50 protein-coding genes (1 of these 50 running past the window's edge) are annotated in these 57,671 nt (G+C 59.9%); 20 read left to right on the top strand and 30 right to left on the bottom strand.

Annotated elements, in window-relative coordinates; translation table 11 throughout:
• A protein-coding gene (locus ACQ4OB_RS25120; protein WP_102616660.1) for a CvfB family protein crosses the window boundary here: on the top strand, window positions 1-6 show its end. It extends 831 nt beyond the left edge of the window; the window shows 6 of its 837 coding nt (coding positions 832-837); its start codon lies beyond the left edge, outside the window; it ends in the stop codon at window positions 4-6.
• A gap of 136 nt (window positions 7-142) precedes the next feature.
• Window positions 143-1,075, top strand: coding sequence for a DMT family transporter (locus ACQ4OB_RS25115; RefSeq protein WP_102616661.1), 933 nt, complete (start codon window positions 143-145; stop codon window positions 1,073-1,075).
• On the opposite strand, the gene ACQ4OB_RS25110 is transcribed toward ACQ4OB_RS25115, so the two are convergent.
• Window positions 1,020-2,201: an MFS transporter gene (locus tag ACQ4OB_RS25110; protein WP_102616662.1), complete on the bottom strand. Its 1,182-nt coding sequence runs from the start codon at window positions 2,199-2,201 to the stop codon at window positions 1,020-1,022. The two genes, ACQ4OB_RS25115 and ACQ4OB_RS25110, sit on opposite strands and share 56 nt — an antisense overlap.
• 103 nt (window positions 2,202-2,304) lie before the next feature.
• On the opposite strand from ACQ4OB_RS25110, the gene ptrR reads away from it, so the two are divergent.
• Both ptrR and ACQ4OB_RS25100 read left to right on the top strand, forming a co-directional pair.
• Window positions 2,305-3,198, top strand: a complete 894-nt coding sequence (ptrR, locus tag ACQ4OB_RS25105) for a putrescine utilization regulator PtrR (RefSeq protein ID WP_074874400.1) — start codon at window positions 2,305-2,307, stop codon at window positions 3,196-3,198.
• A gap of 140 nt (window positions 3,199-3,338) precedes the next feature.
• The gene (locus ACQ4OB_RS25100; RefSeq protein WP_007914492.1) at window positions 3,339-3,467 is read left to right on the top strand and encodes a PA1414 family protein; all 129 of its coding nucleotides are present in this window, start codon (window positions 3,339-3,341) and stop codon (window positions 3,465-3,467) included.
• A gap of 205 nt (window positions 3,468-3,672) precedes the next feature.
• On the opposite strand, the gene ACQ4OB_RS25095 is transcribed toward ACQ4OB_RS25100, so the two are convergent.
• The 6 genes from ACQ4OB_RS25095 to ACQ4OB_RS25070 form a co-directional block, all read right to left on the bottom strand.
• Window positions 3,673-4,398, bottom strand: a complete 726-nt coding sequence (locus ACQ4OB_RS25095; protein WP_430956667.1) for an MBL fold metallo-hydrolase — start codon at window positions 4,396-4,398, stop codon at window positions 3,673-3,675.
• Window positions 4,399-4,482: 84 nt separating this feature from the next.
• The gene (locus ACQ4OB_RS25090) at window positions 4,483-5,862 is read right to left on the bottom strand and encodes a sodium:solute symporter (protein ID WP_430956666.1); all 1,380 of its coding nucleotides are present in this window, start codon (window positions 5,860-5,862) and stop codon (window positions 4,483-4,485) included.
• Window positions 5,863-6,030: 168 nt separating this feature from the next.
• Window positions 6,031-7,542 carry a purine-cytosine permease family protein gene (locus ACQ4OB_RS25085; RefSeq protein WP_074874406.1) on the bottom strand — a complete coding sequence of 504 codons (1,512 nt, stop codon included), beginning with the start codon at window positions 7,540-7,542 and terminating at the stop codon, window positions 6,031-6,033.
• A 54-nt stretch (window positions 7,543-7,596) separates the two neighbouring features.
• On the bottom strand, window positions 7,597-8,019 hold the full coding sequence (locus ACQ4OB_RS25080) for a YybH family protein (protein ID WP_007905130.1): 423 nt from the start codon (window positions 8,017-8,019) through the stop codon (window positions 7,597-7,599).
• Window positions 8,020-8,028: 9 nt separating this feature from the next.
• Window positions 8,029-8,979 (bottom strand): agmatinase, encoded by a 951-nt coding sequence (gene speB / locus ACQ4OB_RS25075; RefSeq protein ID WP_430956665.1) that lies wholly within the window; start codon window positions 8,977-8,979, stop codon window positions 8,029-8,031.
• Window positions 8,980-9,116: 137 nt separating this feature from the next.
• Window positions 9,117-9,347, bottom strand: coding sequence for a hypothetical protein (locus ACQ4OB_RS25070; RefSeq protein WP_430956664.1), 231 nt, complete (start codon window positions 9,345-9,347; stop codon window positions 9,117-9,119).
• Between ACQ4OB_RS25070 and ACQ4OB_RS25065 the strand changes: the two genes are divergently transcribed.
• Together ACQ4OB_RS25065 and ACQ4OB_RS25060 are read left to right on the top strand one after the other, a co-directional pair.
• Window positions 9,346-10,239 carry a LysR family transcriptional regulator gene (locus ACQ4OB_RS25065; RefSeq protein WP_007945995.1) on the top strand — a complete coding sequence of 298 codons (894 nt, stop codon included), beginning with the start codon at window positions 9,346-9,348 and terminating at the stop codon, window positions 10,237-10,239. The genes ACQ4OB_RS25070 and ACQ4OB_RS25065 overlap by 2 nt on opposite strands.
• Window positions 10,240-10,244: 5 nt before the next feature.
• The gene (locus ACQ4OB_RS25060; protein WP_430956663.1) at window positions 10,245-10,850 is read left to right on the top strand and encodes a tRNA-uridine aminocarboxypropyltransferase; all 606 of its coding nucleotides are present in this window, start codon (window positions 10,245-10,247) and stop codon (window positions 10,848-10,850) included.
• Between the two features lie 130 nt (window positions 10,851-10,980).
• On the opposite strand, the gene ACQ4OB_RS25055 is transcribed toward ACQ4OB_RS25060, so the two are convergent.
• Genes ACQ4OB_RS25055 through ACQ4OB_RS25045 form a run of 3 tightly spaced genes read right to left on the bottom strand, consistent with a single transcriptional unit; the run spans window position 10,981 to window position 15,903 of the window.
• On the bottom strand, window positions 10,981-12,357 hold the full coding sequence (locus ACQ4OB_RS25055; protein ID WP_074874415.1) for an HlyD family type I secretion periplasmic adaptor subunit: 1,377 nt from the start codon (window positions 12,355-12,357) through the stop codon (window positions 10,981-10,983).
• Window positions 12,358-12,366: 9 nt separating this feature from the next.
• The gene (locus tag ACQ4OB_RS25050; RefSeq protein WP_074874417.1) at window positions 12,367-14,526 is read right to left on the bottom strand and encodes a type I secretion system permease/ATPase; all 2,160 of its coding nucleotides are present in this window, start codon (window positions 14,524-14,526) and stop codon (window positions 12,367-12,369) included.
• A gap of 18 nt (window positions 14,527-14,544) precedes the next feature.
• Window positions 14,545-15,903, bottom strand: a complete 1,359-nt coding sequence (locus tag ACQ4OB_RS25045) for a TolC family outer membrane protein (protein ID WP_074874419.1) — start codon at window positions 15,901-15,903, stop codon at window positions 14,545-14,547.
• 591 nt (window positions 15,904-16,494) lie between these two features.
• Between ACQ4OB_RS25045 and ACQ4OB_RS25040 the strand changes: the two genes are divergently transcribed.
• Window positions 16,495-22,350, top strand: a complete 5,856-nt coding sequence (locus ACQ4OB_RS25040) for a retention module-containing protein (protein WP_430956662.1) — start codon at window positions 16,495-16,497, stop codon at window positions 22,348-22,350.
• A 264-nt stretch (window positions 22,351-22,614) separates the two neighbouring features.
• Here the strand turns inward: ACQ4OB_RS25040 and ACQ4OB_RS25035 are convergent, their stop codons facing one another.
• The 7 genes from ACQ4OB_RS25035 to ACQ4OB_RS25005 all read right to left on the bottom strand — a co-directional run bounded on the left by ACQ4OB_RS25035 (window position 22,615) and on the right by ACQ4OB_RS25005 (window position 32,101).
• Window positions 22,615-24,930 (bottom strand): Ig-like domain-containing protein, encoded by a 2,316-nt coding sequence (locus ACQ4OB_RS25035; protein ID WP_430956661.1) that lies wholly within the window; start codon window positions 24,928-24,930, stop codon window positions 22,615-22,617.
• A gap of 164 nt (window positions 24,931-25,094) precedes the next feature.
• Entirely contained in the window at window positions 25,095-25,223 is a 129-nt protein-coding gene (locus tag ACQ4OB_RS25030; protein ID WP_256581226.1) for a hypothetical protein, read from the bottom strand.
• Between the two features lie 210 nt (window positions 25,224-25,433).
• Window positions 25,434-28,100 (bottom strand): YncE family protein, encoded by a 2,667-nt coding sequence (locus ACQ4OB_RS25025; protein WP_430956660.1) that lies wholly within the window; start codon window positions 28,098-28,100, stop codon window positions 25,434-25,436.
• Window positions 28,101-28,236: 136 nt separating this feature from the next.
• Window positions 28,237-30,177, bottom strand: a complete 1,941-nt coding sequence (lapD, locus tag ACQ4OB_RS25020; protein ID WP_430956659.1) for a cyclic di-GMP receptor LapD — start codon at window positions 30,175-30,177, stop codon at window positions 28,237-28,239.
• 22 nt (window positions 30,178-30,199) lie between these two features.
• Window positions 30,200-30,907, bottom strand: coding sequence for a cysteine protease LapG (gene lapG / locus ACQ4OB_RS25015; RefSeq protein WP_430956658.1), 708 nt, complete (start codon window positions 30,905-30,907; stop codon window positions 30,200-30,202).
• Between the two features lie 200 nt (window positions 30,908-31,107).
• Window positions 31,108-31,503, bottom strand: coding sequence for a YbaN family protein (locus ACQ4OB_RS25010; protein WP_076030128.1), 396 nt, complete (start codon window positions 31,501-31,503; stop codon window positions 31,108-31,110).
• 10 nt (window positions 31,504-31,513) lie between these two features.
• Window positions 31,514-32,101: a YecA family protein gene (locus ACQ4OB_RS25005; RefSeq protein WP_074874434.1), complete on the bottom strand. Its 588-nt coding sequence runs from the start codon at window positions 32,099-32,101 to the stop codon at window positions 31,514-31,516.
• 417 nt (window positions 32,102-32,518) lie between these two features.
• Here ACQ4OB_RS25005 and recQ point away from each other — a divergent pair, with 417 nt between their 5' ends.
• From recQ to ACQ4OB_RS24985, 4 genes are all read left to right on the top strand, one after another.
• Complete coding sequence (gene recQ / locus ACQ4OB_RS25000) at window positions 32,519-34,645, top strand: DNA helicase RecQ (protein WP_102616515.1); 2,127 nt, start codon at window positions 32,519-32,521, stop codon at window positions 34,643-34,645.
• A 119-nt stretch (window positions 34,646-34,764) separates the two neighbouring features.
• Entirely contained in the window at window positions 34,765-35,199 is a 435-nt protein-coding gene (locus tag ACQ4OB_RS24995; protein WP_074874439.1) for a MarR family transcriptional regulator, read from the top strand.
• A 128-nt stretch (window positions 35,200-35,327) separates the two neighbouring features.
• A complete protein-coding gene (locus ACQ4OB_RS24990; protein ID WP_430956657.1) occupies window positions 35,328-37,106 on the top strand; it encodes a type IV pilus assembly protein FimV in 1,779 nt (592 codons plus the stop codon).
• A 32-nt stretch (window positions 37,107-37,138) separates the two neighbouring features.
• Window positions 37,139-37,426 carry a SelT/SelW/SelH family protein gene (locus tag ACQ4OB_RS24985; RefSeq protein ID WP_430956656.1) on the top strand — a complete coding sequence of 96 codons (288 nt, stop codon included), beginning with the start codon at window positions 37,139-37,141 and terminating at the stop codon, window positions 37,424-37,426.
• Here the strand turns inward: ACQ4OB_RS24985 and ACQ4OB_RS24980 are convergent.
• Window positions 37,420-38,313, bottom strand: a complete 894-nt coding sequence (locus ACQ4OB_RS24980; protein ID WP_430956655.1) for a DMT family transporter — start codon at window positions 38,311-38,313, stop codon at window positions 37,420-37,422. The two genes, ACQ4OB_RS24985 and ACQ4OB_RS24980, sit on opposite strands and share 7 nt — an antisense overlap.
• Before the next feature lie 32 nt (window positions 38,314-38,345).
• The gene (locus tag ACQ4OB_RS24975; RefSeq protein WP_430956654.1) at window positions 38,346-39,152 is read right to left on the bottom strand and encodes an AraC family transcriptional regulator; all 807 of its coding nucleotides are present in this window, start codon (window positions 39,150-39,152) and stop codon (window positions 38,346-38,348) included.
• A 128-nt stretch (window positions 39,153-39,280) separates the two neighbouring features.
• Between ACQ4OB_RS24975 and ACQ4OB_RS24970 the strand changes: the two genes are divergently transcribed.
• Complete coding sequence (locus ACQ4OB_RS24970) at window positions 39,281-40,096, top strand: UDP-2,3-diacylglucosamine diphosphatase (protein ID WP_430956653.1); 816 nt, start codon at window positions 39,281-39,283, stop codon at window positions 40,094-40,096.
• 167 nt (window positions 40,097-40,263) lie between these two features.
• Here ACQ4OB_RS24970 and ACQ4OB_RS24965 read toward each other — a convergent pair whose 3' ends face one another.
• Window positions 40,264-40,854, bottom strand: coding sequence for an HD domain-containing protein (locus tag ACQ4OB_RS24965; RefSeq protein WP_074874445.1), 591 nt, complete (start codon window positions 40,852-40,854; stop codon window positions 40,264-40,266).
• Window positions 40,855-40,881: 27 nt separating this feature from the next.
• A complete protein-coding gene (locus tag ACQ4OB_RS24960; protein WP_074874447.1) occupies window positions 40,882-41,193 on the bottom strand; it encodes a DUF962 domain-containing protein in 312 nt (103 codons plus the stop codon).
• A 161-nt stretch (window positions 41,194-41,354) separates the two neighbouring features.
• Between ACQ4OB_RS24960 and ACQ4OB_RS24955 the strand changes: the two genes are divergently transcribed.
• Window positions 41,355-42,416 carry an AraC family transcriptional regulator gene (locus tag ACQ4OB_RS24955; protein WP_207250574.1) on the top strand — a complete coding sequence of 354 codons (1,062 nt, stop codon included), beginning with the start codon at window positions 41,355-41,357 and terminating at the stop codon, window positions 42,414-42,416.
• Here the strand turns inward: ACQ4OB_RS24955 and ACQ4OB_RS24950 are convergent.
• Window positions 42,373-43,827: a TrkH family potassium uptake protein gene (locus ACQ4OB_RS24950; RefSeq protein WP_430956652.1), complete on the bottom strand. Its 1,455-nt coding sequence runs from the start codon at window positions 43,825-43,827 to the stop codon at window positions 42,373-42,375. The two genes, ACQ4OB_RS24955 and ACQ4OB_RS24950, sit on opposite strands and share 44 nt — an antisense overlap.
• A gap of 122 nt (window positions 43,828-43,949) precedes the next feature.
• Here ACQ4OB_RS24950 and ACQ4OB_RS24945 point away from each other — a divergent pair, with 122 nt between their 5' ends.
• Window positions 43,950-44,513, top strand: a complete 564-nt coding sequence (locus tag ACQ4OB_RS24945) for an NAD(P)H nitroreductase (RefSeq protein ID WP_430956651.1) — start codon at window positions 43,950-43,952, stop codon at window positions 44,511-44,513.
• 108 nt (window positions 44,514-44,621) lie between these two features.
• Here the strand turns inward: ACQ4OB_RS24945 and ACQ4OB_RS24940 are convergent, their stop codons facing one another.
• From ACQ4OB_RS24940 to ACQ4OB_RS24915, 6 genes are all read right to left on the bottom strand, one after another.
• Window positions 44,622-45,956, bottom strand: coding sequence for a sensor histidine kinase (locus ACQ4OB_RS24940; RefSeq protein ID WP_074874456.1), 1,335 nt, complete (start codon window positions 45,954-45,956; stop codon window positions 44,622-44,624).
• 66 nt (window positions 45,957-46,022) lie between these two features.
• Window positions 46,023-46,460 carry a Spy/CpxP family protein refolding chaperone gene (locus ACQ4OB_RS24935; protein WP_074874459.1) on the bottom strand — a complete coding sequence of 146 codons (438 nt, stop codon included), beginning with the start codon at window positions 46,458-46,460 and terminating at the stop codon, window positions 46,023-46,025.
• Window positions 46,461-46,791: 331 nt separating this feature from the next.
• Window positions 46,792-47,469 (bottom strand): response regulator transcription factor, encoded by a 678-nt coding sequence (locus ACQ4OB_RS24930; RefSeq protein WP_027922300.1) that lies wholly within the window; start codon window positions 47,467-47,469, stop codon window positions 46,792-46,794.
• A 7-nt stretch (window positions 47,470-47,476) separates the two neighbouring features.
• The gene (locus ACQ4OB_RS24925; protein WP_074874461.1) at window positions 47,477-47,890 is read right to left on the bottom strand and encodes a translation initiation factor 2; all 414 of its coding nucleotides are present in this window, start codon (window positions 47,888-47,890) and stop codon (window positions 47,477-47,479) included.
• A 109-nt stretch (window positions 47,891-47,999) separates the two neighbouring features.
• Window positions 48,000-48,299, bottom strand: a complete 300-nt coding sequence (locus tag ACQ4OB_RS24920; protein ID WP_047532085.1) for a YciI family protein — start codon at window positions 48,297-48,299, stop codon at window positions 48,000-48,002.
• Between the two features lies 1 nt (window position 48,300).
• The gene (locus ACQ4OB_RS24915; protein ID WP_074874463.1) at window positions 48,301-48,897 is read right to left on the bottom strand and encodes a septation protein A; all 597 of its coding nucleotides are present in this window, start codon (window positions 48,895-48,897) and stop codon (window positions 48,301-48,303) included.
• 87 nt (window positions 48,898-48,984) lie between these two features.
• On the opposite strand from ACQ4OB_RS24915, the gene ACQ4OB_RS24910 reads away from it, so the two are divergent.
• The 5 genes from ACQ4OB_RS24910 to rluB all read left to right on the top strand — a co-directional run bounded on the left by ACQ4OB_RS24910 (window position 48,985) and on the right by rluB (window position 53,893).
• On the top strand, window positions 48,985-49,848 hold the full coding sequence (locus ACQ4OB_RS24910) for a PHP domain-containing protein (protein WP_033053481.1): 864 nt from the start codon (window positions 48,985-48,987) through the stop codon (window positions 49,846-49,848).
• 13 nt (window positions 49,849-49,861) lie between these two features.
• Entirely contained in the window at window positions 49,862-50,491 is a 630-nt protein-coding gene (locus tag ACQ4OB_RS24905) for an L-threonylcarbamoyladenylate synthase (protein WP_102616520.1), read from the top strand.
• Entirely contained in the window at window positions 50,492-51,313 is an 822-nt protein-coding gene (locus ACQ4OB_RS24900; protein ID WP_008156118.1) for a segregation and condensation protein A, read from the top strand.
• 11 nt (window positions 51,314-51,324) lie between these two features.
• The gene (gene scpB, locus ACQ4OB_RS24895) at window positions 51,325-52,314 is read left to right on the top strand and encodes an SMC-Scp complex subunit ScpB (RefSeq protein ID WP_430956650.1); all 990 of its coding nucleotides are present in this window, start codon (window positions 51,325-51,327) and stop codon (window positions 52,312-52,314) included.
• Between the two features lie 280 nt (window positions 52,315-52,594).
• Window positions 52,595-53,893, top strand: coding sequence for a 23S rRNA pseudouridine(2605) synthase RluB (gene rluB, locus ACQ4OB_RS24890; protein ID WP_074874473.1), 1,299 nt, complete (start codon window positions 52,595-52,597; stop codon window positions 53,891-53,893).
• 184 nt (window positions 53,894-54,077) lie between these two features.
• Here the strand turns inward: rluB and ACQ4OB_RS24885 are convergent, their stop codons facing one another.
• Window positions 54,078-55,043, bottom strand: a complete 966-nt coding sequence (locus ACQ4OB_RS24885; protein ID WP_430956649.1) for a leucyl aminopeptidase — start codon at window positions 55,041-55,043, stop codon at window positions 54,078-54,080.
• A gap of 69 nt (window positions 55,044-55,112) precedes the next feature.
• On the bottom strand, window positions 55,113-55,250 hold the full coding sequence (locus ACQ4OB_RS24880; protein WP_008156111.1) for a hypothetical protein: 138 nt from the start codon (window positions 55,248-55,250) through the stop codon (window positions 55,113-55,115).
• A gap of 929 nt (window positions 55,251-56,179) precedes the next feature.
• Here ACQ4OB_RS24880 and ACQ4OB_RS24875 point away from each other — a divergent pair.
• Window positions 56,180-57,601 carry an amino acid permease gene (locus ACQ4OB_RS24875; protein WP_076030148.1) on the top strand — a complete coding sequence of 474 codons (1,422 nt, stop codon included), beginning with the start codon at window positions 56,180-56,182 and terminating at the stop codon, window positions 57,599-57,601.
• The last annotated feature ends 70 nt before the right edge of the window (window positions 57,602-57,671 follow it).

Below are 57,671 nucleotides of genomic sequence, written 5' to 3'. Positions count from 1 at the left end.
AGCTGACCGTAATACCGGTCAAGCTCTTGTAGCAGCTGTCGAGCCCCGGCGAGGCTGCGTTCGGGGGGGCCGATAGCCCTATGCCGGGCTTTGTTTTTTCCTGCCGAGTTTCTGCCATGGATTGTGTTGCCGAGGTATCACTGTGAGCACCACCCGGCGCAGCGCCGATGGGTTCGCCCTGCAAGTGATGATTGGGTTGTGCCTGATCTGGGGTGTTCAGCAGGTGATGATCAAGTGGGCGGCGCCAGACATCGCGCCGGTCATGCAGGCCGCCGGGCGCTCGGGTATTTCCGCGTTGCTCGTAGGATTGTTGATCTGCTGGAAGGGCGGTTGGGATCAAGTGGGCAACACCTGGCGCGGTGGACTACTGGCTGGCGCGCTTTTTGGCCTGGAGTTCTTCTTCATTTCCGAAGGCCTGCAACTGACCACGGCCGCGCACATGTCGGTGTTCCTTTACACCGCGCCGATCTTCACCGCATTGGGCGTTCATTGGCTGTTACCGAGTGAGCGTCTGAGGCCGGTCCAGTGGCTGGGGATTTTTCTCGCCTTCGTCGGGATCGCCATCGCCTTTGCCGGTGGGGTCTCGTGGGACAACCTCGATCACCGTATGTTGATGGGCGACGCGCTGGGCGTGCTGGCCGGCGCGTCATGGGGGGCAACCACGGTGGTGGTTCGCGCTTCGCGTCTGTCGGAAGCGCCGGTGACCTTGACACTGTTCTATCAATTGATTGTCGGTTTCGTTGGCCTGTTGCTGATTGCGATCCTCAGCGGACAGGTCACTCACGTCAGCCTGACCACCGTGGCGGTGGCCAGTGTGTTGTTCCAGGGATTGGTGGTGTCGTTCTTCAGTTACCTGACCTGGTTCTGGTTGTTGCGCCGTTATCTGGCGGCGAATCTGGCGGTGTTTTCGTTCATGACGCCGCTGTTCGGCGTCACGTTCGGTGTGGTGTTGCTGGGCGAAGAGCTGAGCGTCAACTTTGTTGTCGGCGCGGTGCTGGTGTTATTAGGCATCACTTTTGTCAGTGCTGAGCAGTGGGTGCGCCGTCGCTTGCGCAAAGCCCTTGGGCAGAGCTGACCGGGCGCAGTAACAGACCGCCAGCGACAATCAATCCGCTACCGGCGAACACCAGCGCGGGCTGCAGTCCACCGCTGAAGTGGCTGCTCAATGCGGCCAGCAACGGCCCGGCGAGCTGGCCCACGGCAAAGCATGCCGTCAGCAGCCCGGCGTTGCGCTGGGTGGCGTGGGGCGCCAGTTCCCGTGAACGTTGCATCACCAGCTGCATGCAGGCCAGGAACGGCGTGCCGCAAAGGATCACGCCCAACGCCAGGCCTGGGCCGCTGCCCAACAAACAGGCGAAGACCCCGGCGGCTTGCAGCCACAATGTCGCCATCAGCCAATAACGAGTGCCATGTGGGCGTTGTCGACGCAGACTTACCAGCACCACCCCGATGGCCGAAGCAAGACCAAAGCAAGGCCAGAACAAATCGGCCAGCCATTGGCCATGGAACTGCGCGTTGGCCATTTGCGAGAGGAAAGTGGCCGGAATGATGTAGCCCAAACCGTACAGCCCATAGACGACACCTAAACGGCCGATGCCATGATTGCCCGAGCCGGCGACGCTGGGGGCGGTGACCACTGTCGTGGCCGGTTGCGGCAGGAATGGCAGAATCCCCAGCAGCATTGCCAGCCCGACGCCGGCATATACCAGCCACAAGGCTGCAGACGTCTGCCCCAGAAGGTTCGATCCCAAGGCCAACAAACCCGTCAGAAAAATCCCCAGACCCGGTCCGGCAAATACCAGGGCGCCAAGCCGTGGGCGACCGGCCGCCGCGGCCAGTGGCTGGCTCAACGCAGTGATCATCACCAGCACCCAGGCACTGGCCACACCGGTACCAAACCGCAGCGCCAGATGGGACCAAAAGCCGTTGGCCCAGAACGAAGCCAACGTCAGCAATACACAGAGCCATAAACCGCCCAGCAACCGTCGACGTACTTGCTCGGGACGGCGAGAGATCATCGCATCTACTGCACCGACGAAATAGCCGAGGTAGTTGGCCGCAGCAATCAGACCGGCGGCGGTCAGGTCGATCTGACCTTCGCTGAGCAGGTGCGGCAGCTGCGGCGTGAGGGCGAAACGCCCGATGCCCATGGCCATCATCAGGGCGATGAAACTGGCGAGTAAGCGAATCAGAGGAGGCATGGTCTGAATTCCAGCTGAGGATTAATGACCGTCAGGCTAGGACTGATTGACTTTCTTTTAAAATGAATAATAGTGAGTAACTTGTTCTGATTTGGAGAAAGGTTTGGAATTCAGCCAATTGCGGATTTTCCAGGCAGTAGCGGAGGAAGGTTCCATCACCCGCGCTGCCGAACGCCTGCACCGGGTGCCATCAAATCTGTCGACCCGGCTTAAACAGCTCGAAGAACAACTCGGCGTAGAACTGTTCGTGCGTGAACGTCAGCGTTTGCAGTTGTCTCCTGCGGGAAAAGTCCTGTTGGACTACACCGCCAAGCTGTTCAATCTGCGCGACGAAGCTCAGGCGGCGGTGCAGGGCGGGCAACCGGCCGGAGACTTCGTGCTCGGCACCATGTACAGCACCGCGGCGATTCATCTGCCGGGGTTGTTGGCGCGCTATCACCGCACTTACCCGGCGGTGAACCTGCAAGTGCAGTCCGGGCCAAGCGGTGAATTGCTTGAAGGTTTGCTCACCGGGCGTCTCGATGCGGCGCTGGTGGACGGTCCGCTGGAACTGGCCGGGCTCGACGGCGTCCCGTTGTGCGACGAACGGCTGGTGCTGATCAGCGAGGCCGATCACCCACCGATCCTCAGCGCGCTGGATGTGGAAGGGCGGTCAGTGTTCACTTTTCGGCAGGGATGTTCCTACCGCATGCGCCTGGAAGCCTGGTTCTCCCATTACCACGCGGCCATGGGCCGGGCGATGGAAATCGAGTCCTATCCGGGGATGCTTGCCTGCGTGATCGCAGGCTCAGGCGTGGCGCTGATGTCGGAGTCGATGCTCGCCAGCCTGCCGGGCCGCGAAAGCGTGGCGGTGCATCCGTTGGTCGAGCCATTTGCCAGTGCCACCACGTGGCTGATGTGGCGCAAAGGCATGGTGGGGGCGAACTTGAATGCCTGGCTTGAACAGCAACAATTGGTCTATCCGTCTGCGCCGAGTCAGGCTCGGGAGATGGCTTGAACTATCGGTCAGGTATTTTGATCAATTCAGTAACAGATCATTGCGACTTTGGGCGAGCATTGCGTAGGACTTCGGACTATTATCAGTGCGAAGTGGCTACAGAATTTTTGGCTACTCGGCACTACCCTGAAGGGGGCACCATGAAAGAGAAAATCCAAAACTGGCTGCACGACCTGGGTGTTGCACTCGGTTTGATCGAACCACCTCTGCAACCTGTGCCTATTCGCACCGACGACGAACAACGCCGACGCCAGCAGCGCCGCCGGTAACTGTCGGCCTGGTTGTGGCGAGGGGATTTATCCCCGTCGGGCTGCGAAGCAGCCCCCAGACCATTCAACCGGGTTGAGTCTGGTTTCCCGCGTCAGTCGATTTGCGACTGCTTCTCAGCCGGACGGGGATAAATCCCCTCGCCACAGGACGGCGTGTCCACTGGTTAATACTGATTAGCAACTGGCGACTATTAGACACCCCGCATCAGGCGTGCAAGCGCTGCCATTCGTCAATCATCGTGCGCAAATGCTCCCCGGAAAAGCTTCCGAAGTGCCCGCCATGCACCGTGCGGATCGGCAACTCGCGCAAACGCCGCAGGCTGCGGGCGTAGTCGTCGAGGTTGGAATGGTAGGCGTCTTCGATCAGCGGCCCGTCGTAGATGATGTCGCCGCTGAACAGGGTCTCGGTCGCCGCTTCGTACAGGCTGATCCCACCCGGTGAATGCCCTGGTGTGTGCAGCACTTGCAACACGCGGTTGCCCAGGTCCAGCACGTCACCTTCTTCGATCAAACCTGTGGCCGGTGCAGCTTTGACCCGGTACTCGGCGTAGCACAAGGGGCAATCCGGGTGCGCCTCGAACATTTCGTCGCCGACAAACGCCGTGCTCAAGGTGTTCTCACCGTCCGGTGACGCGAGGATCTGCGCTTCAGCCGGATGCACCAGCCGTTCGGGGAATTCGTGATGCCCGGCGATGTGGTCGAAATGGCAATGACTGGCCACGGCGACCAGCGGCCGTTCGGTGATCCATGGCAGTTGCTCGCGCAGGCTGACCAGCCCGGAGCCGCTGTCGAGCAGCAGGTCCTTGTCGCGGCCCTGAATGTGCCAGAGGTTGCAGCGATAGAAGGGGCGGATGTAAGGCTCGTGAATCAATCGAATGTCGTCACTGAGCTGTTTCACCTCAAACCACTGATCGCGAGAAACAATCTTCATCAAAGGTTTTCTCCAGACGAAAAAAACGGGTGTGGCAACCGACGCCACACCCGTCGAAGAAAGCATCAAGTCGTTATGGAAAGCTTAGGCGGCGCTGGCCACCCCTGCCGGACGACGGGACAGCAAGCTGACCACCACGAAACTCACCAGGCCTACGCCGAGGCTGTAGTAGATCGGGGTATTGGCGTCCATACCGTCCTTGATCATGAACACCAGCGCGGTGGCGAAGCCCAGCGCCATGCTGGTGATCGCACCGGCCGTCGTGGCGCGTTTCCAGTAAATGGCACCCATCAACGGGATCAGCATGCCGCCCACCAACAGGTTGTAGGCCAGGGTCAGCGCGCTGATCACATCATTGACCACCAGAGCGATACCCAATACGGCGATGCCGGTCAGCAGGGTAAACAGGCGATTGACGCTTACGTTCGATTGTTTGCCGCCGCGCAGTTTCGGCAGCAGATCTTCGGTCAGGGTCGTGGATGCGGCGAGCAGGCCGGCGCTGGCGGTGGACATCATGGCCGCCAGTGCCGCAGCGATGACCAGCCCCCGGATGCCATCCGGCAAGGACACTTTGACGATGGCGGCAAAGGCATTGTTGACGTTGTCCAGATCCGGAATGAGCACATGAGCAGCCATGCCGATCAGCGCACACACCAGGCCATAGACAATGCAGTAAATACCGGCCGATGTACCGGCGTACCTGGCGACTTTTTCGCTTCGTGCGGTGAACACCCGTTGCCAGATGTCTTGACCGATCAGGATGCCGAAGAAGTAGATCAGGAAGTACGTAATGATGGTGTCCCAGCCGATGCTGGTGAAGTTGAAGCTGGCGGCCGGCAATTGGGCAACCAGTTGATCCCAGCCACCGACACGGTACAGGCAGATCGGCAGCAACAGGAACATCAGACCCACGGTCTGGATCCCGAACTGGACGATGTCGGTCAGGGTCAGGGACCACATGCCACCGATGGTCGAGTAAATCACCACCACACCGCCGCCGAGCAGCACCGAGAGCCAGAATGGCAGACCGAAAAGCACTTGCAGCACGGTGCCGATCGCCAGGATCGAGGTCACACCGATCATCAGCGCATAGGCCAGCATGATGGTTGCGCTCGCGGTACGAGCCATCGGGTTGTAACGCTTTTCCAGCACCTGGGTGACGGTGAAAACCTTCAGTTTCAGCAGCGGTTTGGCGAGGAACAGGTTCAGCGCGACGATCCCGCAACCCAGTGCGGCGCACAGCCAGAAACCGGAGATGCCATGAACGTAGCCCAGACGCACGGTGCCGACGGTGGATGCACCGCCCAGAACGGTCGCGGCCATGGTGCCCATGTAGAGACCAGGGCCGAGGTTGCGACCGGCGACCAAATAGTCTTCGTGGGTCTTGGCCTTGCGCATGCCGTAGTAGCCGAGTATCAGCATCGCGGCGGCGTAGATGAGTACGACGAATAAATCCAAAGCCATGATGGCGTGTCTCCGATTGTCTTTTTTATGGTGAAACAAAGATGGTTCTGTGGACCGGCCCCTGTGGGAGCGAGCCTGCTCGCGATAGCGATTTATCAGTCACATCAATGTCGGATGTGCCGCAGTCATCGCCGGCAAGCCGGTCTCGCTCCCACAGGGGGGTCGGTGTCAGGCGGGCTGACGTAGTTCAGGTTTTGCCATGGTGCTTGCACCCTTGCTGCGTGGATCGTTTGGGCCAAACACCGCGGCCGATTCCGGGAACAGGCTCAGCAGCGTCAGGTACACCAGCGATGCCAGGCCAAGGGTGACCGGCAGGCTGATGTCGATGCCGCCGGCCAGTTCACCGAGCGGACCCACGAACTGCCCAGGCAAGTTGACAAAGCACAAGCCCACCGCAGCACTCGGGATCCAGGCACCCAGCCCACGCCAGTTCCAGCCGTGCGTGAACCAGTAGCGACCACCTTTCTCGCCGCGGGTGAACACTTGCAGGTCATCCGGGCAGTAGAAGCCGCGACGCACCAGCAGACCGATGATCATGATCACCATCCACGGGGTGGTGCAGGTGATGATCAGCACGGCGAAGGTCGACACGCTCTGCACCAGGTTCGCCGCAAAGCGTCCGATGAAGATGAAGGCAATCGACATCACACCGATCAGCAGCGTGGCCTTGACTCGTGACAGCACACGAGGGAAGACGCTGGACATGTCTAGCCCGGTGCCATAGAGCGAGGTGGTGCCGGTGGACATGCCGCCGATCACCGCGATCAGGCACACCGGCAGGAAGAACCAGCTCGGTGAAACCGCCAGCAGGCCGCCGACGTAGTTGTTGGCGGCGATGTAGTCCGGCGCCTTGATCGCTACGATGGTGGCGGTGGCTAGGCCGAACAGGAACGGGATGAAGGTGGCGATCTGCGAGATCACCACGGCAGCCATGATCCGGCGCTTGGAGGTGTCACGCGGGATGTAGCGCGACCAGTCACCGAGGAACGCACCGAAGGAAATCGGGTTGCTCATCGCCACCAGCGCCGCGCCGATGAAGGCGGCCCAGAAACCCGGTTGGCCCATGCTGACGGAGCCGGCGTAATTCACATCGAACGGCCCGGCGAAGGCGAAGATGCCCAGCAGAAACAACAGGCTGGCGCTCCACACGGCGATCTTGTTGACCCACAGCAGGAAGCGGAAACCGTAGATGCACACCGTCAGCACCAGGATTGCGAACAGACCGTAGGCCAGGCCCAGGGTCAGGTCGGTTTCCGGCAGGCCGATCAAGCGTTTGGCGCCACCGATCAACGCGTCGCCCGAACTCCACACCGAGAGCGAGAAGAAGGCGATGGCGGTCAACAACGACAGAAACGAACCGATGATCCGCCCGTGCACGCCGAAGTGTGCACCGGAAGACACGGCATTGTTGGTGCCATTGATCGGGCCGAACAGGCCCATTGGCGCGAGGATCAGCGAACCCAGCAACACGCCCAGCACAATCGCCCAGACGCCCGCCTGGAAAGACAGGCCGAACAGGACCGGGAAACTGCCGAGCACGGCGGTGGCAAAGGTGTTGGAACCACCGAAGATCATCCGGAACAAATCCGTCGGACCTGCAGTGCGCTCGCTGTCCGGGATCTGTTCGACCCCGTGGGTTTCGATTTGCGTAAGGCTTTGGTCTTTGTTGTTGTTATTCATGATCAGCTCCGATCATAAAGGCGCGCTCATCGTGTGTGAGCGTCACCTGTTTGGCTAAGGGGGTGGCAGCCCTTCCGGCATCGCGGACAAATGTTCGTGGCAGGCCAGCCATAGGCCTTGTTGTTCTTGGCCAGACGTCTGTTTCTTGAAAACAATCGTCTCGCGTTCCTGGCTGAAGTGTTGCTCCCCTTGCATGCGCAGCTCGGTGGCTACGTCATGGATGAAAATCGCCACGTCACCTTGCAGGCTGACGAAGGCGTTGCTCGAGGTGCACGACAGCACCTCGAAGCCGTCCTCGGCGCGCCAGGTGTCCCACAACGCCTGATAGGCATCGCGCGACAGCAGGGGCTGCTCGAGGGTGTAGAACACGAAGCTGGCATCAACGCTGAATGCGCCGAAGTAAGCTTCGCGATCGTTACGGGCAAAGGCCGATACCAGCTCAGCGGCGGCATTGAGTACCTGATCACGTTCGCTCATGACCGATCCTCAGCGATGGACCACGCCCGGCAGTACGCAGAGCATTTCGTACAGCAGGTTGGCGCCCAGCAGCGAGGTGTTACCGGTGGTGTCGTACGCTGGCGAGACTTCCACCAGATCGCAGCCGACCAGATCGAGGCCTTGGCAGCCGCGCACGATTTCAATCGCCTGAATGGTCGTCAGACCGCCGATTTCCGGGGTACCAGTGCCTGGTGCCCAGGCCGGGTCAATGCCGTCGATATCGAAACTCAGGTACACCGGACCGCCGCCGACTTTCTCGCGAACTTCGGCCATCAGCGGTGCCAGGGATTTGTGCCAGCATTCTTCAGCCTGAACCACACGGAAGCCTTGATTGCGGCTCCAGTTGAAGTCATCAGCGGTGTAACCCTGAGCGCGCAAGCCAATCTGCACCACGCGGTCCGGATCCAGAAGGCCTTCTTCGACAGCGCGACGGAAGGTGGTGCCATGGGCGATTTTCTCGCCGAACATGTGATCGTTCACATCCGCGTGAGCGTCGATGTGCACCAGGCCGACCTTGCCGTGCTTCTTATGGATCGCACGCAGGATGGGCAGGGTGATGGTGTGGTCGCCGCCGAGGGTCAGGGGGATCACATTGTGTTCGAGGATCTTGTGGTAGGACTCTTCGATGATCCGTACCGCGTCCAGCAGGTTGAACGTGTTGATCGCTACGTCACCGATGTCGGCAACCGACAGCGAGTCGAACGGTGCAGCGCCGGTGGCCATGTTGTACGGGCGGATCATCACCGATTCGGCGCGGATTTCGCGAGGCCCGAAACGGGTGCCTGGGCGCAGGGAAGTGCCGATGTCCAGCGGGACGCCAACGAAGGCAGCATCCAGACCGGCAGCGGTTGGCACATGGGGAAGTCGCATCATGGTGGCGATGCCGCCGAAGCGCGGCATTTCATTGCCGCCCAGTGGTTGGTGAAGAATCTTGTCCACGGGTAAGGCCTCATCGTCGTTGTTTTATTTATGTCGGTTGCACTGGTCGGGGAGACGCCGGCACCGCTGTGGGGCGATTCTGCGAAATGTAGTGGCCGGGAAGAATCGCTACGGGCAAATACTTAGTTCAGATTTTTCTAAACTAATGGCCGCGGCGGCGATAGACTCGCAGTGCCCATGTAGCAGCTGACGAGCACCGCGAGGCTGCGTTCGGCTGCGAAGCCGTCGTAAAACCTGAGCGCGAGGTTTTCCAGAAATACCGCATCGCTCGAATTCACGACGACTTCGTCGCCGAACGCAGCCTCGCGGTGCTCGTCAGCTGCTACGGGGTTCAATGTCTGACCGTGTTTTTGCTGGAGTGCCCCCATGGCCAACGCATTACCCGACCTGAAACTGTTGCGCATCTTCGTCAGCGTGGTTCGCCATCAGGGGTTTGCCAACGCCCAGCAAGAACTCAACCTTTCGACCTCGGCCATCAGCACTTACATGAGCCAGCTCGAAGCCGCCCTCGGCCTGGTCCTCTGCCATCGCGGCCGCGGTGGTTTCAGCCTGACCAGCAAAGGTGAACTGTTCCACCAGGAGACCCTGCGCCTGCTCGGCGAACTCGAAGGCTTCGAACAATACGCTGCCGCCCTCAAGGGCGAACTGCGCGGCACCTTGAACCTCGGCGTCATCGACTCCACCGTCAGCGACAAGGCCTTGCCGTTCGCCGAAGCCATTGGCGCCTACAGCCAGGAACACCCGGCCGTGCATTTGCATTTGTCGGTCATGAGCCCTTACGAACTGCAACTCGGCGTGCAGGACAACCGCCTCGACCTGGCCATCGGCGCGTTCTCCACGCGCATGAGCGGTCTGGTCTACATGCCGCTCTACCGCGAACAACACTGGTTGTATTGCAGCAGCCGTCATCCGCTGTTCACCGAACGGCGCATCCCCGAGCAAGTCATTACGCAGCAACGCATGGTTGGCCGCGGCTACTGGAGCCAGGCAGAACTGGCACGTCACGGCTTCAAGCACAGCGCGGCGACGGTGGAAAGCATGGAGGCGCAGCTGATCCTGGTGCTGTCGGGTGCCTACATCGGTTACTTGCCGGAGCACTACGCGCAGGCTTGGGCGGACAAGGGTGATTTACGGGTGCTGTTGCCGGCGACCTTCGGCTATCAGGCGCCGTTCTCGATGATCGTGCGTCGTGGCCGCAGCCGCGAGCCGTTGATCCAGACCTTTCGCGATTTGCTCAAAGCACAACTGAATCAGGCTTGAGAATAATGTCCAGAATCCAATGTCCGCGCTGCCTGCGTCCGCACACTCACTGTTTGTGCCCACTGATTCCGAGCCTCGACAGCCGCACCCGAGTGCTGTTGTTGCAGCACCCGAGCGAAGTGAATCATGCACTGAACACGGCGCGATTGGCGGCATTGGGGTTGAAGAATGCCGAGTTGATCGTTGGCGAGGTGTTCGAGGATTTGCCGGCGCTGTTGACTCAACCGGGTTATCAGGCGCGGCTGCTGTTTCCTGCCGATGATGCGCAGCCGTTGCAGGCTTACACGGCAAATGATCAGCCGTTATTACTGGTCGTCCCCGACGGCACCTGGCGCAAGGCGCGCAAGATGCTGCACCTCAATCCGCTGCTGGCGGCGCTGCCGAGGGTGACGTTGGCGCAGGGCGCGGTGTCGAGATATCGATTGCGCAAGGCACCGGGACCGGGGGCGTTGTCGACGGTGGAGGCGATTGTTCAGGCGTTGCAGACCCTCGAAGCACCGACCTCTTTCGAACCGTTGTTAAAACCGTTCGAAGCGTTGATCGAGGGGCAGATCGCAGCGATGGGGGAGGAGACCTTTCGACGCAATCATGGGCCGAAAGAGTCGTTGTGATTGAGGGCCTCATCGCGAGCAGGCTCGCTCCCACAGTTGACCGAGTTCTTCCAGAAAAAATGCGATCCACTGTGGGAGCGAGCTTGCTCGCGATAGCGGTAGAACAATCACAGAAAATCCCGGCCAGAGACTACCGTTCGCGCATTGCCTCGGTCCGGGCTTTAAGCACTGGTTTGAGCAAGTAATCCAGCACGCTTTTCTCCCCGGTGATGATGTCCACCGTCGCCACCATCCCGGGAATGATCAGCAACGGTTTCACATCCCCGCCCAAGTGATTCTTATCCGTCCTCACCTGAATCAGGTAGAAGCTGTTGCCCTTGTCATCGGTAATCGTATCCGCGCCAATCAACTCCAGTTTCGCGGTCAATCCTCCATAAATCGTGTAGTCATAAGCGCTGAACTTGACCATGGCTTTTTGGCCCGGGTGCAGAAACGCCACGTCCTGCGGCCGGACCTTGGCTTCGATCAGCAAGTTGTCTTCAATGGGCACGATTTCCACCATGTCGCTGCCCGGCTGGACCACGCCGCCGATGGTGTTGACCTTCAGTACTTTGATAATCCCGTGCACCGGCGAAACTACCGTGGTGCGGGTCACGCGGTCGTCGATAGCAATGCTCGATGCGGTGATTTTCGACAGGTCGGTGCGCTTTTCATTCAGTTCTTTCGCCGCGTCGGAGCGGAAGGATTGTTCGGACTCGTCAATCTTGCTTTTGATCTCATTGATCGCCGATTCAGCGCGGGGAATCGCCAGGGTCGTGGCGTTCAATGAACCGCGAATCTCCACCGCGCTGCGTTTGAGTCGCAGGATTTCCACCGGCGAAACCGCCCCGCTGCCCACCAGCGGCGCGGACATGTTCATTTCTTGCTGCAATAGCGCCAGGCTTGAACTGTATTGGCCCTGTTTCGAGCGGAACTCGGCAAGTTCCTGGGCTTTTTGCCGAAGTTGCTCACTCAGGGTGCGCTGTTCGCTGGCCAGTCGACGTTGCCGTTGTTCGTACAGCGAGCGTTCGTCCTCGGCCACTTGCGGTGCCTTGGCGATCACTTCGGGGGACAGCTTGAACGGCCGGCCTTCCGCTTCGGCCGACAGCCTTTCGACTTGAGCGGTCAGCGCATAACGGTCGGCCTCGCTTTCGCCCTTGTTCGACAGGAATCGAGTGTCATCGAGGCGCAGCAGGGTGTCGCCCTTGTTCACCATTTGCCCTTCACGAACGAAGATTTCAGTGACGATGCCGCCCTCCAGGTTCTGGATCACTTGAACCTTGCTCGACGGAATCGCCTTGCCTTCGCCCATGGTCACTTCCTGCAGCACCGCGAACCTGGCCCAGACCACCGCCGTGATAATCAGCGCAGCGGCCAGCCACACGGTGATCCGCGACCAGCGTGGTGAATCCTGCAATGAGGCGCCCGCGGTTTCCGGCATGAATTCGCTTTCGGCGCTTTTGCTGAAACTGCCGAAGTAGCCGCGCGGTTTCGAATTGGACGAGGTGTCGGACGATGAACGCGCCATGGCCAGCTCCTAAACCGTCGCAGAGCCGACACGGCCCTTGCGCAGTGCATCGATGACCACTTCTTTCGGGCCGTCGGCGACGATCCGCCCGTTGTCCAGTACCACCAGCCGATCCACCAGGCTGAGCATCGAGGTGCGGTGGGTCACCAGCAGCAGGGTCTTGCCCTGGACCCAGCGGTGGAGTTTTTGCCGCAGAACGTCTTCGCTGCTGTTGTCCATGGCGCTGGTGGGTTCGTCGAGCAACATGATCGGCGGATCCAGCAACAAGGCGCGGGCCAGCAACACTGCCTGGCGTTGCCCGCCGGACAGCAGTTGTCCGCGTTCACCCACTGGCCGGTCGAAACCTTGCGGATGCTGACGGGCCAGCTCGGTGACCCCGGTCAGTTCGGCGACTTCGAGCATCCGTGCATCGCTGATGTAGCGTGCGCCGAGGGTCAGGTTGTCGCGCAAGCTGCCGGCCAACAGCGGCAGGTCATGGGCGACGTAACCGATTTGCTGGCGCAGGTCGGCGACATCCAGTTGCCGCAGGTCCAGGCCATCGAGCAGCAGTTGGCCTTCTTCGGGGGCGTAGAACCCCATCACCAGCCGCGCCAAGGTACTTTTGCCCGAGCCGCTGCGGCCGATGATGCCGATCCGCTCACCGGGTTTCACGCTGAAGCTGATGTTGGCCAGGGCCGGCGCGTTCTGGCCGTTGTAGTGGAACGTCACATTGCTGACGTCTATCGCGCCTTGCAGTTGCGTGCGTTCCAGCGGCCGTTGCCTGGCGTCGCGCTCCTGGGGCAAGGACATCAGCGCATCGGTGCTTTTCATGGTCAGTTGCGCTTGCTGATAGCGCGTGATCAACCCGGCAATCTGCCCCAGCGGCGCGAGCACCCGGCTGCCGAGCATGTACGTCGCGACCAGCGCGCCGACGCTGAGGTTGCCGGCGATGATGCTGTAGACCCCGGCGACGATGGTCGCCATGCCGCAGAATTGCTGGATGAACAGCGTGCCGTTGGTGGCCAGCGCCGAGAGGTTGCGCGCATGGCTGTCGAGGCGGGTGAGGGCGCCGTGGGTGCTTTCCCATTTGTGCTGGCGTTCGCTTTCGGCACTGCAGGCCTTGAGGGTTTCCAGGCCGCCGAGGGTTTCGATCAGCAGCGCCTGGCGTTCGGCGCCCAGGGCCAGGCTTTTCTGAACGGTGTCGCGCAGGCGGACCTGGATCACCATCGCGAAGATGATCGTGAGCGGAAACGCCAGTAACGGAATCACCACCAGCCAGCCACCGAGCAGGCCGATCACTACCAGCATCAGCACGGCAAAGGGCAGGTCGATCAGGCTGGTGAGGGTCACGGCGGTGAGGAATTCCCGCAGACCCTGGAAGTCATGAATGCTTTGGGCGAAACCACCAATGGTTGCCGGCCGGGCTTTCATCGCCATGCCGGTGATGCGTTCGAACAACGTGGCGGAAAGGATCACGTCGGTTTTCTTCCCGGCGGTGTCCAGCAGGTGCGCGCGCACCACCCGCAATACCAGTTCGAAACCGGTGCCGATCAGCAAGCCGATCGACAGCACCCACAACGTCGACGTGGCCTGGTTCGGCACCACCCGGTCGTAGGTCTGCATCACGAACAGCGGCACCATCAGCCCCAGCAGGTTGATCAGGAAACTCGCCAGAATCGCGTCGCTGTACAGCCACTTCGACAACTTCAAGGTGTCGCGAAACCACGCCTCAACCCGCGGTACCAAGGGCGAGCGCAAGTCTTCCAGTTCATGCCGTGGCCGGGCGAACAAGGCCTGGCCGCTGTAATTCTCTGCCAGTTCATCCCTGCTGACCCATTGTTCACCGCCATCGGCTTCGCTCGGCAAAATCAACAGCTGCCCGTCATCGCCGAAGCGTCGCAGAATGGCCGTTCGGCCGTTGTTGAGGATCAGCATTATCGGCAGGTTGAGGGCGCTAATGTCCGCCAGTTCACGGCGCAGCAATCGCGCCTGCAAGCCGGCCCGGGCCGCTGCGCGAGGCAGCAGGTCCAGGCTCAAGCGTTGTTTGTGCAGAGGCAGCCCGGCACTCAGGCTGGCGCGACTGACTGTCGCGCCGTGGAGTTTGCAGAGGATCAACAGACCATCCAGAAGCGGGTCATCGAAGCTCAGGCGCGGATCGACACCAATGTTGCCGGGTTCCATGCTGGTCACATTGATCTCTCCATAGGCCTACTTCAGTTCAGGCAGACGGGCTTCGTTTTTTACTTCCGTGGAGGCGATCGCATCGGCGGGCAATACCACCCGTTGTTTGCTCAGCAACTGCCCCATGTTCGCCAGCACGCGGTACATCGAGAACTCCTCGGTGTAGCGCACTTCGGTATAGCGGCGGTTAGCGTTGTAGAGCTCGTTTTCACTGTCCAGCAGGTCGAGCAGGGTGCGTTGGCCTAGGCCGAACTGGTCCTGATACGCCACGCGCACGCGTTGGCTGGTATCGGCGTATTCGCGGGCAGTCGGGGTTTGTTTCTTGGCGTTGACCATGGCGTTCCAGGCCAGGTGAATGTTCTCGTTGAGTTGGCGCAGGGCATTGTTGCGGATGTCCATCGCCTGGTTGATCTGGTGTGCATCGGAAGCCAGGCGAGCCTTGTCGCTGCCACCGCGGAACAGGTTGTAGTTCATCACGATGCCGACTCGCCATTCGTTGTCATGGCCTTCATCGCCCTGCACGTTGTTGTTGGCACCCACGGCGGCTTCGGCGTCGAACCGAGGGTAGAACGGTGACTTGGCGACTTCGTACTGGCTCTCGGCTGACTGCACATCGGCCTGGGCGGATTTCAGGTACGGGTTGTTTTCCACCATGCTTTGCTGGGCTTCCTGCAAGGTGGCGGGCAGTTCGCCGCGGGTCGAGGGCGGGGTTTCGAGTTCATCGGGCAGGCGCCCGACGACGGCGTAGAAGTTCGATTCGGCATCCGCCAGATCGACTTCAGCGGTATCGAGGTTGTTTTGTGCCAGTGCCCGGCGAGCGACGGACTGGTCGGAGTCGGCGGTGCTGCCGATACCACGCTCGGTGCGCAGGCCGATCTGATCGTTGACTCGCATGTGAGCTTGCAGATTGTTCTTGGCCAAGGTCACCAGTTCGCGGCGCTTGAGCACTTCGAGGTAGACCTCGATGGTACGCAGGGCCAGATCCTGAGCGGTGCCCTGAGCGTAATAGGCCCGGGAATTGACCACGCCTTTGGTGCGCTGGACTTCGTTGGCGGTATTGAAGCCATCGAAGAGCATCTGCCGCAGACGCAATTCCGATTGGGTGTAGGTGAGGATTTCGGTGTGGTGATTACCGAGTGCCCGGGTGCTGGTGTTATCGCTGTACCCGCGCCCGTACGCGGCATTCAGATCAACCGATGGATAAAATCCTCCCTTGGCGACTTTCACTTGTTCATCGGCCGAAAGGCGGCTGTCTACGCGCGAGGCCAGCTCCGGGTGGGTCGCGATGGTGCTCTGGATCGCCTCCGTCAATGACATGGCCTGAGCTTGAGAAGCGCAGGCCATGGCCAGCAGAATTGCGCTGCAGAGGGGGGTTAATACGCGCATGGGTGCCTCTCCCTGATTCCTAATGATGCTTATTAGTCGCCAAATATTTGACGACATTTATAGTGAAAACCGTTTCATGCTTGTAACAACAGAGCTAAGAACATTTTGGGGAAAACCATAGAAGAATTTCTCATAAGGCTTATGCCAAAAAAAACTTATGCGCTCCGAAAAATCCAGCACATTGTTCACTGCGAAAGCCCTTGATTTACGAGCGTTAGGGCGCTCATCGGGGCTTGAGGAAAGTTCCAGACCAACAATCGATAAAGGGCGGGGAAGTGCTGGAGGGGAGGGAAGCGGACGGTTTTTCGGTGACGGTTTTTTGTCACCTTAGTGAATCAAAACTGTTACGCATCGCTCAAAAGGCGACGTGTTGTGCAAGTGGGTCCCGATGCCATTGATTGCAGAGGGTTTTTATCCCGCAGCAGACACATTGCCCGCGAGCGGCACGCTTGGCGAGAACGGCGCCAGGGCAGCGGCTTACTCGACGTAACCGCGCCCGCAGGTGATTTCGCCAGGCAACCCGTTGTAGCCAGGAGCACGTTCTTCGCAAAAACAGGATGCCGACAGTGGTTGGCAGCGGAGGAAGTGCACATGGCTACGCTCATCGGTACTGTCAGTAAGGTCATTGGTCAGGTGTTCGCGCAGGCGAGCGATGGCACCCGACGCGCGCTGATCGAAGGGGACCGGTTGTTCGCCGGCGATCAACTGGTCACCGGGGCCGAAGGCGCGGTGGCGGTTCATCTGCACAATGGCCAGGAACTGACACTTGGGCGTGGCAGCAGTATGGAGATGACGCCTCAGCTCCTCGCCAATCAGCCGTCCCCTGTAAAGACCCCTGAACCGGTGACGCCGACCCACGCGCAATTGAGCGATGTCGAGCGCCTGCAAAAAGCGATCGCCGCTGGCGACGACCCGACCCAGACGGCTGAAGCCACGGCGGCCGGACCGGGTTCGACCGGCGCACCCGGTGCACTGGGCGGCGGCCACTCGTTCGTCATGCTTGAAGAGGTGGGCGGGCGGGTCGATCCGACGATTGGTTTTCCTACTGCGGGCTTCAACGGTATTCCCGAGTTTCCCCTGGCACGGCGGGAGGGAGATCCGGACAACGGAGATAACGGCGACGTCGGCGCTGGTGCTGGTGGTGCTGGTGGTTCTGGCGGTTCAGGTGGCTCCGGAGGGACAGGAGTTCTTCCCGTAACACCCGTTGTTCCAGATGTGCCGAACAATCCGGTGACCCTCACCGGCCTGTCGGTGGCAGGGGGCGAACTGACCCTCAATGAGGCCAATCTGGCCGATGGTTCGGCCCCCAATCCTGGTGCACTGACCAAGTCCGGCACGTTCAGCGTGTCTGCGCCTGACGGGTTGACCAGCCTGAGCATCGGCGGGCTCAACGTGATCAGCGGTGGCGTTGCCGCAGGCTTGCCGCAATCGATCACCACCCCGTTGGGCAACACCCTGACCGTCACCGGCTACAACCCGGCCACGGGGGTTGTGAGTTACAGCTACACCCTCAACGACAATGAAGACCACCCGGCCGGTGACGGCACCAACTCCCTCAGCGAACACTTCCCCGTGGTGGCCGGCGACAGTAATGGCGATTTCACCACCGGTTCCCTGGACGTCAACATCACCGACGACGTGCCCAAGGCGGTCGATGACAACAATGCCAACAACGCGTCGGAAACCCTGGTGACCCTGGCCGGTAGTGTGCTGCCCAACGACGTTCAAGGCGCTGACCGCATTCCTGCCGGACCCGAGAGCGGGCCAGTGGTTGGCGGCACGTTCAATGGTCAATACGGCACCCTGGTGCTCAACGCCAACGGCACCTACACCTACACCCTCAATACCAGCGACGCCGACTTCAAAGCCTTGCACGCCGGTGGCAGCGGGACCGAAACCTTCACCTACACCCTGACCGATGCCGACGGCGACACCAGCACTGCCAAGCTTGTGCTGAACATCCATAACAACGATGACCCGGTCACGATTGGCGGCCTGAACGTCGAAGGTGGCGAACTCACTGTCTACGAAAAAAACCTCAGCTACGGCACCGACCCTGATACCCAGGCCCTGACCCAGAGCGGCACCTTCACCGTCAACGCACCGGATGGCCTGCAATCCCTGACCGTGAGCGGCGTCGCGGTGGTCAGCGGTGGAGTGGCGGCAGGTTTCCCTCTATCGGCCACTACCTGGACGGGTGCCACCTTCACCATCACCGGTTACGACCCGGCCACAGGCGTGGTGAGCTACAGCTACACCCTGAATTACGACAGCGACCACCCCAATGCCAACGGCGCCAACAGCCTCTACGAGAACTTCGACGTCGTCGCCACCGATATCGACGGCAGCACGGCGACCGGGCAAATCAACATCAACATCGTCGATGACCTGCCGACCGCCAACCCCGATGCGGTCTCGGTCGCAGAGGGCGGCATCATCAGCGGCAGCGTATTGGGGAACGATGTCACCGGTGCCGATGGTCCCGCAGCAGGGGGCGCGGTGGTTGGCGTGCGTGCCGGTTCAGACACCTCGACTCCGGTCATCGGCGGCCTCAACAGCCAGATCAACGGCACCTACGGTTATCTGACGCTGGACGCCAACGGCAACGCCGTCTACCACAGCAACCCCAACGCCGTCAGCGGCCCTGGCGCGACCGACGTGTTCACCTACACCATCCGCGATGCCGACGGTGATGAAAGCACCACCACCGTCACCATCGACGTACACAACAGCAGCATCAGAGCGGTCAGCGACAGCGACGTGACCGTCTACGAAAAAGCCCTCGACCTGAACAAGGATGGCCAGGACCTGGCGCCCGGCACCGTTACCGGCAGCCTGCCGGGCAATACCGGCGAAACCGCCAGTGGCACGCTGGTGGGTTCAGTCAGCGGCGCGGTCGGTGCGATCACCTACAGCCTGGTCGGCAGCGCCACCGGCACCTTCGGGCAAATCCTGCTCAATCCTGATGGCTCCTACACCTACACGCTGACCTCGGCCCCCAGCACCACGCCGAACGCCAACGATGGGCCGAACACCGTCAGCGAAAGTTTCACCTACAAAGCCACTGACGCCCTGGGCAACAGCACCACCAGCACCATCGTGGTCAAGATCGTCGATGACCTGCCGATTGCCCATGCCGACGAGGCTTCGGTCGCCGAAGGCGGCGTCGTCAGCGGCAACGTGTTGTGGAACGACATCGGCGGCGCCGATGGCCTCGCTGTCGGTGGCGCGGTGGTCGGCGTACGCGCCGGTTCCGACACCTCGAGCCCGGCCGTGGGTGGTCTCAACACTCAGATCAACGGCACTTACGGTTACCTGACGCTGGACGCCAACGGCAACGCCGTCTACCACAGCAACCCCAACGCCGTCAGCGGCCCTGGCGCGACCGACGTGTTCACTTACACCATCCGCGATGCCGACGGTGACCAAAGCACCACTACCATCACCATCGACGTGCTCAACAGCTGCATCACGGCGGTCAGCGACAACGACGTGACCGTCTACGAAAAAGCCCTCGACCTGAACAAGGACGGCCAGGACCTGGCGCCCGGTACCGCTACCGGCAGCCTGCCGGGCAATACCGGCGAAACCGCCAGTGGCACGCTGGTCGGTTCGGTCAGCGGCGCGGTTGGTGCGATCACCTATACCCTGGTCGGCAGCGCCACCGGCACCTTCGGGCAAATCCTGCTCAATCCCGACGGCTCCTACACCTACACGCTGACCTCGGCCCCCAGCACCACGCCGAGCGCCAACGACGGGCCGAACATCGTCAGCGAAAGTTTCACCTACAAAGCCACTGACGCCCTGGGCAACAGCACCACCAGCACCATCGTGGTCAAGATCGTCGATGACCTGCCGACAGCCAACCCCGACGCGGCCTCGGTCGTGGAGGGCGGCATCATCAGCGGCAACGTGTTGGTAAACGATGTCACTGGCGCCGATGGCCCCGCAGCGGGGGGCGCGGTGGTTGGCGTACGCGCCGGTTCCGACACCTCGACCCCGGCCGTGGGCGGCCTCAACACTCAGATCAACGGCACCTACGGTTACCTGACGCTGGAAGCCAACGGCAACGCGGTTTATCACAGCAACCCCAACGCCGTCAGCGGCCCCGGCGCGACCGACACGTTCACCTACACCATCCGAGATGCCGACGGTGACCAGAGCACCACCACCATCACCATCGACGTGTTTAACAGCGGCATCACGGCGGTCAGTGACAGCGACGTGACCGTCTACGAAAAAGCCCTCGATCTGAACAAGGACGGTCAGGATCTGGCGCCCGGTACCGTCACCGGAAGTCAGCCGGGCCTCACGGCTGAAACCGCCAGTGGCACCCTGGCCGGTTCGGTCAGTGGCGCGGTCGGCGCGATCACCTACACCCTGGTCGGCAGCGCCATCGGCACCTATGGGCAAATCCTGCTCAATCCCGATGGCTCCTACACCTACACGCTGACCTCGGCGCCCAGCACCACTCCGCACGCCGACGATGGCGAGAACACCGTCAGCGAGAGCTTCACCTACAAAGCCACCGATTCCCTGGGGCACTCCACCACCAGCACCATCGTGGTCAAGATCGTCGATGACCTGCCGACCGCCAACCCCGACGCCGCCTCGGTCGTGGAGGGCGGTATCGTCAGCGGCAATGTGCTGGCGAACGACTTCAGCGATGCCGATGGCATTGGGGTGGTCGGTGTGCGTGCCGGTTCAGACACCTCGACCTCGGCCATCGGCGGCCTGAACAGCCAGATCAACGGCACCTACGGTTACCTGACGCTGGATGCGGCGGGCAACGCGGTTTACCACAGCAACCCGGACGCCGTGAACGGTCCCGGTGCGACCGACGTGTTCACCTACACCTTGCGCGATGGCGATGGCGACGAGCGGACCACCACCATCACCATCGACGTGAACAATAGCTGCATCATCGACAACGGCGGCGACCAAAACCCAATCATTGCGAACGCGCCACCCGTGGCAGTCGATGACCACATCATCACCAACGTGCTGTCGGGCAACATCGTGGTACCGCAAGCGTTGCTGCTGGCCAATGACACCGATGCGGATAAGGATCCGCTCACCGCATCGCCGACCTCATTCAATACCGGTTGGATTGCCAAAGGCGCTGACTTCACCGGCACCAATCAAAACTTCAGCTTCACCGGCGGTAACGAGCAGGCGGTGACCCTCGCCCGCAGTGCATTCGTCGCCAACACGGCAGCCATGACGGCGGTGCTGGTGGTCAGCGGGGCGCTGGGAGCGGTCAACAACACTTACGATCAGGACCACATCAGCGTCGACCTCAAACAAGGTGAAACCCTCAACCTGAATCACAATCTGCCAGCCGCTCATGTCGCCATGGAGTACTCGATCAACGGCGGCGCATGGATCGCCCTCGCGGACGGGCAAACCCTCACCGCAACGTCGGACAGCACCTACCAGATCCACATCACCAACACCGACAACCCTGGCCCGGGCAACAGCGGGAAGGGCGCGGAAAACTACCAGCTCACGATGACCGTCAACTACGCCGGCGCCCACGACATCGCGCCAGATGCCCACGGCAGCTACACCGCCAACGACAGCCATGGCGGCAGCGACAACGCCGCGGTCACCATCACCTATCAGGACGGCCACACCCTCACCGGCACGGCGGGCGACGATGTACTGGTGGCGGGCGCCGGTAATAACGTGATCAATGCCGGCGACGGCAACGACGTACTCACCGCCGGTTCCGGCAACAACGAAATGCACGGCGACGCCGGCAATGACTTGCTGTACAGCGGTGCCGGCAACGACCTGCTCGACGGCGGCACCGGCGTCGACACCGCGAGCTATGCCCACGCCACGGCCGGGGTTACGGTCAATCTGGGCGTGCTCGGTGCGCAGAACACGGCGGGCGCCGGGACCGACACCCTGACGGCGATCGAAAACCTGACCGGTTCAAATTTCAACGACAGCCTCACCGGCGACAACCACAGCAACATCATCAACGGCGGCTTGGGTAACGACATGCTCAACGGTGGGGACGGCGACGACTTCCTCATCGGCGGCCTGGGCAACAACACCCTCACCGGCGGCAGCGGTGCCGACACTTTCCAGTGGCTCAAAGGCAACAGCGGCCACGACGTGGTCACCGACTTCACGCCGGGCATCGACAAACTCGACCTGTCGCAACTGCTGCAAGGGGAAAACAGCACCGCGGCATCGCTGGATGATTACCTGCACTTCAAAGTCACCGGCAGCGGCGAATCACTGGTCACCAGCATCGACGTCAGCGCCATGGCCGGCGCCGCGCCGAACCAGACCATCGACCTGGCGGGTGTGAACCTGGCCAGCCATTACGGCGTAACGCCGGGGGCGGGTGGGGTGATTGCAGGGGGGCAGGATACGGCGACGATTATCAACGGGATGTTGAATGATCATTCGTTGAAGGTGGATACGGTGTGACTTGAAGGCTGAAACGACAAAACCCGCGATCCCGGTGATAGGGGGTGGCGGGTTTTTTTGTTGTTCCTCTGCGCGACGGCTGCGATCTGATGGACGTGATTGGGTGACGGTTGCGGGCGCAGATGGCGTGATAAACAAAAACGGGCGACCTCAGGGGGGCGCCCGTTTTTTTTGGGTTGGTTGATACCTGCTGCGCCTTCCTGGCATGAAGCGACAGAGCACGATTAATTAATATCGTGATCTGTCCCCGGATTTCGGTCGGGGTTAATGTCCGTTGAGAAGCTGGAACGTGTATGCAAACCGGGAATAGGGCGGTGCGGCAATGGAACGGTCGGTGGTGGTGGTTGGACTGGTAGCCCATGTTTCAAACAGCCCTCCGTAAGGGGGCGTGACATGGGCTGGATAAAAAGTAGTGTAAATGCTGCCGGCTTCACCGATGGGGGCATAAATTTGGGTGAGGTCCTGGAATTGGGAGGGGAAAAGGAAGGGGACGTAGCCAAGACCGCCAGATTCCGGATTGGCGTAGTTCCATGAAACTGCTGCTGGTCCCGAAAGGGGGGTGGGCGAGCGTATGAGGCGACAGACCCGAGAAGCGGATACTGTGTAGGAGAGACTATCACCGTTGCTGTCTGTGACGGTGATAATGGTGGTTCCGTTGCCTCGTGCTCTCACTTTTCCGTCAGTAGCGCCGACCGTTGCCACTGATGGGTTCTGCGATGTATAGCGATAAGGAGGGGTGCCCGCGGTCGCCTGTCGTGTTTCCGTTGTTCCGGGTGCGTCTTTTTCGGTCCAGCCGAAATCTTGAATGAGCTTGATACCGTTGAGTCCCATGTGGGTTGTGGGTATTTGTATTTTTTGCACCACTCTAAAGGTCCGTGCCAGTGATACGGGCAAGCTGCCATAAGTGGCTTTGGCTGTAATGCTGTGCGCAGCCACTGTCAGGCCGGTGAGGGTGTAGTTCCATTCGCCTGTTGAATCAATGGTGACCGTGTCTTTTATTGTTCCGTTGACCAGGATCTGCACCTGCAAGTTAGCGGTGGCTCTACCGGTCAACTTGACCGTGGTGTCGGCCGTGGTGCCGCCCTGCGGGATCTCTACATTCTTGGAGTTCCTCACATAGGTAATAGTGGGCTCAATCAACGCCACCGCTTTGATGGTATAGGTCCGATCCGGAAACACCGTGGCCGTGGCCAGATTGTTGCTCTTGTCCAGCGAGACCTTGAACTTGATCGTCAGCGTGGTGCCGTGTCCGAGTTGCTTGAGATAGCTGTTGGCCAGCGCGTTGGGCCAGAATCCTTGACTGATCCAGGTGGCGTTGACCTGGGACGGGAGGCCGTTCCACCGGGTCAGGTTGTGCGCCGTGCCGTCCGCCTTCTTGCCTTCCAGACTCAGCCAGCACGGCTGGCCCGCTTCGATCAGCGTGTGGAGCAGAGCGTGAATGGTCGCGTTGTTGCTGCCCAGCGCCATCACATCCAGAAAGTTGTTGGCGTCGGCCTCGACGATTTTTGGCGCGATCAGTGCCGTCGCTGGCAGCGTCAGGATGTTCAACGGCAAAGGCAATGAGGGGGCGGGTTTGCCGTTGCGTTCGACGACGTAAGTGACCGTCACCTGTTTACCCAAGCTGTAGGCCAGCACCGAGCGCGGCACGGCGATTTCCAGACCTGCGCTGACCAGCCGCTGCGGGCTGGTGTAGGAGCCCGCCACCGCTGAGCCGGTCGCGCCTTGCCAGACCACGCTCAGCTTGTCGGTGGGCAGCAGCGAGCCTTGCGGCACCAGCACTCGGACTTCCGGCTGGGTCGGGCTGAAGTTGGTGCCGGTCATGCCCTTGACAGTCGGGGCCGGCAGGTCAAGTCGGTCGAGATGAATGTCCAGTCGCTTCTCCGGGGATTTGACCCGGTTGAGCAACTGGTCGACGACAGCAAATTCAGCTACTGCACTCGCGTTGTCACCCGCCTTCTGGAACGTGTCGGTGAACAGTGTGTGGGTGATTGGCGCCGTGCCGTCGGGGACATCGAACTCGACTAGGGTGTCGCCCAACCCAAACTTGATGCGGTCGTGGTTGCGCCGGTTGGCATAGGTGAACCCGAACTCCACCCCTTGCGCCGCGCGTGCGGCGCTGACGCCGTCCTTGAGTACGTCGGCCGGGATTATCAGATTCAGGTTTTCCGCAGGCCGTAGGTGATACAGCACGAGCAGATCCCGAGAGGGTTCCGAGTTCCCGCTGGGACGAGTGACCATGTAATGCAGCCGATTGACGCCCTGTCTCAAATTCCCGTGTGGCAGGCACAGGCGCTGGCGCAGCGTTTCCTCCCCCGGCTTGACGGTCTGGCCTGCTCCTGGGATGAGATCGCCGTTGCAATACAAATCCACGTGATCATCGGCCGCCATGATCCAGGAGCGCTGCTGCAGTTCGGTCCAGGGATCGACCAGGCATACAAGGCCCTGTGCCTGGCCGTAGTAAAGGGCTTTGGAAATACCGCCGTCGGCGATGCCGGCCGGTTTCACCGGCGTGACCCAGCCATGGATGATCATGGGATGCAGCACAAACAATTCGTTCAACACCGCGGACTGGATATCCATTACGTTCTCCTTGGAGGTGGCAAGCCCTGAGTCCTCTCGGGACGCGGGCTCATCACACACCAGGCTGGGAAGGTTGGCTACTGTCAGATCTGACAGGTAGGCGTGACTTCCAGACGAACGGTCGAATTCCTCACATCGGCTCCGGCGGCCCAATCAACGGCAAATCAATGCTGTTGGTTGCCCGGTAAATCCACGCGACTGCTGGCGTCACGGTCAATCTGGGCGTGGTCGGTGCGCAGAACACCCCGGGCGCCGGGACCGACTCTGAGGACGATCGAAAACCTGACCGGCATGTTGAATGATCATTCGTTGAAGGTTGATACGGTGTGATCTGAAATGACAAAACCCGCCATTCCTTTGAAAAAGTGGCGGGTTTTTTATTGGCTTTGGCGAAGGCACTTAAGCATTATTAAGGCGTAGGGAAAAATGGTAAATAAATGCGTCCCCTATTCCCTACCACTTTCTCCAAACACCTGGTTCTGGACTTATCTTGGGTTGCTTCTTTAATTCCCGACTACCCAAACATTGTTGTCCGTGTAATTGCAGATATAGACGCGAGTGCTGTCCGAGCTGAAGGCTACACCTGCAGAGTCGCGGCCGACCGGGATGCGACGGACGCTAAAGGTCGTGGTATCGACTATCACAATGGCCTTGCCGTTAAACCACTCACTGGCACAGAGAGACTTGCCATCCGGACTGAGCGCCAATTGCCACGCGCCAAATCCGATTGGGATGTTGTGAATGACTGCATGGGTACGGGCATCGATCACCACGAGCAGGCTGCCGTCTGTCCTGACGGTATAGATGCGAGTGCCGTCCCGGCTGACCACTATGCCGTGCGGATTCGACCCAACCCCGATGTTGCTGATCACGGAGTAAGTACTTGTATCAATCACCGAGACCGTTCCGCCGTCGATGCCCACCATGCCATTGCCATTCGCGTTGGTGGCATAGACACGACTACCGTCCGGGCTGACGGTAACTTCACTTGCATTGTTCTGAAGCACCAAGGTCTGGAGTGTCTCGAAGCGTGCCGTATCGACTACCGCCAGCCTGCCGTTGGGGAAACCGGTAAAAGGATAAGCGCCACCACAAAGATAGGCACGAGAGCCATCCGGGCTTATCGCAACGCCAAATGGAGCAAAACCCGTGAACGAAATATTGCGAATAATATCGAGGCTGGTGGTATCGACTACGGTCAAAACCTGATTAAGAGAATCAACGCCACCCCGGGTGATATAGACGCGGCTGTTATCCGGACTGACTGCAACACCGAACACATTCCTCCCTAGTGCGATAGAGCCCGTCGCTTTGTGAGTGGCGGTATCAACCACCGTGAGTGCGCCATAGTTAGCGGGATGTGAAGTACTGACGACATAGGCTCGGGTGCCGTCGGGACTAATTGCGATGTTGTAAGGGTAGGGGATTCCCGGGATGGTCCCCGCGGATGTCTGTGGCGTGACGGTCGCAACACCCGTCACGGTCTGGTTTCCATACAAAGCAGTCAAGGAATAAGCGCCGGGCACCCTGTGCCCCTTCACCCCGTTTACAGTGATCTTTCCATCTTTGTCGGTGACGAAGCGGCGGCTGCCACCGGCGTTGTCGCTGAAAGTAAAATCTTTTGGCAAGGACAGTTCGACGGCTTCGTCAGGTAGATCCACGCCATTCTTCGCCAGCGCCAGCCTGACGGTAAACCGGCCTGCCGGGGCGAGCGTGTAGGGGGCATTATCAAAGGTCAGGGTCACTACCGGGGCTGAAATCCTGAGCCGCAACTCTGGTGAGGGCGTCAGCGATCCTTTGCGGATCAGAACCCAGCGCAGTCTGAGGTTTCTGCCCTGATGTGCCTTGAGCAACTCGGGGCTTAGCGTGAAGTTGGCGCGCCTGTTCTGGTTCAACTTGACCGTCGCAAACCCCGGTGTGCCTGGAAGTGCATTGAGCGCCTCCAACCGCGCTTCGTCGCCCTCTTGAGCGGTCAGGTGTTCGACTCGCACCTTCACCCCTTCCGGATAAAGAGACGATTCAATCGGGTTCTTGGCCGGAGCCACCAGAAACGGTGCCTTCAGCTCAATCTGTGTATTGCCTGTCACCATGACGGGGGTTGAGTAAGAGCGTCCCAGTTCCCGGCCATCTCTCAATTGCTTGTAGTACACCCATATCTGCCAACCACTTGCGGCGGCAAAGTAACTATTGTCCAGTGACAACTCGGGAAAGTCCGGGACAATTTTCACCTCCTTTGTCGTCACAAAAGTTACGTCCTTGCCCTCCGCGTTCCGGTAGGTGCAGGTCAGTTCCAGTGTGTCGCCTGTGGCCCATGGCGTGCGCACATGTACCTTGGCGATCACCGGTTGACCATTGAGTTCACCCAGGTCGATGGTTTCAGGCCCGTGCTGTGGGCTGAGGATGGGTTTGTCGAACCAGTTGCCTTTGAGGTTCACCCACAGCGGGATACTCTCCGAATACGGTTCTGGGGCAGGACCGTTACCGATCCAGTCCTTGACCGTATAGGAGAAGCGAACTGCCGTCCCTTCGCCAGCGGCAACAAGAGCGGCATGATTTACCAGAATCGGTAGCGGATTCTGGTGAGAAGTTTGCTCAGCTTCTTCGACGCTCACATTGTGTTTGATGACATGGCCGTTGCAATTGAACAGGACCATGTCGAACGCTCTAATCATCGGGTAAAACACGTAAAACCAGACCCCGCGCTGCGCCAGTTCCGGCCCTACGCCGTACTTGGCGGCGTCCTCGACCTGGATCTGTAATTGTGAATTCACACCATCGCCTGGCTGGTCGTCCCGCCCTCCCGGGCCTTCTCGGTGAAACCATGCCGACAGGTCGTCAGAGGTGCCGATATTTTGCGAACCGTTGGTGACGGTGTAGTGGATGAGGTTCTGGCCATCGCGCAAATAGTCCGTCGGGATTTGGAGGTTTGCGGTTTTGTTTTCATCTCCGGGGTTCAGGTAGGTGTGGAAGTCGACCTTCAGCTTGTTTACGTACAAAGTGATGGTTTGGCCCTGCTGGCTACCGGGAAAAGGGTCCACGACAGCGACGTATCCGGAGTCCGTCTTTGCAAGAATCGGGATGCCGCACTGCGCGTTGATCCCTCCGGGCACGGTGATTTCCATGCCCTCAATCCTGACCAGATCCAACTTGAGAATCTCTACAGCTGTCATGACCTCACTCCCTGCCCGAGGCGCCCACGAGTTAGACGCAGGGCGGCGATGAGCGTCATGACACCTGATGTTGGGTGATTTGCCTACTGTCATATCTGACAGGTACATGATGGTTTAAGACGAACGGTCGAACCGCTCACATCGGCTCCGGCGGCCCAATCAACCGCCCCATCACCCCAAACAACCCCAACTCCCGGATCACCTCCAGCTCCCCCTTGGTCTCGACCATCTCCGCAATCAACGGCAAATCAATGCTGTTGGTCGCCCGGAAAATCGCCTCGATAAACAGCCGTTTATCACTCTGCTCATCAATGTGACGGATGTACGCGCCATCAATTTTCAAGTAAGCCAGACCCAGTTGAGCCAGGTTGCCGATCTGGCCGAAGCTGCCGCCGAAATGCTGCAGACCGATGCGGTAACCGGTGTTGAGCAGGCTGTGGCTCAGGCGTTGCAGTTCTTCCTGAGGTGGCAGTTGGCGTTCGTCGACTTCCAGAATCAGCAGGGGGGCAAGTTCGGGCAGCGATTCGAGCATGTCGAGGATGTGTTGCAACTGTGCGGGATCGCGCAGGGTGCTGCCGGACAGGCTTAACGCCAGGGGCCAACGATTGACGATGAGGTAGTCGAGGGTGGCTTCGAGCATGGCCAGGTCGAATCGGGCCGACCAGCCGAGTCGCTCGATCCACGGCAGGAAATGCCCGGCGGCAATGGCCTCGCCCTGCGGGTCGAGCAGGCGGGCGAGCACTTTGTGATGCAGCACCTGGCTGGTGTCGGCGCATTGCACCACAGGCTGGAAATACAGTTGCATCTTGCCTTGGTTCAGGGCGTCGTCGATCCAGGTTTGCCAGTCGTTTTGGGACGGATTCGGCGCGGTGACGGAATCGGCCAAGTGGACCCACGGGCGCTCGGGATGTTGCCGGGCTTCGGTCAACGCCTGGTCCAGTCGCGTCAGCACGTCACTGGCGGGCTCGCCGGGGTGGTAAGGGGCGATCCCCAAGTGCGCCACCGGCATGGCGTCGCTGGCGCCAGTCAGGCGCAGGTTTTCCAGGGTGGCGCTGACTTCGCTGGCCAGGCGTGCAGCATCGACGCTGTCCAGCCCGGGCGTCAGCAAGCTGAACTCACCGCCGCGATTGCGCGCTGCAAGCCAGGTGCGACGTTCCGGTGGCTCAGTCAGGCGCTTGAGCAATTCGCCGACGGCGCTGATCAGCGCATCGGTGCGCTGGCCGCCCAAGCGCTGGTTGAGACCGGCCAGGTCGTTGATCCGCAGCATCAGCAAATGACCATCGCTGCTCTGCTCGGACACCAGCAATTCGTCGGCCAGCTCTTCATCCAGCAAGCGCCGATTGGCCAGGCCCGTAAGGCTGTCCTGATAGGACTCGACCCGCAGCTTTTCACTGCGTGCGACCTCTTCGGCGAACAGCGCCTTGAGCTTCTCGACCATCTGGTTCATGGCCAATACCACGCGTTTCAACTCCGGTGTGCGCGGCAGTTTCGGCAGACTGATGAACTCGCGTTTGCTGATGGCTTCGGCCTGCCTGACCATGGTATCGAGTGGCCGAAATTGTCGGCGCAGCAACCAGCCACCAAACACGGCACTGAGCAGGCCGCACACCAGCAACCAGATCAGGCTGCCGAGGGTGCTGTCCCAGAGTTTGGCCAGGGCGAACTGCGGATTGCTCAGCACTTCGACCCGTGCCGCCTGGACCCAGCCGCGCATGATCAGCGCTTCGCCACCGGGTGGGTGCAGGTCGACCAGGTTCACAAACCAGGCGGGAACGCCTTCGATTTGCCCCGGCACAGTGCGCTCTACCAGTACCTGAGAATTCTCGATGTTGATGATTCGAATACTGCTGAAATAACCGCTGTCGAAAATCGAGCTGACCATTAATTCGATCATCGCCGGGTCATCGATCTGCGCCGTCAACGACAAACCCAACGCGGTGGCGGCGTCCTGAGCGTGGGAGCGCAACTGGCCGATCATCTGCTCGCGAGAGCTTTCCAGGCTGACAAAAAAACTGCCGCTGAACGCCACCAGCAAGAACAGGCAGATGGCGAGAAACAACTGTTTACGCAGTGACATGAATCGCTCCTTGCTCAGGTGGCTAGCCGTCGCCCACGGCGAACCCTTCGGCCTGCATCTTTTTCAGTACGTCCTGCCAGCGCGACAGTTTTTTCGAGTCGCTGCTGCGTTTGCCGCCATTGGCTCCCGGCAAGTACAGGCCTTCTGCGTTGAAGGCGTACACCGGCAGCAAGTCTTTGCGTTGGGAAGCGGGGCGGACATCGCCGATCAAGTTATCCAGCACCAGCGGATCGGCCGTGGGGCTGTTGTAGAACGTCAGCACCATGTGTGCCTGGTTCTGGGACAGGGCTTTGACGTAGGTGATGCGCAGCTTTTCGCTGGGAATTCCCAGGTGGCGCAGGCTGAAATATTTCGCCAGTGCGTAGTCCTCGCAATCAGCGGCACCTTTGATCAGGGATTCGACGGGCGTAGCCCAGTAATCGGTCTGATGCCAGATGCGGATGTCGTCCAGAAAGCTCAGTTGCTGATTGAAGAAGCGATTGACCGCGTTCAACTGCTCGCGCTCGGAGCCGTTGGCTTCGCTACTGAGCATTTGACTCCAGGCCTCGATCCTTCCGCGTCCCGGGCCGAGGGTGCCGTAGCGATCTTCGGCGGTTTGCAGAATCTGCGTAAAACTCCAGTTGGCCCCGACACTGACCAGGCTGGTCGACAGGAAAGTGATCAGCAACAGCCATCCGCCGAGCCGAAGTCGGAGCGTTGACCATCCTGGGCTACGCGGACTGCGGGACATGTCTGGCCGCTCGGGTGCAGATGTCTGAAGTCTAGGCGGTGTTTTTTGAAAGGTAGGGTTGATCGTCGGGTCAGTTCGCGGACTGATCGTTCCCACGCTCCGCGTGGGAATGCATCCAGTGACGCTCTGCGTCACAGCGTCGAAGGGACGCGGAGCGTCCCGGGCGGCATTCCCACGCGGAGCGTAGGAACGATCAGGGCTCAGGGTTTGCGCAGGGTTTTCTGTTTGAGGATGTAAAGGGTCACCAGCACGGCGCTGGTCAGCATGAACCCACGCGCCCACGGCAGTGGCACCAGATAGCAGGAAAGCAGGATGCTCGCCCACATCAGGCCGATGGCGTAGACCTTGCCTTTGAGCGGGATGCCGTTGCCGCTCAGGTAATCGCGAACCCACGGCCCAAGCCGCGGATGTTCAATCAGCCAATGATAAAAGCGCGGCGAACTGCGGGCGAAGCAGGCCGCCGCCAACAGCAGGAAGGGCGTGGTGGGCAATACCGGCAGGAAAATCCCGATCACCCCCAGCGCTACGCTTAGCCAGCCGATGGCCAGCAGCACGTAACGCAACATCAGGGAGCGGTTGCCTATGGGGTTGTCCATAGGCAAAACCTTAGTGGTGACGAGGCTTGAGGATCGCCGGTTTTTCGTCTGGCGCCTGGCACAGCAGGTACAGCGCGGTCAGGGCTTCCGGGATCTGTACGATCATGTCGTCCATCAGGTTGGCGTCTTTGGCGATATCTTCGAACTCTGGCTGTTCGTCGAACAGGCCCGAGCCGACCATGATCGGCAGCAGCATTTCGCTGACTTCATCTTCGGCGGTTTCGAACCAGGCGGCTTCGCGCAGGAACACGCCTTCCATGAAACCGATACACCAGCCGCGCAGGTCGGAATCATCCGGCTCTTCGCCCAGGTCCAGGTCGCAGGGCAGCTCGAACTCTTCATCGGACGCCAGTTGGCGAGCGATGTGAGCCTTGAGGGCCAGCAGGGTGGATTCGATCGCTTCACGCTCGGTGTCGTCGGCGTAATGCGGCTCTTCGGCGAAGAGGGCGTCGATCCATTCACGGTCGGGAACGGGTTCGGAACAGATCGACAGCGCAGTGAGGTAGCCGTGGGCGGCCACGTAGTCCAGCGCCTCGTCATGCAGTTCGTCGGCGTCGAGGAAGACTTGCAGGCGGGTTAGTTGCTCAGCGAAGGACATTAAAGGGCTACCTTGGGAATTTAAACAGATGCGGGAATTCTAGGCCTTCTTGAGCGCTTGGGCCAGCCGCGCGGCATTTTTGCACCCATGCAGGAGTATGGAATGCCGCAATCCCTGTGGGAGCGAGCCTGCTCGCGATGGCGGCAACCCAATCAACATTGATATTGAATGTAACGCCGCCATCATCGCGAGCAGGCTCACTCCCACAGGTTGCACGCGGTGTTCGTCCTTGTGTGTCCTATCAGCGGCACCCTTTGCCGGACATCGCTCGGGTATACTCCCGCGTTTTGTGATGCCCTGCCGGCGTCGTGGCTGAAATGTGAAGCGTCATGCAATGCGCACTTACGATTTGTCGGTGCAGCCTTGGTGGTTCTGAACCAGCCTTGCAGGGATGTTTTTGTGATTTTTGGAGTTTCTATGCTCGAACAGGCTCAACGCGTCCTCAAGGACATCTTCGGCTACGACAGTTTCCGTGGCCGTCAGGGTGCAATCATTGAGCGCGTGGCCAGTGGCGGCGACGCCCTGGTGCTGATGCCTACCGGTGGCGGCAAGTCCTTGTGCTTTCAGGTGCCGGCGCTGTTGCGCGAAGGCCTGGCGGTGGTGGTGTCGCCGCTGATCGCCCTGATGGACGACCAGGTCGCCACCCTCGAAGAGCTGGGCGTCGCGGCGGCGGCATTGAACTCCACGCTCAGCGCTGAACAGCAGCGCGACCTGGCGGCACGGATCAAGCGCGGTGAAGTGAAAATGCTTTATCTCGCGCCCGAGCGTCTGGTTCAGCCACGGATGCTGGCGTTCCTGCAAAGTCTTGAAATTTCCCTGTTCGCCATCGACGAAGCCCACTGCGTGTCCCAATGGGGTCACGACTTTCGCCGCGAATACTTGCAACTGGGCCAGTTGGCGGAATTGTTCCCCAACGTCCCGCGTATCGCCCTGACCGCGACAGCCGACAAGCGAACCCGGGAAGAAATCGTCGACCGCCTTCATCTTCAGGATGCCGAGCGTTTCCTGTCGAGTTTCGACCGCCCCAACATCTTCTATCGCATCGTGCCCAAGGAGCAGCCGCGCAAGCAGTTGCTGGCGTTCCTCGCCGAGCGGCGCAGCGATGCCGGAATCGTCTATTGCCTGTCGCGCAAAAAGGTTGATGAGGTAGCGGTGTTCCTCAGCGAGCAAGGTTTCCCGGCGCTGCCTTACCATGCCGGTCTGCCTAATGACACGCGGGCCCATCACCAGAAGCGCTTCCTCAATGAGGAAGGCCTGATCATGGTGGCCACTGTGGCGTTCGGCATGGGCATCGACAAGCCCAACGTGCGCTTTGTCGCTCACCTCGATTTGCCAAAATCCCTAGAGGCCTACTACCAGGAAACCGGTCGCGGCGGCCGTGACGGTCTGCCGGCGGATGCCTGGATGGCCTACGGCCTGCAAGACGTGGTGATGCTCAAGCAGATGTTGCAGAACTCCGAAGGTGACGAGCGCCACAAGCGTCTGGAGCAGCACAAGCTCGACGCCATGCTCTCGCTCTGCGAAGAAACCCGCTGCCGTCGCCAGACGTTGCTGGCCTATTTTGACGAAGACATGCCCGAACCCTGCGGCCATTGCGACAACTGCGTCGATGGCGTGCAGACCTGGGACGCCACCGAGCCGGCCCGTCAGGCGCTGTCGGCGATCTACCGCACCGGCCAGCGCTATGGCGTCGGCCATCTGGTTGACGTGTTGCTGGGCAAGGACAATGAAAAAATTCGCAGCTTCGGTCATCAGCATTTGTCGGTATACGGTGTAGGCAAAGCGATGGGGGAGAGCGAATGGCGCTCCTTGTTCCGACAACTTGTTGCCCGTGGTCTGGCGGACATCGACCTGGAAGGCTACGGCGGCCTGCGCCTGAGCGACAGCTGTCGACCGCTGCTCAAGGGCGAAGTGACCCTGGAGCTGCGTCGCGACCTGAAGCCGCAAACCACGGCCAAAAGCAGCAAGAGCCAGGCGAGCCAACTGGTTCGCGGCGAAGAGCGCGAACAGTGGGAAGCCTTGCGCGCCCTGCGTCGAAAACTCGCCGAAGAGCATGGCGTGCCGCCGTACGTCATCTTCCCCGACTCGACACTGTTGGAAATGCTCCGCAGCCAACCGACCTCGCTGGCGGAAATGGCCACGGTCAGCGGCGTTGGCGCGCGCAAGCTGGAGCGCTACGGCGAGGCCTTCCTCGAAGTGCTCGGCGGGCAAGTCGAGGCACCGAAAGTGGTGGCCGACCTGCGCCACGAACTGATCACCCTGGCCCGAGCCGGTATGACCCCGTTGCAGATCGCCGGTCAGCTGCAATGCTCGGAAAAGAACGTCTACACCCTGCTCGCCGAAGCGATTGGCAAGCAGCAGTTGTCGCTGGAGCAAGCGCTGGATCTGCCTGAAGAGTTGATGGGCGAAATCCAGGATGCGTTCCTCGACGGCGAAGGCGAATTGCCGCCTGTGTCGGAGATTGCTGCACTGTTCGCCGGGAGAGTACCGGAAGGCGTTTTGTACTGTGTTCGGGCGGCGCTGCAATCCGAATTCGAGATTTAGGTGATCTGCCACATAGATGTAACGATTCAGTACAGGGCAAGCCTTGCCTATGGCCAAGGGGCATGCTTAGCTGACTAATAATTAGTTTTTCTTTATTTCAGTCTAATCATGAGTGTTTTATGCCGTTAACCGAACAACACCGCTTTGGCATGCAACTGGCCCAGATGTCGCGTGGCTGGCGTGCCGAACTGGACCGCCGCCTGGCTGGCCTGGGTCTGTCCCAGGCGCGCTGGCTGGTGCTGCTGCACCTGGCGCGTTTTGATGATGCGCCAACCCAACGTGAACTGGCGCAGAGCGTCGGGGTAGAAGGGCCGACCCTGGCTCGTCTGCTCGACAGCCTCGAAAGCCAGGGGCTGGTGCAACGTCAATCGGTGCTGGAAGACCGTCGGGCAAAAAAAATCGTCCTCTGTGCCCCGGCTCTTCCCTTGATCGAACAAATTGAAACCATTGCCACCCAACTGCGCCACGAATTGTTCGATGGCGTCGATGAGGCAGACTTGAAGGTCTGCATGCGGGTCCACGGGCACATTCTGGCCAACCTGGAAAAATCTTGAGGCATAAACGCCCCCAGGACTTTTGAGATACCCCGTTGGGCAGACTATAAAGAACTACTTGGCAATATCGTGTTCGTACCGGATGTGCGAACGCGTACAAGATGGTTCTGGTTATCTAAGGGATGCTCATGCTCGATAGTTGGCACGTGGCTTTACGGTGTTGCGCCAGGCTGTTTCTGGTCGGTGGCGCTGTCACTTACTCGGCATTGGCGCCCGCGTTGGGCTTGGGTGAAATCACCCTGCATTCGGCGTTGAATCAGCCGTTGCGCGCCGACATCGCACTGGAAGATGCCGCAGGTCTGGAGGAGGGGGAGCTTTCGGTCAGCCTGGCGACAGCGGATGAATTCAGTCGCGCCGGCATCGATCGGGTGTTCTTCCTCAATAATCTGAAATTCACGCCGATCCTGCGCGGCAACCGCAGCCTGATCCGGGTGAGCTCCAGCAAACCGGTCAATGAGCCTTTCCTGAATTTCCTGGTGCAGCTCAATCAACCCAATGGGCGGGTGCTGCGCGAATACACCGTGCTGATCGATCCGCCGGGTACGCCGGGGATTGTCCCCGTGACTGACGAACCGGTTACCGACGTTCAGTCCTCCGGATTCCCGACAGTTGCGCCGGCCGCTGAGAAGCCACCTGCGACGAAAAGCAAAAAATCGCCACCCCCTCCTGCCGCCGCGCCGGTGAGTGATCCCGTCGCCGAACAACTGGCCGCCAGCGTGCTGCAAAATCAGCAGCTGCAAGCAAGCATCGATGAACTGACTGCGAAGCTTCAGGCCCAGGAAGAGCTGGTCGCCGGTCAGAAAAAGCAGGTGACGGAACTGCAAACCCAATTGGCGGAAATCACGACCGCAGCGGCGGAGCCAGTTGCTCCCGCCGTTGTGGCTCCCGCGCCGGCCATTGTTGAAGAGCCTGAGGCGACTAACTGGGGGCTGATTGTCGGGTTGCTGGCGGTGGTGGTTCTGGTGTTGCTGGGGTTGTTCGTTCGGCGTCAACGACAACAGGTTCAGGCATTGCCTGACGCCCTGCCTGTTTTACCGTCACGGCATGAACCGGTACTTGATCGAACTGCAGAACCGGTTGCCCAATCGTCAACGGTGCAACCGGCAACTGAATCGGGCGAAGAGTCGCCCGCAGGCGATGTGCTTGAAGGGGTCGAAATCTACCTGGCCTATGGCCGTTTTTCCGAAGCAGCCGGTTTGTTGCGTGAGGCGCTGATCAAGGAGCCGCAACGCACGGACCTTGCCGTTCAGCTGTTGGAAGTCTTGGGTAAACAGGGTGACGCACCCGCCTATGAAGCACAGGAAAACAACCTGCGTGACGCCGGATACGACCTGCAAGAACTTCAGACTATTCGCGCCCGACACCCGAAATTGAGCAGTGCGGCACCGTTGGCCGTTGCAGCGTCAATGACTCCCCCCAAGGCTGCGATTGCCGAAGCGGCGCCCAACGATGAGTTCCAGTTGAACCTGGATGACCTGTCAATGGATTCGAGCTGGGACCTGATCAGCCCTTTTGAGCACTCGCCGTCCGCCGCGAAACCATCGAGCGAATCCGCCCCGGTCGAGCCGCCTTTTGTCTCGAACCTGCACGTCTTGCCCGAGGTGTTTGAAATGCCCGACGAGCCGATACTGGACGAGCCCGAACTTGAATGGGTCGCCGAGCCTGACTCGCAGTCTCTGGATGACGCCTTTCTCAACGAGTTCAGCGATCCCGGCCAGTCGCTGGAACTGGAACCTCTGAATCTGGAGCCGGCTGAACCGAGCAGCGCCGACAAACTCGAACAAGCCCAGACCTGCATTGATGACGGCGATGTGAACAGCGCCATCGAACTGCTCAACGAGTTGCTCGAGGAAGGCAACGAGCCGCTTAAGCAGACAGCCCGGAACCTGCTCGCCGGGCTATCATAGCGGCGCCCTCTGGCTCAGGAGTTTCGCCGATCATGACTGCACGCAAACCGGAAATCATCATCACCTATTGCACGCAATGCCAGTGGCTGTTGCGTGCTGCCTGGCTGGCCCAGGAACTGCTCAGCACGTTTGGCGACGACCTCGGCAAAGTGTCGCTGGTGCCCGGCACCGGTGGGGTGTTTCACATTTTCTGTGACGACGTGCAGATCTGGGAGCGCAAGGCTGACGGCGGTTTCCCGGAAGCCAAAGTGCTGAAGCAGCGGGTCCGCGATCAAATTGATCCGGTCCGCGACCTGGGGCACAACGATCGCACTCAGTGAGAAGCGACTTCTGCCGCAACAGTCTTCTTGCTTGACGCGCCCGAGAAGCGGCTGGAGACCACGATCGCCACGATGATCAATGCGCCACCGATCAACATGCGTAGCGTCGGATTTTCATCAAACAGCAGCCAGGCCATGGTGATGCCGTAAACCGGCTCCAGGGCGAAAACCACGGCGGCGGTCCGCGCCTTGATCACTGCCAGACTGGCGACGAAAAGACTGTGAGCGACGCCAGTGCAGAACACCCCGAGCAAACCGATCCACAACCAGTCGATGGTGCGCACTTCGCTTAACTGCGGTGCCGCCAACGGCAACAGGCACAACGCGACCACCACGTTCTGACACAACGCAGCCTGCACCGCCGGGATTCGCCCGGAGCTGGCGCGGTTGGTCAGCGATAGCAGAGAGAACAGCAAACCTGAGCCCACCGCCCACAGCAGACCCATTGTGGCGCCGCTGGCCAGATCGAAATCAGGGGTGACCAATACCAGCCCGATACTGACCAGCACCACCAGCAGGATTTCGTTGGCGCGAATTCGCTCGCGGAAGATCAGTCCTTCAAGGATTACGGTAAACGCCGGGAAGCTGGCGAACCCCAAGGTCGCGATCGCCACGCCTGCGACTTTTACCGCAATGAAAAAACTTACCCAATGCCCGGCCAGCAGTAAGCCGCTGAGCAACAGTCGGCGCCAGTCCACTGCCTCGAGTTTCTGCCAGCGAGTCGCACTGGCGAATCGTGCAAAAACGGCTAATGCCAGCACGGCGAACGCGGCACGCCCGAAAACGATGACGGCGGGAGAGGCGGCAGCCAGTTTGCCGAAGACACCGGTCAGGCCGAACATCAATGCGCCAATATGCAAAGCGCCGAGGGCGGTACGGGGAGTCATTGCAATCCTTGAAAAACGTATAAAACCAGGCCCTACATTGAACCGCGCAACGTCCCGTTGTGTCTGTCGCCAGACTCGCGTCCTTTGTCGCCAACCTCGCGCCGCAATTTTCCAGGCGATGCCCCAAACTCCCGCAACACCGCCGCCGCGAAGGCGCTCTGGGAACTGTAACCGACCCGACTGGCAATCTCGCCGATCGGCAGCGCCGAATCCCGCAACAAGCCCACGGCCATGTGCAAACGTCGACTGCGGATGTAATCCATCGGCGTCTGCCCGCATTCCGTAACGAACCGTGCATGCAGGCGAGCGCTGGACAGACCGGCGATACGCGCCAGGTCGGCGACTTGAAGTGGGTAGGCTGCGTACTGATCGATGTGCGCATTCAGCGCCGCATAAGGCAGTCGCCGACCGCCGATGATCTCTGGCCTGGCGTTGTTGAGGCTGGCCAGCAACAACACCGCGCCTTGTTGCGCGATCAGTGGATCGTTGACCTGACTGCCCGCCAACCAACTGACCAATTGGCTTTGCCCTGCATCCAGCGGCAAGCGACCGGTGTGGTCGAGCAAGCGACGGCTGGCCTCGGCGTGATCACCCAGGGACTGAACAACCCATTGGTCATTGGGCACATCCAGCACCAGGCAACGGCTGCCATTGGCACTACCGCAGGCGTGATGGAAACCGGACGGCACTACCACGAAACTCTGCTGGACCACTTGACTGCCACGTCCGTCGACCTCGAAATCCAGCGCACCCGACAACCCGAACACCAGTTGCGCGTGGTCGTGACTGTGGACGATCAGGTCGTGGGTGTATTGGCGAAGCGTGAGGATCGGTCTCATCGCGGGTCTCTTGGTCAAGGTGCGGCCAGTCTACACCGGCCGGGTGCTGTCACAGGACTGACTCGCCACTGTCATAGGCAGTTAACCCGTGCGGCGCAAGCTTGCAAAAACTATCCAGAGGGTTGCCCATGACCAGCGCCGAGCTCGCCAAACCCAGTCGTAAGCAACGTGTGCGAACCTTGTGGATTTCCGATGTGCATCTGGGCACCCGGGATTGCCAGGCCGAACACCTGTCGCAGTTTCTCAAGGGCTATCACGCGGACAAGATCTACCTGGTCGGCGACATCATCGATGGCTGGAAGCTGCGCGGCGGCATGTACTGGCCTCAGGCGCATACGAATGTGATCCGCCGCTTGCTGACCATGAGCAAGCGTGGCACCGAAGTAATCTACGTCACCGGCAACCACGACGAATTCCTGCGCCGCTATTCGAAGCTGATTCTGGGCAATATCCAACTGGTGGATGAAGCCGTGCACGTGACCGCCGATGGTCGCCATCTCCTGGTCATTCATGGCGACCAGTTTGACGTGATCACGAGGTATCACCGCTGGCTGGCCTTTCTCGGCGATTCGGCCTACGAATTCACCCTGACCCTCAACCGCTGGCTCAACCATTGGCGCGCACGCTATGGCTACGGTTACTGGTCGCTGTCGGCGTATCTCAAGCACAAGGTCAAAACCGCGGTCAGCTTCATCAGCGATTTCGAAGAAGCCATCGCTCACGAGTGCGTCAAGCGCGAGTTGCATGGCGTGGTGTGCGGGCACATCCACCATGCCGAGATACGCAAAGTCGGCGCGGTCGATTACCTCAATTGCGGGGATTGGGTGGAGTCTTGCACCGCGCTGATCGAGCATTGGGATGGCTCGATCGAGTTGTATCGACTGGCGGATGCGCAGGCGCGGGAGGCCGAGTTGAAGGCCATCAAAATCGCTGAACCGGCGTAAACCAGAGGTTTAGCCTTTGTGGCGAGGGGGCTTGCCCCCGTTGGGGCGCGAAGCGACCCCAAAACCATTCATCCCGGTTGTATCGGGTAGACCGTATTTGTCGGTTTTTACGACTGCTGCGCAGCCGAACGGGGGCAAGCCCCCTCGCCACAGTTCCCTTACATTCTTCAGGCCGACGAATGTTCTTCCATCGCCGCCTTGTAAATCGAGTGCTTGGGCTGCGCAAACAACCGTTCCATCATCGGTTCAAAGAAGCTCAGCGGCAGCGTGTCATACGCCGGATCAAACGCCGCTGCGTCGTATTTGGCGCAAAACTCAATGGTCGCCTGATACTGCGGATGCCCGCTGAATTGCTCGCGCAGATGCCGATCCATCCCTAGATGATGGAAGAAGTAATACCCCTGGAAAATGCCGTGCTTCTCGACCATCCACAGGTTCTCGGCGCTGACGAACGGCTTGAGGATTGCCGCAGCGATGTCCGGGTGGTTGTAGGAACCCAAGGTGTCGCCGATGTCGTGAAGCAGCGCACAGACCACGTATTCTTCATCGCGGCCATCGCGCCAGGCACGGCTGGCGGTTTGCAGGGAATGGGTCAGACGATCCACTGGGAAGCCGCCGAAATCACCTGCCAGTAATTTCAGGTGCGCCACAATCCGTGTCGGCAATTGCCTCGCATAGGCACTGAAATCTGCGGCGATGATCGCCCAGTCTTCCTGCGTGCCGTCCTGCATGTGGGTGAAACGGGCATTGGCATTCATCGGCTGTCCTCCTGTGGTTCGTTGGGCCTAGAACGGCACGCGACCCAGAATCATGTCCCGGTACATGACGAAATCACCGAGCAGGCTGTAAAACGGATGTTGAAAGGTCGCGGGGCGGTTCTTCTCGAAAAAGAAATGTCCGGCCCAGGCGAAGCTGTAACCCGCCAGCGGAAGGACCCATAACAGCAGCCAGGCGCCACTGCCGATGGTCAGGGCCAGGATGAAAATAACCAGCGTCGTGCCGATAAAGTGCATTCGTCGGCAAGTGCTGTTGCTGTGTTCGCTGAGGTAATACGGGTAGAACTCAGCGAAGCTATTGAAACGCTTAATGTTTTCCACGACTGCGATCTCTGTGGTGATCGAACTGACATGCAAGATGTTCTGCGGGTAGCTTATTTGAGTCTAGAGTGATCATTGGCATCAGCCAGTGACAATAGGCGCCACTTTAGTATCCTTCGGAAATTGGCCGTAGCATGCGGCTCATCATGTAAGTGGACGACATGAGCGAACGAACGACTTCTGCAAGCTGGGCGATGGGGATTGTCAAAGCACTGGAGATGGACGGCCTGGATTGCCGGGTGCTGTTCAAACAGCTGGGGCTCGATTACGCGGCACTGGATGATCCGGACGCGCGCTTCCCGCAAGATTCCATGACACGACTGTGGCAGCGCGCGGTTGAGCTGTCCGGCAACCCGGCGATTGGCCTGAACATGGGCAAGGTGGTGCGACCGGCCTCCTTCCATGTGGCGGGCTACGCCTTGATGTCCAGCCAGACCCTGGCCGAAGGCTTTCAACGGCTGGTGCGTTATCAGCGGATCATTGCGGAAAGTGCCGACCTGAGTTTCCGATTGTTGGAAGAAGGCTACGCGCTGATTCTGACGGTCCACGGCGACCATCTGCCGCCGACCCGGCAGAGTGCCGAAGCGTCACTGGCTTGTGCCCTGGCGCTGTGCGGCTGGTTGACCGGACGTACCCTGCAACCACGCAAGGTGCTGGTGCAGGGCGATGAACCCGTCGATATCGAGCCCTATAAACAAGCCTTCCATGCGCCTTTGGTGTTCAACGCACCGTATGACGCCTTGATCTTCGAGCGCGCTGACATGGAGGCACCGCTGCCTACCGCCAATGAGGCGATGGCGCTGTTGCACGACCGGTTTGCCGGTGAATACCTGGCGCGGTTTTCCGAGAGTCGCGTAACCCACAAGGCGCGGCAGGTGCTGTGCCGTTTGCTGCCCCAGGGCGAGCCCAAGCGCGATACCGTGGCGCAGACGCTACACCTGTCGCAACGCACCTTGCAGCGACGTTTGCAGGAAGAGGGCACGAGTTTTCAGACGTTGCTGGACGACACCCGGCGTGAACTGGCCGAGCAATACCTGGCGCAGCCGACCATGACCCTGCTGGAAATTGCCTACCTGTTGGGGTTCGCCGATCCGAGCAACTTCTTCCGCGCCTTCCGGCGCTGGTTCGACACCACCCCCGGCGAGTACCGGACGCGGTTGATGGGCGCGCCTGCGCCTGTCAGTGACGCCAGAACGCCGGAATACACAGAACAAACACCGTAATGATTTCGAGTCGGCCCAGTAGCATGCCGAACGAGAGAATCCACTTGGCGGCGTCCGGCAGGGTGGCGAAGTTGCCCGCCGGGCCAATGGTCTCGCCCAGTCCCGGACCAACGCCGGACACTGTGGCGGCCGCGCCGGTGAGGGCGGTCATCCAGTCCACGCCGAGCAGCGACAACAGCAGCGCGATCACGCAGATGGTGATGGCGAAGAAGAACGAAAAGGTCAGAATCGAGCGCACGATCTCTTCATCGAGACGGTGACCGTTGTACTTCTGCTTGATCACCGCGCGCGGGTGAATCAACTGGTTAAGGTTGGCCTTGAGCAGAATGTATGCAACCTGGAAGCGGAAAATCTTGATCCCGCCAGCGGTCGAGCCCGAGCAACCGCCGATAAAGCCCAGGTAGAAGAACAGCATCAGCGAGAAATTGCCCCAGAGGCTGTAGTCCCCCAGCGCGAAGCCTGTAGTCGTGACCACCGAGGTCACGTTCAGCGCCACATGCCGTAATGCCTCCAGCCAATGCAACTGGGTGGTCCACCAATACCAGGTGCCGAGCACCAGCCAGGTCACCAGCAACATGCCGAGCAAGCCTTGAACCTGCTCATCCTTGATCAGTGCTTTGCGGTTACCGCGCAAGGTCGCTACATACAGGGTGAACGGCAGGGCACCAAGAATCATGATGACGATTGCGACCCAATGCACTGCAGGCTCCGGCCACTTGGCCAAAGACTGGTCGGAGGTCGAGAAACCACCGGTGGAAATCGCTGACATCGCGTGGTTGATCGCGTCGAACGGACTCATCCCGGCCCACCAGAACGCCAGGCTGCCGAAAATGGTGATGCCGACGTAGGCCGCAACGATCAAACGCGCCACCATGTGCGAACGGGGCATGACTTTTTCGGAACGGTCTGACGACTCGGTCTGAAACAGCCGCATGCCGCCGATGCGCAGCAATGGCAGAATCGCTACCGCCATGCCGATAAAGCCGATGCCGCCGATCCAGTGCAGCAACGAGCGCCACATCAGGATGCCGGGAGACATGTTGTCCAGGCCCGTGAGCACCGTCGCCCCGGTGGCGGTAATCCCGGACATGCTTTCGAAGAACGAGTCGGTATAGCTGATGTGCTGTGTCAGCAGGAACGGCAGCGCGGCGAAGATGCACACCACCAGCCAGCTGCTGACCGTCAGCAGGTACATGTCTCGCGGGCGCAGGTGTACATGTTCCGGGCGACCGGGGATGACCAGCGTGAGGCCCGCGAGAAAGGTAATCATGCTCGCCCAGAGGAACGACGGCAGGTCGCCGGTGCGGTCGAACACCACCAGCGTGGCCATGGGCACGACCATGGCGATGGCCAGGGTGATCAGGAAGATGCCGATGATGAAACCAATGAGACGTAAGGTCGGCAACGCCATGAAGTCCGCTCGGGCTGAAATAGGGAAGGGCGCCATTCTACCTGTGGCGCCTGCCATGTAAACCGGCGCCGCCTGCGCAGTTGCAGCTAGAATAGCCAAACATTTTTTTCAGGAGGTGGCCGATGCAGGCTCTCGACGCTTTGCTCAACCGTGTTTCCGTTCCACGACTGATAGAACCGGCGCCCACCGCAGAACAGCGGGAAGTGCTGTTTGGCGCCGCAATGCGAGCACCAGACCATGGCCACTTGCAGCCTTGGCGTTTCCTGACCGTCGAAGGCGCGGCGCGCGAGCAAATGGGCGAGTTGCTGGCCGAGGCGGCGAAGCAGCAGGACAGTGAAGTGTCCGAGGCGGTACTGGACAAGGCGCGTAACGGTCCGCTGCGTGCGCCACTGGTGGTGGTGGTGATCGCGCGGTTGCAGGATCACGTCAAGTATCCGAAGTCCGAACAACGGCTGGCGGCAGGTTGTGCCGCTCACGGGATTTTGCTGGCGGCTTACGCGCAAGGGATTGGCGCGGTATGGCGCACGGGCGAACTGGCGTATTCGGCACATGTGGCCAAGGGCTTGGGCCTGGCTGAAGGGGAAGAAGTGATCGCGTTCCTTTACCTCGGCACGCCGCAGAAGGAGCCGCGCGTGGCGGAGAAAGTCGACCTGGCCGAATTCGTCAGCGCCTGGCCAGCCGCGTAAGGATCGTTCCCACGCTCTGCGTGGGAATGCCTCAAGGGACGCTCCGCGTTCCAATGGGACGCAGAGCGTCCCGGGCTGCATTCCCACGCGGAGCGTGGGAACGATCATCTAAGTGGCGACTCCCGGCACTAACGGTAATTCGAGGCTGGCGATAAACCCGCCATCGGGATGATTAGCCAGCACCAGACTCCCGCCATGCCGTTCCGCCGCACGGCGCGCAATCGCCAACCCCAAGCCATGTCCGGCCGCCGTCTGCCCCGGTGCCCGGTAGAACGGCTCGCCCAATTGGCTCAAATGCGCAGCCTCTACACCCGGCCCATGGTCGCGCACACTGACCACAATCCGCTCACCCTGGCGCACCGCCTGCATTTCAATCGATTGCCCCACCGGGTTAAACCGTTGAGCATTACGCAGCAGGTTGTCGACGGCGCGCTCGATCATCGTCGGCCAGCCTTTAAGGTTCAGATTCGACTCGGCCTCAAGGTGCACGTTCTGCTCCGGCGAACCCAATTGAGCATCCTTTTGCAACGTGTTGAGCAGCGCATTGAGATCAATCTCTTCAGCGCTGGCGTTGTCGGCATCGACCCGCGCCAGAACCAGGATTTCGCTGATCAGCGCTTCCAGTCGGTCGCACTCTCGAGTGAGGCGCGGCCAGAGTTTCTGGCGTTCTTCAGGGTTGGCTCGCTCGGCCAGTGCCAGCGCGATGCGCAGCCGGGCAAGCGGTGAACGCAGCTCGTGGGACACATCCCGCAACAACTGCCGCTGGCTGCCGATCAAACTTTGCAGGCGCGCGCCCATGCGGTTGAAGTCGTTGGCCAGCACGCCGAATTCATCGCGCCGGTTGGCCAGTTTCACCAGGCTGTTTTGTTGGTAGGTGGTTTGCCCCAGGTCATGCACCGCGCCGCGCAAGCGGTTGAGTGGGCGAGTAATGGACATCGTCACGAACAGGCTGAACAAGGTCAGCACCACCAACGCGATACCCAGCGCACTCAGCGGCCAGAGCAGGCTTTCGCGGTGCCACGCGTCGAGTTCCGGGTGCGGAATACGGTAGATCAGCAGGTAGGTGTCGCCGGTTTTTGCGCTGGTGTACTCATCGGTCAGCCGGCGCCATGGCAGGCGACGGTCGTCGTTGTTCTGGCGCGCTTCGAAGGCGGCCGCCCGGCGTGGAAAGGTACCGCGCACCAGCGGATCGCCGCTCTCATTGAGCACTTGAACGTCGATGTGATACTGGCGCTTGCGCTGTTCCAGAATGTCCTGGGCCGCGTCTTCACCCTGTGATTCGTAGGTTTGCGTCCACTGTTCGGCCAAGGTATTGAGGCCCGGATGGCGGCTGAGAATCCAGGCGTCCTGGTTGAGCATGTGGCCCAGCAGAATGGAAAGCCCGGCAACCAGAGCGATGGCCAACCAGAAGCTGGCCAGAATACGCCAGAACAATGAGCGCACAGAAACTCCTCAGCAAAGAAAGCCCAACGGCGATTAACCGTCGGGCTGTGATATGTCGCTAGAACATTACTGCGCCTTTTGCGGCTGTTGCGCTTTCCAGGCCTTGAACTCGGCCCATTCGGCGCGACGTTCAGCCTGTTTTTTCTGGATCTCGTCGAATTGCTTCTGTTGATCCGGTTTCAGCAGCGCACGCACGTCGGCTTCGGCTTTCTTGTGGTTGGCCGCTATTTCATCTTTCAAGGCTTTCTGGTCGGCTGGCGAGAGTTTTTCCAGGTACTTGTCGACCACTTGCTTACGTTCACGCATCTGCTCGCCCATGATTTTGCGGATCTGCTCGCGCTGTTCGCGGCTCAGGTCCAGCTGGCTGTACGGGCCTTTGCCGTGCATGCCGTGCATCTGACCGCCATGGTGTGATCCGTCCATCGGGCCGGCACCTTCAGGCATGGCCATGGCAACGGTCGGCAGGGCGGCAGCGAACATCAGAGCGATAAGAGTCTTGCGCATGGTGAATCTCCTTGTCTCGTTCCCGGTACGTTCCGGATGAGTACAGATTACGCAGATCAAGGTCAGCGGCGGTCAGCTGAGCGTAAAGCTTAGGTAAAGACGATTTCAGATTGACCTGACAAATCCATCACTTTCACCAATTTCACTGACCAAACATGACCGATGTAGCAGCTGTCGAGCCCCAGCGAGGCTGCGTTCGGCTGCGAAGCAGTCGTGAAATCAGGCGATGCGTTTTTTCAAGTAAGCCGCGTATCCAGAACTTACGACTGCTTCGCAGCCGAACGCAGCAACGCTGGGGCTCGACAGCTGCGACAACGTTTTGCATTGGGTTTTAGAGGCTGTAGTAATATCCGCGGCTGCGCAGGGCCACGATGCGTGGGCGGCCGTCGGGGTGCGGGCCGATCTTTTTGCGCAGGTTGCTGACGTGCATGTCCAGGCTGCGGTCGTACAACGTCAGTTTGCGGCCGAGGGCGATTTGCGCCAGTTCCTGTTTGTCCAGCGGCTCGCCGGGTTGCTTGAGCAGGGCTTCGAGCAAGCGGCTTTCGGAGACGGTGAGGGTGAACTCCTGTTCATCGATGCTGACCACGCCACGTACCGGACTGAAACACAGGTCGCCCAGTTCCAGCTGACTGGACACCGCTGCCGGATGACTGCGGCGCAACACGGCGCGCAGGCGGGCGGTCAATTCCCGTGGGTCGCATGGTTTGGCCAGGTAATCGTCGGCGCCGAGTTCCAGGCCAAGGATGCGGTCCAGCGGCTCGCCGCGAGCCGAAAGCATCAGCACCGGCAAGTCCGGGTGATCGCTGCGCAATTGCTTGAGCAGCTCCAGGCCGCTGCCATCCGGCAGCATCACATCCAGCACCACGGCTGCCGGCGATGTTTCGGCCAGTGCGCGACGGGCGCTCTGACCATCGTGGCAGGCGCGGACCTGAAAGCCTTCCTGGCTCAGCCAACTGCTCAGGAGCTCACACAGCTCCTGGTCATCATCAATTAATAACAGCTCGCTCATGACTCACTCAATTTAGCCATTGCCTACGTTTTCTGGTGGCACCACTGGCGAAGATACCGCAGAGCAGCGCCAATAGCGCTACCCCGGCGCCGATGACGAACCACTGTTGCTGATCGGTCAATAGACGCGGCAGCGAGCTGCTGGCCTGGGTTTCCTTGAGTTGCAGCTTGAGACGCTGATTCTCTTGGCGCAACCGGCTTAGCTGGGCGCTTTCGCGTTCGGCATCGGTATTTTGCAGCTGTTTGCTCAGTTCTTCTCGTTGCTGTTCGCTTGCCTTCAAGCGCTGTTGCAACTCGGTGATCTGGCTGCCGGCGCTCAGGGACAGCGGTGTCGAGCTGCCGCCCTCGGCGCTTTCTTCACCGTGGGCAGGGGCCACAATCGATAACGTCACCAACATCAGACACAACGGACCTTTGCGCATCGCCACTCCTGATTCCAATACGAGTATTGGGCAGGTTGTCGGCCGGCAAACGAGAATAATGAGCGTTGAGAGCGCGATGAACCGATAAGGTTCATCGCGCGGGGAGATATTACGGCAGGACTTGCTTGAACGGTTTGACCGAAACGTTGGCGTAGACGCCTGCGGCGATATACGGATCAGCGTCGGCCCAGGCCTGCGCGGCGCTCAGGGAATCGAATTCGGCGACGATCAGGCTGCCGGTGAAACCCGCAGCGCCCGGATCATTGCTGTCGACTGCCGGGTGTGGACCGGCCAAAACGATGCGACCTTCACCTTTGAGCGCTTGCAGGCGCTCAAGGTGTGCAGGCCGTGCGGCCAGGCGGGCTTCCAGGGAGTTGGCGACGTCTGTGGCAATGATTGCGTAAAGCATGTCAGTCCTCGGTTTTTGGCGTTGTGGTATCGGCGTCGTGCAGGTGGCGGGACAGGTAGATGCCCTGCGCAACCAGGAACAGCAGCGTCATGCCCAGGCTGCCGAAGACTTTGAAGTCGACCCAGTATTCCTGGAACGTGAACGCGACGAACAGGTTGGCGGCACCGCAAAACAGGAAAAAGCCGATCCAGGCGATGTTCAGGCGAGTCCAGACCGGCTCCGGCAGGGTCAGCGCGTGGCCCATGATGCGTTTGATCAGCAATTGCTCGCCGATGAAGTGGCTGCCGATGAACGCCAGGGCGAACAGCCAGTTCACGACCGGCGCTTTCCATTTCAGGAAGGTTTCGCTGTGGAACGCCAGGGTCAGGCTACCGAAGACCAGGCAGGCGATGAGGGTCAGCCACTGGCTCTTCTCCAGCTTGCGCTGCTTGATGAACAGCGTGCCGTAAACCACCAGGGAGCTGAGGATCAGCATGGCAGTGGCGCTGTAGATACCGCCTACAGTGACCTCGTGGCCGGCAATGTCGACGACCCGGGGATCGAGTTTGAAGACGATGAAGAACAGCAGGAGCGGGATGAAATCGATGAATTGTTTCACAGTGGCAGCCAGAAGCAGGATGTGGCGGCATAATAACAAACATATGGGCGCGCGATAGCGCCAGCTGAATTGAGGTAAAAAAGTCCTGTGAATGTTGATTTGCACTGCCATAGCACGGCCTCCGATGGCGCTCTCGCGCCTGCAGTACTGGTTGCGCGTGCGTTCGAGAAAGGCGTGCGAGTCCTGGCCTTGACCGATCACGACACTCTCGAGGGCCTCGACGAGGCTCGCAGTGCGGCGACCGCGCTGGGGATGCAACTGGTCAACGGCGTCGAATTGTCCTGCACCTGGGGCGGCGCGACCATTCATGTGCTGGGCTATGGTTTCGACGTCAACGCTGTGCCGTTGGTCGAGGCCATTGCAAAATTGCACGATGGCCGCTGGCTACGGTCCGAAGAAATAAGCCGCAAGTTGGCATTGAAAGGCATGCCGGGTGCGCTGGAAGGTGCCCGGGCCATCCAGCAGGAACTGGGCGACAGCGGCAACGCGCCGGCCCGTCCGCATTTCGCCGACTGGATGGTGCGTGAAGGTTTCGTCAAGGATCGCGCCGAAGCGTTCCGCAAATGGCTGGGTGCCGGCAAACTGGGGGACGTCAAGCAACACTGGCCAACCCTGGAAGACACGGTCGAAACCCTGCGTGCCGCCAAGGCCTGGGTCAGCCTTGCGCATCCGTGGCACTACGATTTCACTCGCAGCAAGCGTCGCCGGCTGATTTCTGACTATATTCAAGCTGGGGGCCACGCTATCGAAGTGGTCAATGGCCATCAGCCCGCCGAGCAAGTGGGCAGCCTGGCGATTCTCGCCCGTGAGTTCGGTCTGCTGGTCAGCGCCGGCAGTGATTTTCATGGCCCTGGAGGCTGGTCCGAGATCGGTGAGTACCGCCCGCTTCCGGAAGATTTGCCACCACTGTGGTGTCGATTCAAACATGACCCAATTATTGCCGCCGTCTGAACAGGTAGAGAATGTGAGTCAATTTTTCCAGATTCATCCGGAAAACCCGCAAGCGCGCCTGATCAAACAGGCTGTCGAGATCATCCGCAAAGGCGGGGTGGTGATTTATCCCACAGACTCCTCCTACGCCATTGGTTGCCAGATCGGTGACAAGAATGCCGTGGAGCGCGTGCGTCGATTGCGTGGTCTGGATGACAAGCACAACTTCGCCCTGATTTGCAGCGATCTGTCGCAACTGGGGCTGTTCGCCAAGATCGATACCGGTCTTTTTCGCTTGCTCAAGGCCCACTTGCCGGGTCCGTATACCTTCATTCTCAACGCCACCCGCGAAGTCCCGCGGCTGTTGTTGCACCCGAAAAAACGCACCATTGGCCTGCGCGTACCGAGCCATCCCATTGCCCTGGCGCTGCTGGAAGAACTCGGCGAACCGCTGATGAGCGTGACCCTGATCATGCCCGGCGACACCGACCCGATGACCGATCCTTACGAAATGCGCCAGTTGCTCGAGCATCAGGTCGACCTGATCATCGACGGCGGTTTTGGCGGGATCAAGGCGTCCACCGTGATCAACCTCGCTGACGGCGAGCCGGAAGTGATCCGCGTGGGTTGCGGCGACCCGACGCCGTTCATGGCCGAGGCGTAGATGTCTGCAGTAGAACCCGTGGTTGACAGTCAGGCCGGAGCCCAGCAAGAGCTGCCCTTCGCGATGGTCTATGGCCAGGCGGTCATGGAAATGCCGCTGGACCTGTACATTCCGCCGGATGCGCTTGAGGTCTTTCTCGAAGCCTTCGAAGGCCCCCTCGACCTGCTGCTGTACCTGATCCGCAAACAGAACATCAACATCCTCGACATTCCTGTGGCGGAAATTACCCGGCAGTACATGGGCTATGTCGAGTTGATGCAGTCGGTGCGCCTGGAACTGGCCGCCGAGTACCTGGTCATGGCCGCAATGCTGGCCGAGATCAAATCGCGGATGCTGCTGCCGCGTGCCGAAACGATCGAAGCCGAAGAAGATGACCCGCGTGCCGAACTGATTCGCCGCTTGCAAGAGTACGAACGCTTCAAGGCCGCAGCCGAAGGCATCGATGGCCTGAGCCGTGTGGGTCGTGACGTGGTCGTCCCCAAGCTCGACGCCCCGGAAGCCCGGGCGCGCAAGCTGTTGCCGGACGTGCGTCTTTCAGAGCTGTTGTTGTCCATGGCAGAAGTGTTGCGCCGTGGCGACATGTTCGAAAGTCACCAGGTCAGCCGCGAGGCACTGTCCACCCGCGAACGCATGAGCGATGTACTGGAGCGCCTCAAGGGCGGCGGTTTCGTGCCCTTTGCCGAGCTGTTCACCGCTGAGGAGGGACGTCTGGGGGTGGTGGTAACCTTTATGGCGATCCTCGAACTGGTCAAGGAATCCTTGGTCGAGCTGGTGCAGAATGAGCCGTTCGCAGCGATCCACGTGCGGGCCCGAGCCGAATAACGAGTTGAATCATGAACCTGACTGAACCCCGCGAGCTGGCGCCATTGCTTGAAGCCTTTCTGCTGGCCTCGGGAAAACCGCAATCGCTTGAACGCCTGTTCGAACTCTTTGAAGAGGGCGAGCGGCCGGACCCGGCGGTCTTCAAGAAAGCCCTGACGATTCTCGCCAAGTCCTGCGACGGCCGCGCCTTCGAGCTGAAGGAAGTGGCCTCCGGGTATCGCTTGCAGATCCGCGAAAAGTTCTCGCCGTGGGTAGGACGTTTGTGGGAAGAGCGGCCGCAGCGCTATTCCCGCGCCATGCTCGAAACCATTGCGCTGATCGCCTATCGCCAGCCGATCACCCGGGGCGAGATCGAAGACGTGCGGGGTGTGGCGGTCAACAGTCACATCGTGAAAACCTTGCTGGAGCGCGAGTGGATTCGCATCGTCGGCTACCGCGACGTGCCAGGTAAACCAGCGATGTTTGCCACCACCAAGGCCTTTCTCGATCACTTCAACCTGAAAAACCTCGACGATTTGCCGCCGCTGGCCGAATTGCGCGAGCTTGAGCCTGATCCGGTGCTCGACTTCGACGACGCGCCGGTGCCTGCCGCACTGCAAGAGTTGGCCGACGCCAGCGCCGAGCCGGAAGAGCCGAAGGAGGAAACCAGTTTCCATACGCTGTTGCTGGAGCTCGACACCATGGAGGAAGGGCTCAAGACTGACTTCGACGATCTGTTGCGTGATGGTGAGGTGAGCGGGACCGAAGAGATTGTGGACCTGCCCGAGCCTGTGATCGAAGTCGAACTTCAGATCGAGCCCGAAGCCACAGTCGAAGAAGAGCAGGAAGAAGAGCAGGAAGATGATGTGCTTGGCGTTGCCGAAGCTCGCGAGAAACTCCTGGCCGCTGTCGCCGCCCTTGAACAACACAAGCCCGAGCCCGAGTTGACCGACGAAGAAGCCGAAGCCCGAGCCCTCGCCGAAGCAATCGAGGCCGAACGCCGCGCATTCGAAGACGATTAACCTGACTGATCGTTCCCACGCGTGGGAACGATCTTCAAGAACTGTAGGAGCCGAGCTTGCTCGCGATAGCGGTCTTCCAGTCACCTTGATGTTGAATATGCCGACGTCATCGCGAGCAAGCTCGGCTCCTGCACAAGCCGGTCGGCGGAAAAACAGGTAAGTCGCCATTGATCAGCTAGTCTCTGATGCGCGAACGCTCCCATGAGCGTATGATTCGCGACCCTTCGGCGATCCCTTCGCCAAGTACCCCGTTTTACAGACCACACCGGGAGGTGCCCAGATGAGTATCAAAGACCAGAAAGACGACCAGGAAATCGGCCCAGCAGGCGAAAAACTGCAGAAAGTCCTCGCCCGTATCGGCGTCGGCTCGCGCCGTGACGTGGAAGCCTGGATCAGCCACGGCCGCATCAAGGTCAATGGCAAAGACGCCACCCTCGGGCAGCGCGTCGACATGCACGACGCCATCACCATTGATGGCAAGGTGATCAAGCGCGAAGAAGCCGCCGAGTCGGTACGCCGCGTGATCATGTACAACAAGCCGGACGGCGAAATCTGCACCCGCCTTGATCCGGAAGGTCGTCCGACCGTTTTCGACAAGATGCCGAAACCAAAAGAAGGTCGCTGGATCAACATCGGTCGTCTGGACATCAACACCACCGGTCTGCTGATGTTCACCACCGACGGTGAGCTGGCCAACCGCCTGATGCACCCTTCCTACGAAATGGACCGTGAATACGCGGTGCGTGTCCGTGGTGAAGTCGATGACGAGATGATTGAGCGTCTGAAAGCAGGCGTCGTCCTCGAAGACGGCCCGGCCAAGTTCACCGACATCAAGCAGGCGCCAGGTGGCGAAGGTTTCAACCACTGGTACCACTGCGTGGTGATGGAAGGTCGCAACCGCGAAGTCCGTCGTCTGTGGGAATCCCAAGGCCTGGTGGTCAGCCGTCTGAAGCGTGTGCGTTTCGGTCCGGTGTTCCTCAACTCCGACCTGCCGATGGGCCGCTGGCGCGAAATGAGCCAGTACGAAGTCGATATTCTGAGTGCTGAAGTCGGCTTGACCCCGGTGGCCATGCCGCAGATGAACGCCAAGAGCAAAGACAAGCTCGATCGCATGCAGCGTAAATCGTCGCGTCCGATGGGCAAGACCGAGCGCGTGCGTTCGTTGCGTCCAGCCATCGGTAACCAGACTGCTGCTACGCCGCGTGATACCCGTGAACCGCATATCGAAGGCGAGCGCCCAGCCCGCAAGCCAGCAGCACCTCGTGCTGACGGCGAGCGCGGTCCACGCACGCCACGTCCGGCCAATGGTCGCACCGAGCGCGGCGAAGGCCGCGGTGCGCCAAGCGGTGGTCGTAGCGATCGCGGTGCTCCGGCCGGTCGTGGCGAGTCTCGTGGTGAGTCGGGTCGCGGTACGCCTGTGGCAGACCGTCCTTCCGACACCAAGCGCCCGGCCAAGGCACCGGCGAAGAAGCGTCCAGGCATCGTTCTGGTCGACAAGGACGCGCCATCGGGCAAGCGCCGTGGTGCGCCAGCCGGTTCGGGCCAGCGTCCAGGCTTCGGTCGCCGCAAGCCTGAGTAATCGGTAAGCGCTCCATGAAAAACGCCAACCTTCGGGTTGGCGTTTTTTTTGTCTGTTTTTCTGATCGTTCCCACGCTCCGCGTGGGAATGCAGCCCGTGACGCTCTGCGTCACATCTCAAGAGCGGACGCAGAGCGTCCATTGATGCATTCCCACGCGGAGCGTGGGAACGATCAGTCGATCAGTCAGAACACAAACCGCCCATCAAACACCGGCTCATCATCCAGCGCCAACACGCCGCTGGAGAAAATCAGGTCCAGATGATGGCTGCCCTTCGCGCCACCGCCCAATCCCAGGTGCAGCCCGCAATGGCGCTCCTCGAATCCGGCATTGCGCGCGTACAACGCCTTAACACCTTCATTGGTGCCGATCCCCAACTCCTCAATTCGTCGATTGGATGGATTGGCCTCCAGGTACTTGTTGAAGTCATGTTCAAGCCCCGGCACCTCGGTGGCGATTTTGCTGATGGTCGAGTTCTCGATCCACAACTCCAGCGGCGACTCCAGCACCCCGTATTTGCGGGCAAATGGAATAGTGCCGAGAAAAGTCCCCATGAACTTGACCCTGCCATTAATGGCTTCGCTGTGCGTAGCAATCTCACCAGGCGCCAGATCGAAGTTGCCGACACCGTTGATGTCGGTCCACTTCTTGATGCTGCTCAACGGTGTTTCAAACCACGAACCGTGATCATCCTTGAAACTTAACGTGGTGGCATGGGACATGCGCTGAATCAAGTGGCTGTTCAACCCGGCAATGCGCTGCGGGGTGACACTGAACGTGTCGTAGAAGTAATCGCCGTAATCCTTGAACAGCAGCGACTTCTTCCAGTTCTCGGCCATGACGCCTTGCAGCGCGCGGACAAAATCCGGGCCATCGGGGCGTGGGTTGGGCAGGGTAGAAGAGTCGTAGAAGAAAATGTACAGATCGCTGTCGGCAATTGCCTGGGCCAGCAATTCCGAGGGCTCCAGATCCAGTCGCATTGCGCTGAAACTGAAGCGAGGGCTGGCACCGGCCTGTTCGGCGATGGCGCCCGTCAGTGCATGGTAATCAGCCGTGTAGCCGAGCAAGACCTTCGCCGGATTAATGCCGGCAAGGGCAGGGTGATGTTCGAGGTAGTAAAGGAAATGCGAAATGGCGCGTTGCTTATCCATGTAGTCCTCCCTGACAAACCGAGAAAAAGTGGCAGGCACAACCGGCCGGATCGTGCCTGCCGGGATGTCTTACAGAGGCCACATCGCCGTGCCGAACGGAACAACCGCATCGGCTTGCATCATTTCAACGGCGGCGTCATGGGTCGGTGCTTCAAACCAATCGTCCAGTTGCAGTTCAGTTTCCAAGTCTTTTTCAAGTGCTTGCATTGTGAATCTCCTAGATGACTTTTTCGGTAAGTGCAGCGGCGCGTTTTCAGTCATTGAACAACCCGCCAACTTGCTGATCGATGCGTCTCGGCAAGTCGCTGAAAACCTAGTTCACAGGTTTTTAAATTGCAAAAAAATAATCAAATAAGATTTGTTTGAACTTTTTATTCTGTTTTTTATCGGGCAATTTGTTAATAAAAAACAAAAAACTAACTCGACCTTTCCCTACGGAAACGTCCTACCGTCAATTTGCAGTCAACATACAGTCAGATCTGATTCGGCAAATTTACGTTACGGCTTGTAAAGAAATACTGACGAAATCAAGCCTCAAAGCCCTTGGTTTGACGCTTGCGGAAGGGATGTAAGGAAAACCTTCCGCCAAGTAGCCATTCAGGCCGTGCGCAGGGCTCTGGCCCGCTTGTTTCAGGCGCGGTTGAAGGGTGAGATGCGCCCCATGCCTGTCGTGCAGGTGCATAACAAGAAGGAGGCGCAATGTACGCCGTGACTCATCTCCATCTCCCCCGGGGAGCGATTTTTCCATCGTTCCCATCGATGACCCGCAAAGGTCTGACTCTATTTTTGCAGCCGCCCGAGAGCCTCGAGGCGGACACAGGCAATCCCGGCAAATGACACGCTGATCCAGCAGTGTCTGGCAGCAGGGGGTTACAGGTGTACAATGCGCCGCGTTTTAACTGTGACCTCCTGCGCATCTGCGCAAACCTCAAGGCTATCCGCCTTGTTCACTCCGCTGCGCCACAAGCGTGTCGGGTTCGATTTCGTCACAGATAAAAACAAACAGGTGACGCATGACCGTTGTAAAAACGCTGAACTCCTTTTGCCTTCGCTGGGGTTTGATCGGCGCTGCTTGAAATCGCCCCCGAGCAGCAACGTCTAACGAACATCATCAAACCTTGCGTGAGACCCTTTTCATGAGTGGACAAAACTCGCATTCAGGCGAGCTGAAACGCGGCCTGAAAAATCGCCACATTCAACTGATCGCCCTCGGTGGCGCGATCGGTACCGGGCTGTTCCTTGGCTCGGCCGGTGTACTGAAATCTGCCGGCCCGTCGATGATCCTCGGCTACGCCATCTGCGGCTTCATTGCTTTCATGATCATGCGCCAGCTCGGCGAAATGATCGTCGAAGAGCCAGTCGCCGGTTCCTTCAGCCACTTCGCCCATAAATACTGGGGCGGTTTCGCCGGCTTCCTGTCGGGCTGGAACTGCTGGATTCTGTACATTCTGGTGGGCATGTCGGAGCTGACCGCGGTCGGCAAATACATCCACTACTGGGCGCCACATATCCCGACCTGGGTTTCGGCAGCCGGTTTCTTCGTCTTGATCAACCTGATCAACCTGGCGAACGTCAAAGTCTTTGGTGAGGCGGAGTTCTGGTTCGCGATCATCAAGGTCGTGGCCATCGTCGGCATGATTGCACTCGGCAGCTATCTGCTGGTCAGCGGCGACGGCGGCCCCCAAGCCTCGGTGACCAACCTGTGGGTCCACGGCGGTTTCTTCCCGAATGGCGTCAGCGGTTTGGTGATGGCCATGGCGATTATCATGTTCTCCTTCGGCGGCCTGGAAATGCTCGGTTTCACCGCAGCGGAAGCTGACAAGCCGAAAACCGTGATCCCGAAAGCCATCAACCAGGTGATCTACCGGATCCTGATTTTCTACATCGGCGCGTTGGTTATCCTGCTTTCCTTGACGCCATGGGACAGCCTGTTGACGACCCTGAATGCGTCGGGCGACTCCTACAGCGGCAGCCCGTTCGTTCAAGTGTTCTCGATGCTTGGCAGTGACACCGCTGCGCACATTCTCAACTTCGTGGTCCTGACCGCGGCGCTGTCGGTGTACAACAGCGGCACCTACTGCAACAGCCGCATGTTGCTGGGCATGGCCGAGCAGGGCGATGCGCCGAAAGCCTTGTCGAAGATCGACAAGCGCGGCGTGCCAGTGCGTTCGATCCTTGCTTCGGCGGCGGTGACATTGATTGCCGTTTTGCTGAACTACCTGATCCCGCAAAACGCGCTGGAACTGTTGATGTCGCTGGTGGTTGCCACCCTGGTGATCAACTGGGCGATGATCAGCTTCTCGCACTTCAAGTTCCGCCAGCACATGAACAAGACCAAACAGACGCCGCTGTTCAAGGCCCTGTGGTACCCGTACGGGAACTACGTCTGCCTGGCGTTCGTGGTGTTCATTCTTGGCGTGATGCTGCTGATTCCGGGGATTCAGATCTCGGTGTATGCGATTCCGGTGTGGGTCGCATTCATGTGGATTTGCTACGGCATCAAGAACAAACGCAGCGCCCGGCACGCACTGCAGGCTGCGGGTTCCGTAGCGAAATAATGTAAGCGCAGACACAACAAACCCGGCCATGTGCCGGGTTTGTTGTTTTCGGGTTTTACACAAATCCCTT

It is taken from the genome of Pseudomonas sp. ES4 (assembly GCF_050586665.1).
GTDB lineage: Bacteria > Pseudomonadota > Gammaproteobacteria > Pseudomonadales > Pseudomonadaceae > Aquipseudomonas > Aquipseudomonas frederiksbergensis.
The sequence above is the reverse complement of the archived record's forward strand: the minus strand, read 5'-3'. Positions and strand labels throughout refer to the sequence as shown.

Coding starts and splice junctions, on each gene's coding strand:
- rluB (WP_074874473.1), top strand. CDS start 52,595: ATGAGTATCAAAGACCAGAAAGACGACCAGGAAATCGGCCCAGCAGGC.
- ACQ4OB_RS24920 (WP_047532085.1), bottom strand. CDS start 48,299: ATGCTTTACGCAATCATTGCCACAGACGTCGCCAACTCCCTGGAAGCC.
- ACQ4OB_RS25035 (WP_430956661.1), bottom strand. CDS start 24,930: ATGGATATCCAGTCCGCGGTGTTGAACGAATTGTTTGTGCTGCATCCC.
- ACQ4OB_RS25005 (WP_074874434.1), bottom strand. CDS start 32,101: ATGTCCTTCGCTGAGCAACTAACCCGCCTGCAAGTCTTCCTCGACGCC.
- ACQ4OB_RS25025 (WP_430956660.1), bottom strand. CDS start 28,100: ATGACAGCTGTAGAGATTCTCAAGTTGGATCTGGTCAGGATTGAGGGC.
- ACQ4OB_RS24990 (WP_430956657.1), top strand. CDS start 35,328: ATGCTCGATAGTTGGCACGTGGCTTTACGGTGTTGCGCCAGGCTGTTT.
- scpB (WP_430956650.1), top strand. CDS start 51,325: ATGAACCTGACTGAACCCCGCGAGCTGGCGCCATTGCTTGAAGCCTTT.
- ACQ4OB_RS24935 (WP_074874459.1), bottom strand. CDS start 46,460: ATGCGCAAGACTCTTATCGCTCTGATGTTCGCTGCCGCCCTGCCGACC.
- ACQ4OB_RS24945 (WP_430956651.1), top strand. CDS start 43,950: ATGCAGGCTCTCGACGCTTTGCTCAACCGTGTTTCCGTTCCACGACTG.
- ACQ4OB_RS24875 (WP_076030148.1), top strand. CDS start 56,180: ATGAGTGGACAAAACTCGCATTCAGGCGAGCTGAAACGCGGCCTGAAA.
- ACQ4OB_RS24970 (WP_430956653.1), top strand. CDS start 39,281: ATGACCAGCGCCGAGCTCGCCAAACCCAGTCGTAAGCAACGTGTGCGA.
- ACQ4OB_RS25070 (WP_430956664.1), bottom strand. CDS start 9,347: ATGGGGGCACTCCAGCAAAAACACGGTCAGACATTGAACCCCGTAGCA.
- ACQ4OB_RS25045 (WP_074874419.1), bottom strand. CDS start 15,903: ATGCGCGTATTAACCCCCCTCTGCAGCGCAATTCTGCTGGCCATGGCC.
- ACQ4OB_RS25030 (WP_256581226.1), bottom strand. CDS start 25,223: ATGCCGGTCAGGTTTTCGATCGTCCTCAGAGTCGGTCCCGGCGCCCGG.
- ACQ4OB_RS24950 (WP_430956652.1), bottom strand. CDS start 43,827: ATGGCGTTGCCGACCTTACGTCTCATTGGTTTCATCATCGGCATCTTC.
- ACQ4OB_RS24995 (WP_074874439.1), top strand. CDS start 34,765: ATGCCGTTAACCGAACAACACCGCTTTGGCATGCAACTGGCCCAGATG.
- recQ (WP_102616515.1), top strand. CDS start 32,519: ATGCTCGAACAGGCTCAACGCGTCCTCAAGGACATCTTCGGCTACGAC.
- ACQ4OB_RS25060 (WP_430956663.1), top strand. CDS start 10,245: ATGTCCAGAATCCAATGTCCGCGCTGCCTGCGTCCGCACACTCACTGT.
- ACQ4OB_RS25065 (WP_007945995.1), top strand. CDS start 9,346: ATGGCCAACGCATTACCCGACCTGAAACTGTTGCGCATCTTCGTCAGC.
- ACQ4OB_RS25040 (WP_430956662.1), top strand. CDS start 16,495: ATGGCTACGCTCATCGGTACTGTCAGTAAGGTCATTGGTCAGGTGTTC.
- ACQ4OB_RS24880 (WP_008156111.1), bottom strand. CDS start 55,250: ATGCAAGCACTTGAAAAAGACTTGGAAACTGAACTGCAACTGGACGAT.
- ACQ4OB_RS24955 (WP_207250574.1), top strand. CDS start 41,355: ATGAGCGAACGAACGACTTCTGCAAGCTGGGCGATGGGGATTGTCAAA.
- ACQ4OB_RS25055 (WP_074874415.1), bottom strand. CDS start 12,357: ATGGCGCGTTCATCGTCCGACACCTCGTCCAATTCGAAACCGCGCGGC.
- ACQ4OB_RS24980 (WP_430956655.1), bottom strand. CDS start 38,313: ATGACTCCCCGTACCGCCCTCGGCGCTTTGCATATTGGCGCATTGATG.
- ACQ4OB_RS25100 (WP_007914492.1), top strand. CDS start 3,339: ATGAAAGAGAAAATCCAAAACTGGCTGCACGACCTGGGTGTTGCACTC.
- ACQ4OB_RS24885 (WP_430956649.1), bottom strand. CDS start 55,043: ATGGATAAGCAACGCGCCATTTCGCATTTCCTTTACTACCTCGAACAT.
- ACQ4OB_RS25090 (WP_430956666.1), bottom strand. CDS start 5,862: ATGGCTTTGGATTTATTCGTCGTACTCATCTACGCCGCCGCGATGCTG.
- lapG (WP_430956658.1), bottom strand. CDS start 30,907: ATGTCCCGCAGTCCGCGTAGCCCAGGATGGTCAACGCTCCGACTTCGG.
- ACQ4OB_RS25095 (WP_430956667.1), bottom strand. CDS start 4,398: ATGAAGATTGTTTCTCGCGATCAGTGGTTTGAGGTGAAACAGCTCAGT.
- ACQ4OB_RS24985 (WP_430956656.1), top strand. CDS start 37,139: ATGACTGCACGCAAACCGGAAATCATCATCACCTATTGCACGCAATGC.
- ACQ4OB_RS24925 (WP_074874461.1), bottom strand. CDS start 47,890: ATGCGCAAAGGTCCGTTGTGTCTGATGTTGGTGACGTTATCGATTGTG.
- ACQ4OB_RS25110 (WP_102616662.1), bottom strand. CDS start 2,201: ATGCCTCCTCTGATTCGCTTACTCGCCAGTTTCATCGCCCTGATGATG.
- ACQ4OB_RS24930 (WP_027922300.1), bottom strand. CDS start 47,469: ATGAGCGAGCTGTTATTAATTGATGATGACCAGGAGCTGTGTGAGCTC.
- ACQ4OB_RS25080 (WP_007905130.1), bottom strand. CDS start 8,019: ATGAGCGAACGTGATCAGGTACTCAATGCCGCCGCTGAGCTGGTATCG.
- ACQ4OB_RS24975 (WP_430956654.1), bottom strand. CDS start 39,152: ATGAGACCGATCCTCACGCTTCGCCAATACACCCACGACCTGATCGTC.
- ACQ4OB_RS25010 (WP_076030128.1), bottom strand. CDS start 31,503: ATGGACAACCCCATAGGCAACCGCTCCCTGATGTTGCGTTACGTGCTG.
- lapD (WP_430956659.1), bottom strand. CDS start 30,177: ATGTCACTGCGTAAACAGTTGTTTCTCGCCATCTGCCTGTTCTTGCTG.
- ACQ4OB_RS24965 (WP_074874445.1), bottom strand. CDS start 40,854: ATGAATGCCAATGCCCGTTTCACCCACATGCAGGACGGCACGCAGGAA.
- ACQ4OB_RS25085 (WP_074874406.1), bottom strand. CDS start 7,542: ATGAATAACAACAACAAAGACCAAAGCCTTACGCAAATCGAAACCCAC.
- ACQ4OB_RS24900 (WP_008156118.1), top strand. CDS start 50,492: ATGTCTGCAGTAGAACCCGTGGTTGACAGTCAGGCCGGAGCCCAGCAA.